The sequence below is a fragment of the Microcystis sp. 0824 genome (genome assembly GCF_003112475.1).
GTDB lineage: Bacteria > Cyanobacteriota > Cyanobacteriia > Cyanobacteriales > Microcystaceae > Microcystis > Microcystis aeruginosa_C.
On the sequence record NZ_BDSM01000050.1, the window covers coordinates 171,646 to 229,316 of the forward strand.

General features: G+C 43.8%; 53 protein-coding genes and 2 pseudogenes (2 of these 55 only partly in view). 29 read left to right on the top strand and 26 right to left on the bottom strand.

Features of this window, described 5'->3' with window-relative positions; translation table 11 throughout:
• Positions 1–110: the final stretch of a DUF3172 domain-containing protein gene (locus N0824_RS17035; RefSeq protein ID WP_045357147.1), read on the top strand. It extends 469 nt beyond the left edge of the window; only the last 110 of its 579 coding nucleotides appear in the window; its start codon lies off the left edge, out of view; its stop codon occupies positions 108–110.
• A 153-nt stretch (positions 111–263) separates the two neighbouring features.
• On the opposite strand, the gene N0824_RS17040 is transcribed toward N0824_RS17035, so the two are convergent.
• Both N0824_RS17040 and N0824_RS17045 read right to left on the bottom strand, forming a co-directional pair.
• Entirely contained in the window at positions 264–581 is a 318-nt protein-coding gene (locus N0824_RS17040) for a P-II family nitrogen regulator (protein WP_108937612.1), read from the bottom strand.
• 72 nt (positions 582–653) lie between these two features.
• Complete coding sequence (locus N0824_RS17045; protein WP_108937613.1) at positions 654–1,634, bottom strand: sodium-dependent bicarbonate transport family permease; 981 nt, start codon at positions 1,632–1,634, stop codon at positions 654–656.
• Between the two features lie 890 nt (positions 1,635–2,524).
• Between N0824_RS17045 and rimI the strand changes: the two genes are divergently transcribed.
• The 4 genes from rimI to N0824_RS17065 all read left to right on the top strand — a co-directional run bounded on the left by rimI (position 2,525) and on the right by N0824_RS17065 (position 5,643).
• Positions 2,525–3,103, top strand: a complete 579-nt coding sequence (gene rimI / locus N0824_RS17050; protein ID WP_108937614.1) for a ribosomal protein S18-alanine N-acetyltransferase — start codon at positions 2,525–2,527, stop codon at positions 3,101–3,103.
• Positions 3,104–3,141: 38 nt separating this feature from the next.
• Positions 3,142–4,332: a glycosyltransferase family 4 protein gene (locus tag N0824_RS17055; RefSeq protein ID WP_108937615.1), complete on the top strand. Its 1,191-nt coding sequence runs from the start codon at positions 3,142–3,144 to the stop codon at positions 4,330–4,332.
• A gap of 90 nt (positions 4,333–4,422) precedes the next feature.
• The gene (locus tag N0824_RS17060; RefSeq protein WP_036388153.1) at positions 4,423–5,040 is read left to right on the top strand and encodes a CP12 domain-containing protein; all 618 of its coding nucleotides are present in this window, start codon (positions 4,423–4,425) and stop codon (positions 5,038–5,040) included.
• 96 nt (positions 5,041–5,136) lie between these two features.
• Complete coding sequence (locus N0824_RS17065; protein WP_002782090.1) at positions 5,137–5,643, top strand: DUF1269 domain-containing protein; 507 nt, start codon at positions 5,137–5,139, stop codon at positions 5,641–5,643.
• A gap of 225 nt (positions 5,644–5,868) precedes the next feature.
• Here N0824_RS17065 and N0824_RS17070 read toward each other — a convergent pair whose 3' ends face one another.
• Both N0824_RS17070 and acs read right to left on the bottom strand, forming a co-directional pair.
• A complete protein-coding gene (locus N0824_RS17070) occupies positions 5,869–6,276 on the bottom strand; it encodes a hypothetical protein (RefSeq protein ID WP_108937616.1) in 408 nt (135 codons plus the stop codon).
• A 499-nt stretch (positions 6,277–6,775) separates the two neighbouring features.
• Entirely contained in the window at positions 6,776–8,746 is a 1,971-nt protein-coding gene (gene acs, locus N0824_RS17080) for an acetate--CoA ligase (RefSeq protein WP_108937617.1), read from the bottom strand.
• Positions 8,747–8,997: 251 nt separating this feature from the next.
• Here acs and psaC point away from each other — a divergent pair, with 251 nt between their 5' ends.
• Positions 8,998–9,243, top strand: coding sequence for a photosystem I iron-sulfur center protein PsaC (psaC, locus tag N0824_RS17085; RefSeq protein ID WP_002764973.1), 246 nt, complete (start codon positions 8,998–9,000; stop codon positions 9,241–9,243).
• Between the two features lie 236 nt (positions 9,244–9,479).
• On the opposite strand, the gene N0824_RS17090 is transcribed toward psaC, so the two are convergent.
• Positions 9,480–10,190, bottom strand: a complete 711-nt coding sequence (locus N0824_RS17090; RefSeq protein ID WP_108937618.1) for a Uma2 family endonuclease — start codon at positions 10,188–10,190, stop codon at positions 9,480–9,482.
• Between the two features lie 75 nt (positions 10,191–10,265).
• On the opposite strand from N0824_RS17090, the gene N0824_RS17095 reads away from it, so the two are divergent.
• Entirely contained in the window at positions 10,266–10,994 is a 729-nt protein-coding gene (locus N0824_RS17095) for an ATP-binding cassette domain-containing protein (RefSeq protein ID WP_108937619.1), read from the top strand.
• 2 nt (positions 10,995–10,996) lie between these two features.
• Here the strand turns inward: N0824_RS17095 and N0824_RS17100 are convergent, their stop codons facing one another.
• Both N0824_RS17100 and N0824_RS17110 read right to left on the bottom strand, forming a co-directional pair.
• Positions 10,997–11,767: a class II glutamine amidotransferase gene (locus N0824_RS17100; RefSeq protein ID WP_108937620.1), complete on the bottom strand. Its 771-nt coding sequence runs from the start codon at positions 11,765–11,767 to the stop codon at positions 10,997–10,999.
• Positions 11,768–12,320: 553 nt separating this feature from the next.
• A complete protein-coding gene (locus N0824_RS17110) occupies positions 12,321–13,529 on the bottom strand; it encodes an RNA-guided endonuclease TnpB family protein (RefSeq protein WP_108937622.1) in 1,209 nt (402 codons plus the stop codon).
• Positions 13,530–13,810: 281 nt separating this feature from the next.
• Between N0824_RS17110 and thrC the strand changes: the two genes are divergently transcribed.
• A complete protein-coding gene (thrC, locus tag N0824_RS17115) occupies positions 13,811–14,920 on the top strand; it encodes a threonine synthase (protein WP_108937623.1) in 1,110 nt (369 codons plus the stop codon).
• Between the two features lie 30 nt (positions 14,921–14,950).
• Here the strand turns inward: thrC and hisB are convergent, their stop codons facing one another.
• From hisB to N0824_RS17130, 3 genes are all read right to left on the bottom strand, one after another.
• The gene (gene hisB / locus N0824_RS17120; protein WP_108937624.1) at positions 14,951–15,580 is read right to left on the bottom strand and encodes an imidazoleglycerol-phosphate dehydratase HisB; all 630 of its coding nucleotides are present in this window, start codon (positions 15,578–15,580) and stop codon (positions 14,951–14,953) included.
• A gap of 173 nt (positions 15,581–15,753) precedes the next feature.
• Positions 15,754–17,268, bottom strand: coding sequence for an energy transducer TonB (locus tag N0824_RS17125; protein ID WP_108937625.1), 1,515 nt, complete (start codon positions 17,266–17,268; stop codon positions 15,754–15,756).
• A gap of 161 nt (positions 17,269–17,429) precedes the next feature.
• The gene (locus N0824_RS17130) at positions 17,430–18,089 is read right to left on the bottom strand and encodes a hypothetical protein (protein ID WP_108937626.1); all 660 of its coding nucleotides are present in this window, start codon (positions 18,087–18,089) and stop codon (positions 17,430–17,432) included.
• Positions 18,090–18,566: 477 nt separating this feature from the next.
• Between N0824_RS17130 and N0824_RS17135 the strand changes: the two genes are divergently transcribed.
• Positions 18,567–18,779: a chlorophyll a/b-binding protein gene (locus N0824_RS17135; protein ID WP_002801686.1), complete on the top strand. Its 213-nt coding sequence runs from the start codon at positions 18,567–18,569 to the stop codon at positions 18,777–18,779.
• A 58-nt stretch (positions 18,780–18,837) separates the two neighbouring features.
• On the opposite strand, the gene dapF is transcribed toward N0824_RS17135, so the two are convergent.
• Positions 18,838–19,683 (bottom strand): diaminopimelate epimerase, encoded by an 846-nt coding sequence (gene dapF / locus N0824_RS17140; protein WP_108937627.1) that lies wholly within the window; start codon positions 19,681–19,683, stop codon positions 18,838–18,840.
• Between the two features lie 61 nt (positions 19,684–19,744).
• Between dapF and N0824_RS17145 the strand changes: the two genes are divergently transcribed.
• On the top strand, positions 19,745–19,957 hold the full coding sequence (locus N0824_RS17145; protein ID WP_002733331.1) for a hypothetical protein: 213 nt from the start codon (positions 19,745–19,747) through the stop codon (positions 19,955–19,957).
• 211 nt (positions 19,958–20,168) lie between these two features.
• Here the strand turns inward: N0824_RS17145 and N0824_RS17150 are convergent, their stop codons facing one another.
• Together N0824_RS17150 and N0824_RS17155 are read right to left on the bottom strand one after the other, a co-directional pair.
• Complete coding sequence (locus tag N0824_RS17150; protein WP_108937628.1) at positions 20,169–20,435, bottom strand: hypothetical protein; 267 nt, start codon at positions 20,433–20,435, stop codon at positions 20,169–20,171.
• Between the two features lie 77 nt (positions 20,436–20,512).
• On the bottom strand, positions 20,513–22,978 hold the full coding sequence (locus N0824_RS17155) for an ATP-dependent Clp protease ATP-binding subunit (protein ID WP_004160623.1): 2,466 nt from the start codon (positions 22,976–22,978) through the stop codon (positions 20,513–20,515).
• Positions 22,979–23,473: 495 nt separating this feature from the next.
• On the opposite strand from N0824_RS17155, the gene N0824_RS17160 reads away from it, so the two are divergent.
• From N0824_RS17160 to N0824_RS17175, 4 genes and pseudogenes are all read left to right on the top strand, one after another.
• Positions 23,474–25,138: an AIPR family protein gene (locus N0824_RS17160; RefSeq protein WP_108937629.1), complete on the top strand. Its 1,665-nt coding sequence runs from the start codon at positions 23,474–23,476 to the stop codon at positions 25,136–25,138.
• A 355-nt stretch (positions 25,139–25,493) separates the two neighbouring features.
• Positions 25,494–25,760 (top strand): hypothetical protein, encoded by a 267-nt coding sequence (locus N0824_RS17165; protein WP_108937630.1) that lies wholly within the window; start codon positions 25,494–25,496, stop codon positions 25,758–25,760.
• A 4-nt stretch (positions 25,761–25,764) separates the two neighbouring features.
• Positions 25,765–25,908 (top strand): annotated as a pseudogene (locus N0824_RS21790) (clan AA aspartic protease); the annotation flags it as partial.
• Between the two features lie 86 nt (positions 25,909–25,994).
• Entirely contained in the window at positions 25,995–26,423 is a 429-nt protein-coding gene (locus N0824_RS17175; protein ID WP_108937631.1) for a DUF29 domain-containing protein, read from the top strand.
• Between the two features lie 162 nt (positions 26,424–26,585).
• Here N0824_RS17175 and N0824_RS17180 read toward each other — a convergent pair whose 3' ends face one another.
• The 4 genes from N0824_RS17180 to N0824_RS21070 form a co-directional block, all read right to left on the bottom strand.
• Complete coding sequence (locus tag N0824_RS17180) at positions 26,586–27,533, bottom strand: PRC-barrel domain-containing protein (protein WP_108937632.1); 948 nt, start codon at positions 27,531–27,533, stop codon at positions 26,586–26,588.
• A 264-nt stretch (positions 27,534–27,797) separates the two neighbouring features.
• The gene (locus N0824_RS17185) at positions 27,798–29,057 is read right to left on the bottom strand and encodes a dihydrolipoamide acetyltransferase family protein (RefSeq protein WP_108937633.1); all 1,260 of its coding nucleotides are present in this window, start codon (positions 29,055–29,057) and stop codon (positions 27,798–27,800) included.
• A gap of 289 nt (positions 29,058–29,346) precedes the next feature.
• Positions 29,347–30,090 carry a DUF561 domain-containing protein gene (locus N0824_RS17195; protein WP_108937635.1) on the bottom strand — a complete coding sequence of 248 codons (744 nt, stop codon included), beginning with the start codon at positions 30,088–30,090 and terminating at the stop codon, positions 29,347–29,349.
• A gap of 92 nt (positions 30,091–30,182) precedes the next feature.
• Positions 30,183–30,350, bottom strand: coding sequence for a hypothetical protein (locus N0824_RS21070; protein ID WP_002756735.1), 168 nt, complete (start codon positions 30,348–30,350; stop codon positions 30,183–30,185).
• Positions 30,351–30,541: 191 nt separating this feature from the next.
• Here N0824_RS21070 and glmU point away from each other — a divergent pair, with 191 nt between their 5' ends.
• The gene (gene glmU / locus N0824_RS17205; RefSeq protein ID WP_108937658.1) at positions 30,542–31,885 is read left to right on the top strand and encodes a bifunctional UDP-N-acetylglucosamine diphosphorylase/glucosamine-1-phosphate N-acetyltransferase GlmU; all 1,344 of its coding nucleotides are present in this window, start codon (positions 30,542–30,544) and stop codon (positions 31,883–31,885) included.
• A 148-nt stretch (positions 31,886–32,033) separates the two neighbouring features.
• Positions 32,034–32,615 (top strand): thioredoxin family protein, encoded by a 582-nt coding sequence (locus N0824_RS17210; RefSeq protein ID WP_108937637.1) that lies wholly within the window; start codon positions 32,034–32,036, stop codon positions 32,613–32,615.
• A 139-nt stretch (positions 32,616–32,754) separates the two neighbouring features.
• On the opposite strand, the gene N0824_RS17215 is transcribed toward N0824_RS17210, so the two are convergent.
• Positions 32,755–34,005, bottom strand: coding sequence for an FGGY-family carbohydrate kinase (locus N0824_RS17215; RefSeq protein WP_108937638.1), 1,251 nt, complete (start codon positions 34,003–34,005; stop codon positions 32,755–32,757).
• A gap of 2 nt (positions 34,006–34,007) precedes the next feature.
• On the opposite strand from N0824_RS17215, the gene N0824_RS17220 reads away from it, so the two are divergent.
• Both N0824_RS17220 and N0824_RS17225 read left to right on the top strand, forming a co-directional pair.
• Complete coding sequence (locus tag N0824_RS17220; protein WP_108937639.1) at positions 34,008–35,066, top strand: tocopherol cyclase family protein; 1,059 nt, start codon at positions 34,008–34,010, stop codon at positions 35,064–35,066.
• A 93-nt stretch (positions 35,067–35,159) separates the two neighbouring features.
• Entirely contained in the window at positions 35,160–35,486 is a 327-nt protein-coding gene (locus N0824_RS17225; RefSeq protein ID WP_108937640.1) for a hypothetical protein, read from the top strand.
• Positions 35,487–35,684: 198 nt separating this feature from the next.
• Here N0824_RS17225 and N0824_RS17230 read toward each other — a convergent pair whose 3' ends face one another.
• Positions 35,685–37,364 (bottom strand): AarF/ABC1/UbiB kinase family protein, encoded by a 1,680-nt coding sequence (locus tag N0824_RS17230; RefSeq protein WP_108937641.1) that lies wholly within the window; start codon positions 37,362–37,364, stop codon positions 35,685–35,687.
• 193 nt (positions 37,365–37,557) lie between these two features.
• Entirely contained in the window at positions 37,558–39,069 is a 1,512-nt protein-coding gene (crtH, locus tag N0824_RS17235) for a carotenoid isomerase (protein ID WP_108937642.1), read from the bottom strand.
• Between the two features lie 381 nt (positions 39,070–39,450).
• Between crtH and N0824_RS17245 the strand changes: the two genes are divergently transcribed.
• Positions 39,451–41,355, top strand: a complete 1,905-nt coding sequence (locus N0824_RS17245; RefSeq protein WP_108937643.1) for a nucleoside-diphosphate sugar epimerase/dehydratase — start codon at positions 39,451–39,453, stop codon at positions 41,353–41,355.
• 333 nt (positions 41,356–41,688) lie between these two features.
• Here N0824_RS17245 and N0824_RS17250 read toward each other — a convergent pair whose 3' ends face one another.
• A complete protein-coding gene (locus tag N0824_RS17250; RefSeq protein ID WP_002784873.1) occupies positions 41,689–41,877 on the bottom strand; it encodes a hypothetical protein in 189 nt (62 codons plus the stop codon).
• A 203-nt stretch (positions 41,878–42,080) separates the two neighbouring features.
• Here N0824_RS17250 and cobW point away from each other — a divergent pair, with 203 nt between their 5' ends.
• From cobW to N0824_RS17280, 6 genes and pseudogenes are all read left to right on the top strand, one after another.
• A complete protein-coding gene (gene cobW / locus N0824_RS17255; protein ID WP_108937644.1) occupies positions 42,081–43,115 on the top strand; it encodes a cobalamin biosynthesis protein CobW in 1,035 nt (344 codons plus the stop codon).
• Between the two features lie 173 nt (positions 43,116–43,288).
• Complete coding sequence (locus N0824_RS17260; protein ID WP_108937645.1) at positions 43,289–45,340, top strand: M3 family metallopeptidase; 2,052 nt, start codon at positions 43,289–43,291, stop codon at positions 45,338–45,340.
• Positions 45,341–45,515: 175 nt separating this feature from the next.
• Positions 45,516–45,740, top strand: coding sequence for a hypothetical protein (locus N0824_RS17265; protein WP_002744271.1), 225 nt, complete (start codon positions 45,516–45,518; stop codon positions 45,738–45,740).
• Positions 45,727–45,972 (top strand): type II toxin-antitoxin system mRNA interferase toxin, RelE/StbE family, encoded by a 246-nt coding sequence (locus N0824_RS17270; protein WP_108937646.1) that lies wholly within the window; start codon positions 45,727–45,729, stop codon positions 45,970–45,972. The genes N0824_RS17265 and N0824_RS17270 overlap by 14 nt, the downstream gene beginning before the upstream one ends.
• Before the next feature lie 167 nt (positions 45,973–46,139).
• A pseudogene (locus N0824_RS21795) lies at positions 46,140–46,322 on the top strand (ATP-binding protein); the annotation flags it as partial.
• A 442-nt stretch (positions 46,323–46,764) separates the two neighbouring features.
• Positions 46,765–47,574 (top strand): SDR family oxidoreductase, encoded by an 810-nt coding sequence (locus N0824_RS17280; RefSeq protein ID WP_004163364.1) that lies wholly within the window; start codon positions 46,765–46,767, stop codon positions 47,572–47,574.
• A gap of 61 nt (positions 47,575–47,635) precedes the next feature.
• Here N0824_RS17280 and N0824_RS17285 read toward each other — a convergent pair whose 3' ends face one another.
• Both N0824_RS17285 and N0824_RS20790 read right to left on the bottom strand, forming a co-directional pair.
• On the bottom strand, positions 47,636–48,502 hold the full coding sequence (locus N0824_RS17285; RefSeq protein WP_108937659.1) for a 6-carboxytetrahydropterin synthase: 867 nt from the start codon (positions 48,500–48,502) through the stop codon (positions 47,636–47,638).
• Positions 48,503–48,759: 257 nt separating this feature from the next.
• A complete protein-coding gene (locus N0824_RS20790) occupies positions 48,760–48,933 on the bottom strand; it encodes a helix-turn-helix domain-containing protein (RefSeq protein ID WP_158269565.1) in 174 nt (57 codons plus the stop codon).
• Between the two features lie 474 nt (positions 48,934–49,407).
• Between N0824_RS20790 and N0824_RS17290 the strand changes: the two genes are divergently transcribed.
• On the top strand, positions 49,408–50,346 hold the full coding sequence (locus tag N0824_RS17290) for a glycosyltransferase family 2 protein (protein ID WP_108937660.1): 939 nt from the start codon (positions 49,408–49,410) through the stop codon (positions 50,344–50,346).
• Here the strand turns inward: N0824_RS17290 and N0824_RS20605 are convergent.
• Positions 50,307–50,498: a hypothetical protein gene (locus N0824_RS20605; RefSeq protein WP_146184296.1), complete on the bottom strand. Its 192-nt coding sequence runs from the start codon at positions 50,496–50,498 to the stop codon at positions 50,307–50,309. The genes N0824_RS17290 and N0824_RS20605 overlap by 40 nt on opposite strands.
• Positions 50,499–50,558: 60 nt before the next feature.
• Between N0824_RS20605 and N0824_RS17295 the strand changes: the two genes are divergently transcribed.
• Positions 50,559–51,401, top strand: a complete 843-nt coding sequence (locus tag N0824_RS17295) for a hypothetical protein (protein ID WP_002777478.1) — start codon at positions 50,559–50,561, stop codon at positions 51,399–51,401.
• Between the two features lie 226 nt (positions 51,402–51,627).
• Here N0824_RS17295 and N0824_RS17300 read toward each other — a convergent pair whose 3' ends face one another.
• Both N0824_RS17300 and N0824_RS17305 read right to left on the bottom strand, forming a co-directional pair.
• Complete coding sequence (locus N0824_RS17300) at positions 51,628–53,052, bottom strand: ammonium transporter (RefSeq protein ID WP_108937647.1); 1,425 nt, start codon at positions 53,050–53,052, stop codon at positions 51,628–51,630.
• A gap of 175 nt (positions 53,053–53,227) precedes the next feature.
• Complete coding sequence (locus tag N0824_RS17305) at positions 53,228–54,664, bottom strand: ammonium transporter (protein WP_108937648.1); 1,437 nt, start codon at positions 54,662–54,664, stop codon at positions 53,228–53,230.
• Positions 54,665–55,172: 508 nt separating this feature from the next.
• Between N0824_RS17305 and ribD the strand changes: the two genes are divergently transcribed.
• Together ribD and htpG are read left to right on the top strand one after the other, a co-directional pair.
• Complete coding sequence (gene ribD / locus N0824_RS17310; RefSeq protein ID WP_108937649.1) at positions 55,173–56,270, top strand: bifunctional diaminohydroxyphosphoribosylaminopyrimidine deaminase/5-amino-6-(5-phosphoribosylamino)uracil reductase RibD; 1,098 nt, start codon at positions 55,173–55,175, stop codon at positions 56,268–56,270.
• A 259-nt stretch (positions 56,271–56,529) separates the two neighbouring features.
• Positions 56,530–57,671 carry the 5' portion of a molecular chaperone HtpG gene (gene htpG, locus N0824_RS17315; RefSeq protein ID WP_108937661.1) on the top strand. 832 nt of this gene lie beyond the right edge of the window, so only the first 1,142 of its 1,974 coding nucleotides appear in the window; the start codon lies at positions 56,530–56,532; its stop codon lies beyond the right edge, outside the window.

A 57,671-nucleotide genomic window follows, 5' to 3' on the forward strand; every position in this document is an offset into this window, starting at 1 on the left:
TGGAAGGCAAACCGAAAATCGATTGTATCTTCCAAAATGAAGCCGGGGGCAATCTTTTTGTTAATCCCGCCGGCGCTGTTGGTCCCAGACCAGATACAGATAAATTCTAAACCAGAAAATATCTTTCTCCTGACTGCTGACTTGAAAGAGGGTGTGGGGTGTGGGGTGTAGGGAAGGAAACCTCTTTTATCTGTGGGGGTGAAATTTTTTCATCGGGGCTGACTCCTAATTAACTACGACAATTTTTGATTTTTACAAGAGGTCTAATGACTTAGCCATTGGGCCGTAGTCACCACAAAAATTCCGCCAGCTTTTTTTAAAAAAGGCTGAATTTTATCGATCAGACGATTAAGTTGTTCGTCACTATTACAAACCGTCATAATGTAGCTACCACTGTAATCACAATCCAAGTCATCACAGGATAAACCTCGATCGCCTTTTCCCGAAGTATTGCCAAAGACAGTATAACCGGAAACTCCGACAACATCAAGAACGCTTAAGGTTTCTTCCAGAAAAGCATGACTAACAATTATGTCCACTTTTTTGACAGTTTCTAGGGAAGGATGCGGCGATTCAAGCATGGTAGTTAAGTATAAAAGGTACAAGTGAAAGAGAAAAATTTGACAGGAATTATTTAAAACTGACCTGGCTTTTTAGACTCCGAAGCCAATGATTTTGATCATCTCTAGGTACAGAGGAATGCCGATGATGATATTGAAAGGAAAAGTTAAAGCCAAGGCCATAGAAACGTATAAACTAGGATTCGCTTCAGGAACAGTCATTCTCATGGCCGCAGGAACAGCAATATAAGAGGCACTGGCACACAAAACAGCGAATAATAAAGCATTACCCTCTTCAAATCCGAGAACCTTAGCAATGAGAATGCCAACTATAGCATTGATGACGGGAATGAACACCGAGAAACCGATGAGAAAAGAACCAGTTTTGCCTAATTCTCGGATTCTTTTCGCCGCCACTAATCCCATGTCAAGCAGAAAGAAAGTTAACGCACCATAAAAAATACCTTGAGTGAAAGGTTGTAATTTTTCCCAGCCTTTTTCCCCTGTGAGGATACCAATAATAACACTACCGACTAAGAGAAATACCGAGCCATTTAAAAAGGCTTCATGTAAAACTTTTGACCAAGAAAACGCTTCTTCTTGGCCATTTTTCTCTTTAAAGACTCGCACCAGGATTAAACCCACTACAATCGCCGGCGATTCCATTAAAGCTAAAGCCGCTACCATGTGACCACCATAGGAAATATGAAGTTTTTCTAAAAAAGAACTGGCGGTGATGAAAGTAACGGCACTAATGGAACCATAGGCTGCGGCAATCGCTGCAGCATTGGCACTATCGAGTTTAATTTTCAGGATAAAGAAAGTGTAAATGGGAACGATGCAAGCCATAACCACAGAGGCAATCAAAGTTAAAGCGATTTGGTTATTGATGCCACTTTCCGCTAGTTCATAGCCTCCCTTGAAACCAATCGCCATCAAAAGATAGAGAGAAAAGAGTTTAGGCAGTGGTTGGGGAATTTCTAGGTCGGATTTAAAAAACACTGCCAGCATTCCCAAGAAAAAGAACAAAACCGGCGGATTGAGAATGTTGAACAGGATTAAGCTGCCATCCATAGGTTTGCCTACATTGAGTTATTTCAATCTATACTATTTGATTTTGGCAATATTGAGAAAATGTTAAGAACCCGATTAAAGTGCTTAACGATGGCCGCCCAAAAAAATTAAGATGGGTGATGTTTCAGTGATCAGCTTCTCAAGGCAAGAGGCAACAGTCAAGAGGCAAAAGACAGAATCTGACAATTCTCCTACCTAAAAAGAAGGTTAGAAACTAAGTACATCAAAGCTTTTAACTTAACCAATTAGGTTTTAGATTCGTCCCTTGTTATCTTGAAGTCGTCAGCTTTTCTCCCCTCTCCCCCTCTACAATAATTACTCGCAGCCAGAAATCACTTGGGTTCATATCATACTTTGTGCTTTTTGTCAAAAAAACTTTTTTTTTGCAATAAAACTACACAAAAAAAAGATCATCGTTGTGGGTGAAATTGACTGATTTACCCGTCTTAATTAGGATCACCTTCTAGGTGTAGCAAGGGTTTCAACCATTGCTGCCCAAAAAAGCACAGAATATCCGATTATGAAATTCAGTAAAATCGCTGTAACCATGATAACATCGTTGTTAAATAAAAATCTTTCTCAATTAATTTTTAAGAATTTATAAATATTGCGGAATGTTAATTTAAATATTCTCAAGTTTTGCGGTAAATAAATAATTTTTACTTATCTTTGTCGGAAAATAGAACTCCTGCAAAAATCCCACATCTACCATTGGATTCAGGAGACAGGATTCAGGAGACAGGAGACAGGTTTTAGGTGTTGGGGGTTGGGGTTTTGGGGTTTTAGTTGAATTTCCCCACTTCCCCACTTCCCCACTTCCCCAATTCATAATTCATAATTCATAATTCCCACTCCCCCCACACCCCACACCCTGCTCCCTTCCCCGATCAATGCCAAAAATCCAGCTTAAAACCCCAAAATCCCCACATCTTGCCGCCATGGTAGCACTTGATCGCAGCAGTCTCGGCGGTATTTGGACCCTATCCGGTTATGAACGGGAATTAAACAGCCCCAACAGTGAATTATTAATTCTTACCCTCGACCAGAAGGACGAAACCCTAATCGGATTGGCTTGTTTTTGGGCAATTCTCGAAGAAGCGCATATTACTCTCCTGGCAATTTATCCCGACTATCAAAGACAAGGATTAGGAAAACTGCTTCTCTACAAACTTCTTGAAAAGGCTGTACAAAGACAACTGGAAAGGGCTACGCTAGAGGTAAGGGTATCGAACCATTCAGCGATCGCACTCTACGAGCATTTTGGCTTCCGCGTCGCTGGAGAGCGGAAAAATTATTATTCGCAAACTGGCGAATCGGCCCTAATTTTCTGGCGCAACGATCTACAAACGGCCGCTTTTCGGGAACAATTAAACAAGTGGCGCCAAGAAATCCTTTCCAGACTGGCGCAGGGAGAGTGGCAATTAGAGGAAGAAACCAGAGCCAAAATAGATACCATGGGGATGTCATGATTACCTACAAGCTTAAATCAGGTCGAGGTTAGGGAAAAATGAGGATTTTAGTCTTGGCGTGGGAATTTCCACCGCGATTAGTGGGCGGTATCGCCCGTCATGTCGCCGAACTCTATCCCGAAATCGTCAAACTCGGTCATGAAGTCCATTTAATCACGATCGAATTCGGTCAGGCCCCCAGTTATGAACTGGTGGAAGGTATTCACATCCACCGCGTCCCCGTACCCCCCGGCAATGACTTTTTCCATTGGGTGGTCAACATGAATAACAGCATGGGACAACAAGGCGGCAAAATAATCGCCGAATACGGAAAATTTGACCTTGTTCATGCCCACGATTGGTTAGTAGGGGATGCAGCCATCGCCCTGAAACATCTCTTTAAAATACCCCTGATTGCCACGATTCACGCCACGGAATACGGACGTTATAACGGACTGCACACCGACACCCAACGCTATATCGCCGGCAAAGAGGGAACCCTCGTCTATAATGCTTGGCGCGTTATCGTCTGTACCGGCTATATGCGTCATGAAGTCCATCGGGCCTTGGGCGCACCCTGGGATAAAATCGATGTGGTTTATAACGGTATTCGGGCCGAGAAAAAGCAAAGAGACCCTAACTTTGATTACCGAGCTTTTCGTCGTCAATATGCCGAAGATCACGAAAAAATCGTCTATTACGTCGGGCGCATGACCTTTGAAAAGGGGGTTTCGGTGTTACTCAACGCTGCCCCAAAAGTCCTCGCTCACACCGAGGCTAAAACTAAATTTGTGATTATCGGTGGCGGCAATACCGACAAACTCAAACAACAGGCCTGGCATCTCGGTATCTGGCATCATTGTTATTTTACGGGCTTTATGTCCGATGAAAACCTCGATCGCTTCCAAACCGTGGCCGATTGTGCCGTTTTTCCCAGTCTTTACGAACCTTTTGGCATTGTCGCCCTGGAAAGTTTCGCCGCTAGGGTTCCCGTGGTAGTTTCCGATACCTGCGGTTTTCCCGAAGTTGTCCGTCATGGTCAAACGGGAATTGTCACCCGGGTCAATAATCCCGATTCCCTCGCTTGGGGCATTTTGGAGGTTTTAAATCATCCCGAATACGCCCAAGAATTAGTTAATAACGCCTACGAAGACCTAGAAAAACGCTTTCATTGGGCGAATTTAGCCCGTCAAACCGAGACAGTATATGGTTTGGTTGTCCAAGAACGACAACTGGTGGAATGGCGTTAATCAGGGAGCGGTTTTTTAGCTGTCAGCCGTCAGTATTAGGGGTCAGTTTATACCCTAAAATAACAAAGGCACAACTTAACTTCTCCAACTATGACTATGAAAGCAGCTGAAATTATGACCACGGAGGTGGCCAAGATTAAAGGTTCTGAAACCGTTGCCAAAGCAGTACAATTGATGAGAGAAAAGAACATTAGAACTCTCATTGTTGACCGCCGTCACGATGAAGATGCCTACGGAATTATCACTGAAACTGATATTGTCTATAAAGTCGTCGCTTTCGGTCAAGATCCGCAAAAAGTGCGCGTCTATGAAGTGATGAGCAAACCCTGCATCGTGATTAATCCCGACCTCGGGGTTGAATATGTGGCCCGCTTATTTGCTAATACTGGTATTCGTTTCGCACCAGTAATTAAAGGCGGTTTGCTCGGTGTTATCTCTGTTAGTGACATTCTCCATAAAGGTAACGCCGTCGAAAAGCCCCGCAGTCTTGATTTAGAAGCGGAGATTATCAAAGCTAGAGATATTGCCCGGGCAGTTTGTGCTGAAAAAGGAGGAAATTCTCCTGATTGTGCCGCAGCTTGGGATGTTGTTGAGGAATTACAGGCAGAATTGGCACACCAACGCGCTAAAAAACCAGAAAAAACCTATTTTGAGGAATACTGTCAAGAAAATCCCGATGCTTTTGAAGCGCGTATCTATGACACCTAATCTCCATCGGTTTTCGGTATTCTCCCATACTCAAACTTTTTAATCCGGCAAAAGTAGTGTATAAAGGTTTTATTTGCTAATAATCGAGGAAAAACCATGGCTGATCTATTTGTCATCGCCTATGAGGACGAATTTAAAGCAGAAGAAGTTCGTTTAACTTTGGCTAAACTGCAACGGGAACATCTGATCGAGTTAGAAGATGCTGCCGTAGTGGTTAAAAACAAAGAAGGCGAGATTAAACTCAAGCAAGCGGTCAATTTAACGGCAGCCGGAGCCGCTAGTGGCAGTTTCTGGGGATTATTAATCGGTACACTCTTTTTATCCCCTCTCTTGGGGGTTGTTCTCGGTGCTGCTGGTGGCGCTTTGGGAGGTGCTTTAAGTGATATCGGTGTGGATGACAATTTTATGCGGGAATTGGGAGAAACCCTGCAGCCCAGCACCTCTGCTCTCTTTGTTCTCGTCCAAAAAGTTACCCCCGATAAGGTCCTTGATGAAGTGGCCCCCTACGGAGGTAAAGTGTTACGCACTTCTTTGACCAAAACCGACGAAGCTGAATTACAGAAAATTCTCGACCAAAGGGGTGTTAAACCCGAAATCGTTTAGGATATGGGTCCATAAAAGCCAGAAAAAGGGAATATATTTCCCTTTTTGCTTTTTTAGAGAATTTCCTAATCTCATGAGGTACGATAATTATTAATATTAGTTATCAGTCATTTGAAGTAGCCAGACAAAATTCAAGTTAATGCTAAGAGAAGGGAACAGGGAACAGCGACGATTAACTAACAGCCTTTCTCATAAAACTGTTATATAGCAATTCTCTTGCTGAGATTAGGGATTATTGTTGATAAAAAAACTTCTAAATCCCACGGCTAGTAAAGAACCACTTAGGACAGTTATGAATGTCCAAATTTGATTTTTTTGGGTTCCTTCGACTTTCTCTAAGCGTTTATTCATGTCATCAAACTTACTATCAAGAGTTTTAATATCACCTTTAACTTCCGTGAGTTCAATCTTTAAATCGGTAGTATCTTTTTGAACAGTGGTGACATCAGCTTTCATTTCCGCTTGTCCATTCTCGATCAAATTCAATCGATTGTCCACCTCAATCAGTCGATTGTCCATGGTAGTGAGTCGATTGTCGATATCGTTGAATCGATGTTCGATCATCTTCTGTCCATTGAGGATTAAATCTTCTAGTCTTTTTAAATCATTATCGGTAGTAGTGGTGGTGGTCATTGATTAAAGTCCTATAATTTCAATTCGCTCTTATCTTTATCATTCTACCAAATCGGTTTTTAATCGTGTGATTAACTCCCAAATTATGGATTGTTTCTCCCCACTTCCCACTCCCCCTATACCTTTTAAACAGGATTTATTATTAGCTATAAGTAGTCGGACATAAATTCTGTTGTCTATCTTAAGAAATGTAAATTGCCGCAATTCTTACTGATACTAAATTCGGTTATTAAAAACTGATTATTTATTCCCCCTTTTGCTTCTTGCCTTCTGCCTCTTGCCTCTCCTCATAAGTAGCCTATGCTCAACGGATTTAGTATGACTCCTGAATCCTGACTCCTGAATCCCGACTCCTTACCCCACAGTTAACTTTACTTTTGTCCAACTACTTAGCTTTGCTGCTTGAGCAAATATGTTCACCGAGAACCACTCCCGTTAGAGTGAGATAAGATTAACTCTTATTTCTCACCCTAACTGCTAGGAAAAACCAGTAATTAAATTAGGCACCTTGCCGTAATTTATCCAAAACCGATCGATCTTCTAGAGTAGAAGTATCACCAGAAATCTCTTGACCTGATGCTAAAGTTCGCAAGAGACGACGCATAATTTTACCCGATCGCGTTTTTGGCAGCACATCGGTAAAACGGATTTCTCCCGGTCGGGCAATAATGCCAATTTCCTTGACAACGTGGTCTTTTAATGCTTTCGCTAACTCCGGACTCGCTTCATAATGCCCCTCGAGAGTCACAAAAGCATAGATTTCTTCCCCTTTAATTTCATCCGGTCGTCCCACTACAGCCGCCTCCGCTACCGCAGGATGAGATACTAAAGCTGATTCGATCTCCATAGTCCCTAAACGGTGGCCAGAAACGCTAATCACGTCATCGACGCGCCCCATTACCCAGAAATAACCGTCTTCGTCCTGACGACTACCATCTCCAGCAAAATAGAGATATTGGCCATCTTTGGGGGCGATATGTTCCCAGTAGGTATTGCGGAAGCGATCGGGATTTTTATAAACTGTTCGCATCATACCAGGCCAGGGATGTTTGACCACCAGATAACCCCCCTCATTTGCGTGGGTGGGATTGCCCTCTAAGTCCACCACTTCGGCCATAATACCGGGGAAAGGGAGGGTTGCTGACCCCGGTTTAGTGGCAATTGCCCCGGGTAAGGGAGTAATCATAATTCCCCCGGTTTCCGTTTGCCACCAAGTATCGACAATCGGACATTTTTCCTTACCGATAACCCGGTGATACCACATCCACGCTTCCGGGTTAATCGGTTCTCCCACAGTTCCCAGTAAGCGCAAAGAGGATAAATCCCGGCTATTGGGGATATCTTCACCCATTTTGATAAAAGCGCGGATAGCAGTGGGGGCAGTATAAAAGATATTAACGCGATATTTCTCAATTACATCCCAAAAACAGCCTAAATTAGAGGGACGGGGAACCCCTTCATACATTACCGTGGTGGCACCATTGGAAAGCGGTCCGTAAACGATATAACTATGGCCGGTAATCCAACCCACATCGGCAGTACACCAGTAAACATCGGTGTCTTTCAGGTCAAAAATCCATTTGCTGGTGATATGGGTGTAGAGATTATAACCGCCGGTGGTGTGGACGACTCCTTTCGGTTTGCCGGTGGAACCACTGGTATAGAGGATAAATAACATATCTTCGCTATCCATCGGTTCGGCCGGACAATTAGCAGATACCTGTTTTTGTAGATCATGCCACCAGTAATCGCGATCGGCAACCATATTGATGGGTTCCTTGCTGCGCTGGACAACGAGAACTTTTTCCACACTGGGGGCGCTATTATCGGCTAGAGCCAGATCCACCTGTTCCTTGAGAGCAACAACTTTATCCTTGCGGAAACCACCATCGGCAGTGATTACCACCTTAGCGGCCGCATCATTAAGACGATCTCGCAAAGCATCGGCACTAAATCCCCCAAAAACTACACTGTGGGGCGCACCAATTCTGGCACAGGCTAACATGGCGATGGCCGCCTCGGGAATCATCGGCATATAAATTCCGACCACATCGCCTTTTTTTACGCCTAATTCTTTTAAAGCGTTGGCAAATTGACAGACTTCTCGGTGTAGCTGTTCGTAGGTAATGGTGCGGCTGTCTCCCGGTTCTCCTTCCCAGATGATGGCGGCTTTATTACGTCTCCAGGTGGTGAGATGTCTGTCAATACAGTTGTAACAAATATTAATCTTGCCGTTGACGAACCATTTAGCAAAGGGGGGCTGCCAGTCAAGAGTCTCTGACCATTTTTCAAACCAATATAGTTCTTTTTCGGCTAATTGGGACCAAAAAGCCTGGGGATCAGCTTTGGCTTTGGCGTAGAGTTGCTGGTATTCTTCAAAGCTTTTAATGGTGGCATTCTGGGCAAATTCGGCACTGGGGGGAAACAGCCGATTTTCCTGTAGGATCGATTCGATCGCTATTTCTGTCATACTGGCAAACGAAATAAATTATCTTGCGATCCAGATTACCTTTTTCGGTTCCCCCCGTAACCCCGGCAAGCAATTCTTTAAGGCTATTTTAGGATTAGCCGAGATGCGACTAGCGATCGCAATTTGGCCCCAAGTGTTACAGAGTTTAAAGTTATGTCACCGATCGAGCGATGAACAGATCGCTGTAAGGTAAACTAACCGATAAACCCGAAATTTAACATGGAGAACACTCGGTAAGGAGTCATAATTCAATGTCTCATAGCGTTAAAATTTACGATACCTGTATCGGTTGCACCCAATGCGTTCGGGCTTGTCCCCTCGACGTGCTGGAAATGGTCCCCTGGGATGGCTGTAAAGCTGCCCAGATTGCCTCCTCTCCCCGCACGGAAGACTGTGTTGGTTGTAAACGTTGCGAAACCGCTTGTCCGACGGATTTCTTAAGCATTCGGGTTTATCTCGGAGCAGAAACCACCCGCAGCATGGGTCTAGCCTACTAGGCCTGGCAATCATTCTGTGTTTAACATTTAGCGAAAACTAATCTTGTTAAGAGGACTAACCAGTCCTCTTTTTTTTGTTATAAGTAGTTGGACAAAAGTAAAATTAACTGTGGGGTAAGGAGTCAGGAGTCAGGAGTCAGGAGTCAGGAGTCAGTGAGAATTGGGGCAATTTACATTTCTTAAGATAGACAAAAGAATTTATGTCCGACTACTTACTCCTGTCGCTAGTTAAAATTTTAGTTAGGTAATTCCCCAAAAAGTTGACGATATTTTTGCAGTTTTGCCTCCATTTCTACTAACTGCTGATTAGCCTGTTCAGCCCGTTGGCGTTCATTTTCAGCCCGTTGGCGTTCATTTTCAGCCCGTTGCTTTTCCTGCTCCAGTAGTTGATTAATTGTGCTGTAGGACGAGAATTGAGTACCATCAGGACGATAAATTTTTAACTCGTCAGTTAAGTCAAAACGAATGCCTAAACGGGGACTCACCCAATTATTAACCTCACTAACACTGTCTAAACTGTCACCAATTCGCTGCCAAGCTTCTAGACTATTATCATCGGGATCATAGACATAGTATTCTTGGACTCCATAGCGATCATAAAATAGCAATTTTTTGGCCATTTCGATGGAGGTGTTACTGGGAGAAAGAATCTCAAAGACGACTTGAGGAGCAAGATTATCTTCTTGCCATTGTTTGTAGGAACCTCGATCGCCTTTCGGTCTGCCAAATACTACCATCGTATCAGGAGCGGCAGCAATTTTCGGCTGGCCTTGCACGGGATACCATAACAGATCCCCCGCTACAAATACCTGGGGATCATCGATATATAACCAGTCGAGATTCTGCTTAATCGTTACTATCCAGTGAAATTGTTTAGTATTATCTGCCATCGGTTTACCGTCGCTCTCAGGATAGATAATCTCGGTTTTGTTAACTTGACTAACCATGGGGAATACCTGCCGAACTCATTGGGCTATTTTTATTATATAATAAACTTGAACTAAGTAAGGAAAAGACCGCTCTTGATTTTAGAACTACAGCAAGTAAATTTAGCTATCCGACGCGGCAGTGCTTATCTGTTAGAAGATATTACTTTTGGCATCAAGCAAGGAGAAAAGTTAGCTATTGTCGGAGCATCTGGGGCAGGAAAAACGACTCTTTTACGATTGTTAAATCGTTTGCAGGAACCCAGCACGGGAAATATTTATTTTCGAGGTAAATCGATTCAGGAAATACCGGTTATTTCCCTGCGACAACAGATAGTTTTATTGCTACAAGAGTCGAAATTATTAGGGATGACTGTTCGAGATGCTCTCGCTTATCCTCTGCAATTAAAAAAACTTACTCCTGCGGAAATTAATCAGAGAATTGACCGTTGGACATCCCTATTAAAAATTCCTGAACAGTGGTTTGAGCGCGGGGAGTTAGAATTATCTTTAGGACAAAGACAATTAGTGGCAATTACCAGAGCTTTGCTGTTAGAACCGAGCATACTGTTATTAGATGAACCTACGTCTGCTCTAGATACAGGCACGGCCAGCAGGTTATTAGAAGTATTAAATAATCAAAGTTCAATGACGATAATTATGGTCAATCATCAACTGGATTTTTTAGAGGAATTTGCCGAGCGAGTCATTTATCTAGAAGCGGGGAAAATTGGTTCAGATTGCCTCGCCCATCAATTAGATTGGTTAGGGCTAAAAACTCAGTTAATTGATTTAGAAAAATCTCGACAAAGTGACAATTGGTAAGATTAACTTAGAATTGCTGCGCCCTCCTGAAAAACTAATAATTCTCCTGCATTAATCGTTGTCCAAACTTCATTATCAGTTAAGGGTGTAGTGGCAATAATTGCCACTTGATCGCCCGGACGAGCTAAAGCTTGAAAATCAACGCTCACATCTTCATCAATTAAATGAGCATGGGCAAAAGGATACTGACGGATTATATAGCTTAATTTTGTCGAACAATGGGCAAAAAAATGTTCACCATCAGATAAAAGATAATTTAAAATGCCTTGACAAGCGATAGAGTTTGTGATATTTTTTAGGACTTGATATAGTTGTTCTAGGGAAGGTTTGCCCTGGGGAAAAGTCTCTCGCAGGGTATTAAGAATTAAACAGAAAGCTCTTTCGGAATCCGTCTCCCCAACCGGTTGATAAAAATCTCCCGCAGCAGGTGAGAAATTTTCTAAATTACCATTATGGGCAAAAACCCAATATTTTCCCCACAATTCCCGCCGAAAAGGATGACAGTTTTCTAGTTTAATTTCTCCCTGGGTAGCTTTGCGAATATGGGCGATAACATTGGTAGAATGGATGGGATAGTTTTTAATTAATTCCGCAATCGGAGAAGCGATCGAGGGTTTAACATCAATAAAAGTTCGACAACCTAAACCCTCAAAAAAAGCGATTCCCCAACCGTCTCGATGTTCGTCGGTTTTCCCTCCCCGCGCACAAAATCCCTCGAAGGAAAAACAGATATCCGTGGGGACATTACAATTCATGCCTAAAAGTTGACACATAGTTGCTTGAGTTTGAATATCAGATGCCAGCAAAATTACTTACTGCCAGCAGCCGTGACAGGAGGCAGGAGAATTTTTTTCAGCTGCCTCTTGCCTATCCTAGCTAAGAAATTAATCTGGCACTACTACTAATTAGCGTTTGCTGAAAAAGTTTCTTGGTGGGTGTGGGGTTTTACCGATTTTCAGAAGGTTTTTAGATTTATAGCGTTTTTCAGTCTGCTGAGGTACAAAAGTTATTGGTTTTAGGCAAAAGGCAAAAGGCAAGAGGCAAAAGGGAAGAAAAATAGGTGTACCTCACTAGCTTAGGAAACGCTATATTCGGCAAATCCTCATTAAATCAACCTCTGAAAGACAAAAAGAGCAAAAAATCAGATTGATAGCGATAAAAAGACAATTTTTTCGCCTAAAAATGTCATTTATTTGCTGTTATTGCATTTTATCTCCCTGCATCCCTGTTTTAAACTCCATGAATCCCAACCGGGCGATCGAGATTAATTTTTTGGCCTGCTTATTGGTTGACACTCCCATCGCGCTTAAGCGAGGGATTCTTGGTTCACTGAGTTTCCTTAATCTGGCAGGACGTATCCAACCAAACCAGAGGGAATCTCTCCCCAAGCGTATTAGTTTCCGTGTGTCCCACGGTACTTAGTCCCTTTTTGAGAATGTTGATAGCGGCGTTAATATCTCTATCTTCTACATAGCCACAATGGGGACAAATATGGGTTCTCGTAGATAGAGATTTAGGGACTTTTTGACCACAATTAGAACAATTTTGACTCGTGTTATGGGGGGCTACTGCTACCGTAGCCTTACCATATTTAAACCCAAAATATTCTAACCATTGCCGAAAAGTTGACCAAGCAACATCATTAATAGATTTAGCTAGTTTAGAGTTTTTTACCATGCTTTGAATATTTAAGTTTTCGTAAGCGATGAAATCGTTAGATTTAATGACGCGCAATGCCTCTTTTTCGACAAAGCCTCTACGTTGCCTACTTATTCTTAAATGTTTTCTTGCATATCTCTTTCTAGCTTTTTGGTAGTTGTTTGATTGGGGTTGACCTTTTCTAAACTTTTTATATTTCTTCCGATTTAGACGATTTAATCTTTTTTCTGCCTTACGATAGTATTGCGGTATCTCTACCGTTTCTCCATCACTGTTAGCATAAAAAACTTTTAAACCTACATCCAATCCCACACATCTTTTAGTTGGTTCTAGGGGTTTAGCATATTCCCGAATATCAACACTTAGACAGAATTGGACATAATAACCATCTGCTCGTTTAACAATCCTAACTCGTTTAATTTGGTCTAGAGGGTAAAAGTTTAAGTCTCTGGTTCCTTTTAGTTTAACCGTCCCAATGTTTTTCTTATCTGTGAAAGTTATTTTCTTTCTATCATCAGATAGTTTCCACCCAGAGTTTTTGTATTCCACAGAACGATTATTTTTCTGAAACTTAGGATAACCTTTTTTACCTTTAACCTTTTTCTTACAATTGTCATAGAAACGGGCAATAGCTGACCAAGCTCGTTCGGCCGATGCTTGTCTGGCCGTAGAATTTAGAGTATCGACAAACTTGAACTGTTTGGCAAGAACCGCACAATATTTATTGAGAGAATATTTATCGATTTTGTCTTCTCTCTTGGCATCCATCCAAAGCCTTAAAGCCTTATTACGGATGAATTGTACTGTACGAATAGCTTCATCAATGGCAGAACACTGACTTGGTTTGACGACTGCTTTCATTTCTAAAACAATCATTGTTTATCGACCTCAAACAACTTATTTTATTCTAACCTGTATAGCACAAATTGTCAAGATTTTAGTTGACATTGAGCTTTTACATTGAGCCTGTCGAAATGTGTCGAAATGTGGACACTGAGCTTTTACATTGAGCCTGTCGAAATGTGTCGAAATGTCGTGCTTCGCTGTTTTATACTGGTCGGGGTTTCATCCCGTCGCTAAAAGCGAGGGTCTTCACCCCGACATCTGTGATAAAATAGGAAGCTGGGCCATCTAATCAAATCTGTATCCTTAAGGCTATGACAACTATTTCTCGATCGATCCCCCAATCACCCACTAAATCCTCGTCTATCGGCGGCTGGCGCGGTTTGATCGAAGAATATCGCCAATTTCTGCCCGTAAGCAGTAAAACCCCTGTAATTACCCTCCTAGAAGGCAATACACCCCTGATCGCCGCCCCCTATCTCTCAGCACAAATCGGGCGCGATGTCAAGGTTTTTGTCAAATATGATGGTTTAAATCCCACCGGCAGCTTTAAAGACCGAGGCATGACCATGGCCATCTCGAAAGCTAAAGAAGAAGGGGCAAAAGCGGTGATTTGTGCCAGTACCGGCAACACCTCGGCGGCGGCGGCAGCCTATGCAAGAAGGGCCGGGATGCGGGCCTTTGTGATTATCCCCGACGGTTATGTGGCCTTAGGAAAATTAGCCCAGGCTTTATTGTACGGGGCCGAAGTCATCGCTATTAATGGCAACTTCGATGATGCCCTCAAGATTGTCCGCCAACTATCAGAAAATTATCCCGTAACTTTAGTCAATTCCGTCAATCCCTACCGTTTAGAGGGTCAAAAAACCGCCGCTTTCGAGATTGTCGATGTCTTGGGTAATGCCCCCGACTGGTTATGTATTCCCGTGGGTAACGCGGGCAATATTAGCGCCTATTGGATGGGATTCTGTCAGTATCACCAGATAGGTAAATGTGACCGACTGCCGAAGATGATGGGTTTTCAGGCCGCCGGGGCCGCCCCTTTTATCTCTAAACAACCGGTTGACCATCCCGAAACCCTAGCCACGGCTATCCGTATCGGCAACCCCGCTAACTGGGAAAAAGCTTGGGCCGCTAGTCACGCTAGTCAAGGGCAATTTCACGCGGTCAGCGATGAGGAAATATTGGCAGCCTATCGGATTTTAGGGGGCCAAGAGGGGGTTTTCTGTGAACCAGCCAGCGCCGCTTCCGTGGCAGGATTGTTAAAAGTGCATCAACAGGTTCCCGATGGGTCCACCGTAGTGTGTGTTTTAACGGGAAATGGACTAAAAGACCCAGATTCGGCGGTAAAATACAGCAATAACCAACTAAAATCTGGGATTGCTCCCGAATTAACCCAAGTGGCTCAAATTATGGGCTTCTAAGCTAACGTTAATTCGGGTTAAGTAGTGCTTCTATAAAACTCCCTTAGAACTGGGAATTATACCGGCGCGACGGGGATCGATCGCTATGGCCATACTCATCGCCCGGGCAAAAGCCTTAAAAGTAGCCTCAATAATATGATGGGAATTAATCCCGTCTAATTGGCGAATATGTAGGGTCATTTGACTGTGATTGACCAAAGCAACAAAAAATTCCCGCACTAGCTGAGTATCGTAGGTTCCCACTCTTTGGGTGGGAATTTCTAGACCATAACTGAGGTGGGGGCGACCGGAAAAATCGAGGGCAACTTGCACCAAAGCTTCATCGAGAGGGGCGACAAAATGTCCGAAACGGACGATGCCTTTTTTGTCTCCCAAAGCTTGCAGTAAAGCTTGTCCGAGGGTGATTCCCACGTCTTCATTGGTGTGATGGTCATCAATTTCTAGATCTCCGGTGGCGCGCACATCGAGATCGATCGCAGCGTGGGAGGCGATTTGCTGCAACATATGATCGAGAAAGGGAATTCCTGTCTGGGCGCGACAATTGCCGCTACCATCAAGATCGATCGTCACCTGGACATCGGTTTCTTTGGTAGTACGACTAACCGAGATGCGACGGCAAGGTGAGACAAAAGAATCGGGTATCTGGGAAGTGGAAATCATTTAAGTAGGGTTTGCGGCAAAAAGTTTGTTGGTGGGGTTAGGAGTCAGGAGTCAGGAGTCAGGAGTCAGTAGCCTGGAGTTTTTTTCAGTAATCAGTGAACTTAAAACTCACATCTGATAACTGATAACTGATAACTGATAACTGATAACTGATAACTGATAACTGAAAAGGCCTAACTTTCTGGTTCAGTTTTAGCTTCCGCCGGCGGACCGGGGGGCAAAGCTTCCTCGCTCAGGGGTTGAGGATTTTGGCTAGTGGGGGGACTAGGGGGGGAAACCTCCGGCTGATTGAGAGCGGGGGTTTGGGGAGGAGCTTCTGGGGCTTTTTCCTCGATTATCGCATCTTTGGGCGGTTCTGGCTGGGTTGGGGCTGGATTTGGCCCTGTGGTTGCAGGCGGCTTGACGTTATCCGGTTGGGGACTAACGGCGGGTTGCGGGGTTTGATTGGGACGAAGCGGGGTTTCAATTGCCGGCGTTGCGGGGGCGGAGTTACGGGTGTTGAGGTTACTACCCTCCGGTTTTGGGGGATTAGCGATCGCACCTCGGCACACTTCTGGGTTAGGGGCAAAACTGACTCGCACCTGATAGATTCTCGACTCACCACTGGGATTATTAAAACGAGTTGAGCGCACTTCCCCAGCCCCCTGTTGATTGAAAATCGGGAAGCCGGCACTTTTAATTAACTGGGGTTCACTGCTGAGGCGGCCTTGACCATCCACCGTCACCCCATAAACCGCCGTCCCCGCTAATTGACGGGAACAAGCCGTGGCGGGATAGTTACCAGTCAAATTGACGGTAGTTATGCCTCCGCTACCCTGATTGGGCTGATTTAGTTCATTTAAGGCGTTAGGATTGGTTTTTTGGACTCTGGCCAGCCAATCCACCTGATTTCTCATGGCCTCCTCGTTACTGGTATTGCTTTTATCCGCCTCCAGGGAGCGCAAACGTTCCCGCATTTCCCACATTAATTGTTGACGACGCTGTTCATCAATGGGCGATTGACCATTCGGCTCCGGCCTGCGGGCCAAGGAATTGTTTAATTGTTCCTGCGCCTGTTGCGATGCACTACGAGGGGAATTTCGCAATCTATCTAAAGTTAGATTATCTTGGTAGGGATCGAAGTAAGGCGGTACCAGCTGGTTATTAGTCTCCCTAGTCAGATTATTATTGTCCGGCAGGGTGGGAACAGCAGGAGGACTGGGTAAACTGGGGGTAGAAGTGGGAAAATTGCGAGGAATCGGTAATCTACCCAGGGAGGGGATAGATGCCACGGGAGGAGAATAGACATTGACGGAGGGTAAAGAGGAGAGGGGAGGTAAAGCAGGTAAGGAAGGTAAGGGGGGAAGGGAAGAAACCGAGGGTAAAGGAGGTAAGGTGCTGTTATGGATACCATCCATGGGGGGGAGAGGAGGCAAAGAGGAAGAGGACGAATTGGGGTTAGGCAGTTCCGGTAAGCTGGACAGGGAGGGGTCGAGATTGGGAAGACGTGACTGCTCTAGAGAGTTCAATTCAATCAGATTGACGTTGCGTAATTCCTTTTTTGGCTCCTGCGCTGGATTATTGAGGAAATTAGGTAAGATAATCGCTAAAATTAGGCCATGAATACCAAGAGAAGCGGCGAACGAGAGATTATTAGAGTTAATTAGTTTATTTTCTTCGGTTTCTAGACCAAAATAGGAGGATGTCATAATCTAGTTAATTGAGCAGAGCCTGGAGGGGGAAAGTTAACTCTATTCTAATCGTCAGGGCGATTTTTTTTTCTTGAGGGCGGGGAATTCATCGGCACTCTTGCACTCTTGCACTCTTGCAAAAGTATGGTGAATTTGTCTCCTGTCGACCGTCTCCTTCCCTACTTAGACTGTGAGCGAGCCACAGCTTTTAATTTGGGATACAATTCCGAAGGGTCTAACAAAGGGGTAAACTCATCGATTACCGGTTTAAAATTAGCCTGGAAATTCTCCCTAGTGCCATGACCGTTAGGCGATTTAGGCAATGATTCTAATTCAGGGAATTTGGGCGTTTCCGGGGTTAACTGCGAGAATAATTCCTCCACATCACTCATACCTTTGCGAGGATCATCAAAAAGAGAAGTTTCTAAGTTTAGTAAAGAATCTTCACTTGTGGCTTCCCCTCGTGGCTCTGGATAAGGCCGCTCAAGGGTGGTAGAAAGTATATTTATCTTTTCCTGTTTAGGGATAAATACCGTTTTTTTGCCATTTAACTGGGAATCTGGCAGATTTTTACAAACCAAGCGCTCGAATTCCCCCGTAAAATGGAAGGTAGGATGGCCGCGACGGTGCCAAATTTTGAGGATTTCCTCCACCGAAATGACTTTGTAACGTCCCTGATAGAGTGCCTCTAAAATCGCCATGCGAATCCAATTTAGTGAATAGATGGGCAACCAGCGCTCGATTAATTCTTGCGCTTTATATCCTCTCATTTCAAATCGATATTGGTTGAGTATAGTCGCTATCTGCATGAGGTTGATCTCTGGGTTAATCTCTGCCATAGAATTTACAAAGACAGTGAGCGCAATCGTGATGGCTACTAGGCACTCTATATATTAAGATTCTATTCAGATTTTTCCTAGTGGTTTTTCCCTATTCTCCCCACACTTACCCTTTCGGGTATCTTCGCTCAAGACAAGTTGACTCCCTAAAATCGGGTTCCCTTTTGGTGGCAATTTATCCCCCGCTAACTCCTGTACGGTTTAACGGGACTCCTCTGGCCACCTTAAGATAGTTTTTGTCTTTTCCTTGATTCGGTTGACCCAGTTTACACCTCTTTCTTACCACAACCTGAGTAATTTGTCAATCAAAAAGCAGAATTTCCTCAATCAACCCAGAGGAGATAGAACTATAGCACTACCCTGACAGCCTACCCGATCGAGGTTTTCTGAGTCTCCAGAAATTTTTTGTTAAAACTTGCAACATAACTTAACAATATGTTACACTTCTTAACATAAGCATACAAAAGGAGCCTCCCCATGACTGCCCGCGGCTACACCACCGAAGAACAAGGAAGACTGAATAATTTTGCTGTTGAACCGAAAATGTACGTTGATAGTTCCAGCGGTCTCGGTTTTACCAAAAAAGCTGAAAAATTGAATGGCAGACTAGCCATGATTGGCTTTGTCTCTCTTTTAGCCATTGAAGTTTTAACTGGTAAAGGAATCATTGCTTGGATTACCAGTCTCTAAGAATTAACAATCCCGTCGCGCTGTTCGGGGAGTTCAGTCCCCGTCCTAGCGGGTTGGTTTAGACCGTGTAAATGCCCTCAAAAACAGCTTTAGCAGGACCTGTCATGTAAACCCGGTTATCGGTGTCCGACCAGTGAATCTGAAGACAACCACCGGGGAGTTCCACGGTACAACGGCGATCGCATTTGCCCGTCAACAAGGCCGCCACCACCACAGCACAAGCACCTGTCCCACAAGCGAGCGTAATTCCCGCTCCTCTTTCCCAGACACGCATCTTCATATAATCCGGTGCGATTACCTCCACGAACTCCACATTAGTCCGTTGGGGAAAAACTGGATGATGCTCGAATTTTGGCCCGATAGTTTCTAGGGGAATAGAGGCCAGATCATCCACAAAAGTGACACAGTGGGGATTACCCATACTAACGCAAGTAACTAACCAATCTTTACCCTCCACCTCTAGGGGAACCGCGAGGACTTTTTCTGACCCCTTGACTAAAGTGGTGGGGATTTCGCTGCCGAGGAGTTGCGGCGGTCCCATATCGACCGTTACCTGTTCATTGGCTTCTAAACGAGGAATAATCGTTCCTGCTAGAGTATGAATGCGATAGGTGCGGCCAATGGCGTTGTTAGCCTCTAAACGGGCGATAAATTGGGCTAGACAGCGAATACCGTTACCACACATCTCCGGTTCTGAACCATCAGAGTTAAAAATTCTCATGGTGTAGTCGGTTGCTGCCTGGCCGGGAAGTGCAAAAATCACGCCATCGGCGCCGATACCAAAATGTCGATCGCACATAGCCACGGCCATTTCCGCTGTGATCAGGGGTTCGGGACTGTGACGGTTATCTATCAAAATAAAATCATTGCCCAGGCCTTGATATTTGGTGAAGGGGATTTTCATGGTCAATAAAAGCTGCTCAACAGGAATAATAGAGGATGAACACCTCATCGATAAACTCATTATGTCTCAATTTGATCCTGGTCTGCCGAGTATTAAACAAGTACAGAGCTATATTCAAGAGAAACGGGAAGTAGAAATTAAGTTAAGCACCGATGATCTCCTCGTTGGTCGCATCCTTTGGCAAGATGCTAACTGTCTATACCTAGTTGATCACTACGATAAACCCACTTTAATTTGGCAACAGTCTCTAGTTTATTTAAGACCTAAAGCCTAGGAGGAAATCAGACCCATCAAAAATTCATTATCCACATCTAGACTTTTATCCCAATATTCCTGTCTTAATTTTTGCACTCTTTCTGTTGCTTTTGCGGATGGGTGCAGAGTTTTTTTGCAGTTTATTCTCATTAGCTATCGATAATATTCTACTTCATCTTTATTTTAAGCTTTTATACTAGAAAATAGCGATAAATAGACGATTATTATAGCTAGTCAAGCTTACTTTCTCCTTCTTTTAGCAGAGGTATCGAGTTTTCTGTCGTCAAAATGTCAGGAATATCACTTAAACTGGCAGTTTGATAAACCTGTTCATTTCTAGCAAATAAATTGCTCATATCTTGAGAATAATTAGAAGCGATCGATAATAAAGCTCCAGCAAAAATATAGAGAGGTAAAGGTAAAATAAAACCCTTGGCCCACTGATAAAATTCCACCAACAAAAATAACACAATACAACCCACAACCCAAACTTTCATCGCACTTTTTCCCCCTATTTTTACGAGAAAAGGTGAGCAAAAAGCCCACCTTTTATTTAACTAATTCCAGTGAGAAGTTATTCAATCACGGGAGCGATTAACTCACGTCTTTCACCGGAAATAACTTTCACCTTACCTTCCTCATCGATATCGACCATGGCCGTATCCCCATCAGAAACCCGTCCTGAGAGAATTTCCTCAGCCAGAACATCTTCCAACAGACGCATAATCGCACGACGCAAGGGACGAGCGCCGTAGGCCGGATTATAACCCTCCTCGATCAAGCGTTCTTTAAACTTATCGGTGACAGACAAAGTAATATTTTGTTCTGTCAGACGTTTAAACACATCCTTGAGCAGGATTTCGGCGATTTCCTTGACTTCTTCCTTATTGAGTTGACGGAAGACAATAATCTCATCGAGACGGTTGAGGAATTCTGGACGGAAATACTGTTTTAATTCCTCATTAACCAGCGATCGAATGCGATTATACTGGGCCTCGGCTTGATTATCGGCAAACTCGAAACCTAAACCACCGCCACCCTTCTCGATCACTTTAGAACCGATGTTCGAGGTCATGATCAACAGGGTATTTTTAAAGTCCACCGTGCGACCTTTGGCATCGGTCAAACGTCCATCTTCAAGGATTTGCAGAAGCATATTGAAGACATCGGGGTGAGCCTTTTCGATTTCGTCGAATAGCACCACCGTATAAGGACGACGACGCACCGCTTCCGTTAATTGTCCCCCTTCGTTGTAACCAACGTAACCCGGAGGCGAACCGATTAACTTAGAAACCGTGTGCCGTTCCATGTATTCCGACATATCGAGACGGATCATCGCATCTTCCGAACCGAAGAAATAAGCGGCCAGAGCCTTAGTTAACTCGGTTTTACCTACCCCCGTTGGACCAGAGAAGATAAAGGAAGCAATGGGACGGTTGGGATTTTTTAGACCGACGCGAGCGCGACGAATGGCGCGAGACACCGCTTTAACTGCGTCCTCTTGACCGATGAGACGCTGATGTAGGGTATCTTCCATGTGCAGCAGTTTCTCGGATTCGGTTTCGGTCAGTTTATTGACGGGAACCCCAGTCCAAGAAGCGACGATGTGAGCGATTTCCTCCGCATCCACAAAGGGTTCATCGTTGCCATCTTCGCCTTTTTTGGTGGAAGCGAGATTCCGGATCTGGGTTTTGATTTCCATTTCCCGATCACGCAATTCCCCAGCTTTCTCGAAGTCTTGACCGCGCACCGCGTCATCTTTTTGTTTGAGAATTTGCCGCAGTTCTTTGTCTAATTCCTTGGCTGCTGGGGGCAATTGGGAATTAATCAAGCGCACTCTCGAACCAGCTTCATCGATTAAATCGATCGCCTTGTCCGGTAAAAAGCGATCGCTAATGTAGCGATCGGACAATTTCGCCGCCGCTTCCAGGGCCTCATCTAAGATTTTTAATTTATGGTGCTGTTCGTAGCGTTCCCGGAGACCGTAGAGAATTTCGATCGTTTCTTCTACGGAGGGTTCACCGACCATAACCGGTTGAAAACGTCTTTCTAGAGCCGCATCCCGTTCGATATGTTTGCGATACTCATCCAAGGTCGTCGCGCCGATACATTGCAGTTCTCCCCGGGCCAAAGCCGGTTTGAGGATATTGGCCGCATCGATCGCCCCTTCGGCTGCCCCGGCACCGATGAGAGTGTGAACTTCATCGATTACAAGGATGACGTTACCCGCTTGGCGAATTTCGTCCATGATTTTTTTGAGGCGTTCCTCAAATTCGCCGCGATATTTGGTTCCCGCCACTAACAAGCCGATATCGAGGGTGACAACCCGTTTTTCTTCGAGAATGTCGGGAATATCTTTGTTGGCGATGCGTTGGGCCAATCCTTCTGCGATCGCTGTTTTACCGACCCCCGGTTCCCCGATCAGGACTGGGTTATTTTTGGTACGACGACCGAGAATTTGGATAACGCGCTCGATTTCCTTTTGTCGGCCGACCACGGGATCGAGTTTACCCTCGCTGGCCATTTGGGTGAGATTGGAACCGAATTCATCAAGAGTGGGGGTTTTAGTGCGACCTTGGGAAGATGAACCGGCGGCCACTTCGGCGGTTTCCCCTAACATTCTGATTACTTGGGTGCGAACTTTCGAGAGATCCACGCCGAGATTTTCCAGAACCCTAGCGGCCACACCTTCCCCTTCGCGAATTAGTCCTAAAAGGAGGTGTTCTGTGCCAATATAGTTATGGCCCAGTTGACGGGCTTCTTCGAGGGAGAGTTCTAAAACTCTTTTGGCTCTGGGGGTGAAGGGAATTTCCACGGCTACGAATCCGGAACCGCGACCGATGATTTTCTCCACCTCCACGCGCGCATCTTTGAGATTGACACCCATGGACTTGAGGACTTTGGCGGCAACTCCCGTTCCCTCTCCAATTAGTCCTAGTAAAATCTGCTCTGTTCCCACGAAGTTATGGCCAAGGCGGCGGGCTTCTTCTTGGGCGAGCATGATTACTTTAATGGCTTTTTCCGTAAATCTTTCAAACATAGCCTATCCATCACCTACACAAGCGACCCTAGATATGCTGATTTTAGCACGGCTTTTTAGTTTAGCCGTCTTTCAGTGATCAGTTATTGGGGAGCGGCTATTAGTTATAGTGGTTGTAGCTCTGAAGATTTTTTCTGGGGTCAATGGCTCTTAGCTGACTTGCGGAGATGCCCAGAATCTCCCGGATTATGGTTTTAGCCCCCCGGAAACCTGCCGATACATTGTTCACCGTTGCATAATCCCCTAGGGTCGTGGTCATCCCCATCCCTCGATCGCTTGACTATCGATCGCCCATTTTCAGGTCAAAACTCGAAGTATAAGCAGATTAAATATTACTACCTATTGACAAATTAGTATATGTGTTGTATATCGGGGTAATATGCAGAAAGTTGACCCATATCGTTGCTCTGGAAATTGTTATGCAGAAAGTTGACCTATAATATGTAGTTAGACAGAATAAAATAAGCTATTTAAATATGTTCGGTAAATAAGTACATGAATATCAGTGCGTCCATCATCGACCAACGCTTAGTATCAGTTAGCAACGACATTCGTCAAAAAGCTTCTGAAGAACTACGAATCACAGATGAAGGCCGGCTTAAGTCTTTGGCTTTTGTATATCTGTGCGTTAAAACCATTTTAGATTTAGATGGAGATGATGTTTTTGATTGCTTAACAGAAGGAGGTGGTGACTTTGGAGTAGATGCTATACATATCTCAGAAGAATATGACGGTGAATTTACAGTTAGTTTATTTCAGGCAAAATATAAGAACAACCTAGAAGGAAAATCTGAATTTCCTGAAGGAGGTATAGAAAGTTTAATAAACGCAATTAATTACTTATTTAATCCAGCAGCTAAACTAGAACATATTAATCAACGACTGCTTGTGAAAGTGGAAGAAGCTCGTAGCCTAATCCGAGATGGCTATATTCCCCAAGTTCGGACAATAGCTTGCAACAATGGGCGGAAATGGAATTTATCTGCTCAAGAGGCTATTGACCGTACTGAGTTTGGAGATCAGGTGACATGGGAATATGTTAATCACGAGCGTTTAGTCAAAATTCTTCAAGCTTCTAAACCCGTAAAAGATACTTTGCAGCTAAGTGGCAAAGCTATTGTGGAAGATATGGAGTTTAGCCGAGTACTGTTGGGTAGAATTTCGGTGACAGAAATTGCCACACTTATAGATCGACATGGAGAACGTTTATTAGAGCGCAATATTCGTCGCTACTTGGGTTTACAAGGAAATCGCGTCAATGAGGGTATCCGTCATACTTTAACTAGCGATGAAAAAAACAATTTTTACTTTTATAATAACGGAGTCACGTTGACTTGTGATAGTTTCTCATACAACGCATTGCAACATGGTGATTACAAAGTGCGTGTTGATAATTTACAAATCATTAACGGTGGTCAAACATGTATGACCATATTTAAAACCTTGCAACAACCCGATTTAATTCATCAAAATGCCCAAGCTTTTGTTCTTTTAAGACTCTATCAATTGCCTAGTGAAAATGAAAGTTTAGTTCAAAGAATTACCTACGCAACCAATAGCCAAAATCCAGTAGATCTCAAAGATTTACGTGCTAATGATGAGCGCCAGAAAAGATTGGAATTGGATATTCAGGAATTAGGATTTAACTACAGGTTTAAACGTTCCGATACTAGCATTCGATCTATTGATATTACTTCAGGAGTAGCCGCTGAGGCAGTATTATCCGTCTGGCGAAGAAAACCTCATCAAGCAAAGTTTTTCTCTCGTGAACATTTTGGGAAACTGTATGATACAATCTTTACTGACCAATTAAATGGAGCGCAAATCGTAATAGCTGTTCAGCTTTACAGAATTGCAGAAAACCGCCGCAAAAGACCTGAGTCTACTGACCCAGATTTTGTCCGCTATGCTTCCTGCTTTATTGCAATGCAGATGGGACAAAAACTTTTGGCTGATATGAAAGTTCAGATGAAAGATATTAGTCATCAAAATTTTCAATCAGCCCAAATGCTTATTGATCAAAATGGGGAGAGTTACTTTAATGCTTCATTACAGGATATTAAACAGGCACTTCAGGATCTTTATGGAGAACAAGAGATTTCCTTGCAGCAGCTATCTGCAACATTTCGACGTGGTGATTTAATAAGTAGACTTCAATGAATCAAATCGGTTCAATAATTCGACTTCTTTTCTTGCAAACTCGCTTAACCTAACTTCACCGTTAGCTGAAATATTGGTGAATTTTCAAAGTTGCCTGTTGCTGTGTAACTTCACAGATTAATATAGTGCGATGCCAAAGGCACTGCGTAGCAGAGCGCAATCTTGTAGGGTGCGTTCCCTAAAACAACTTCTACCGCTCCACCAATAGATTTTTGGGGAACGCACCATGCACATTGATTGAAACTGTGAGTCTAAGTGCGATGCCGCTCTTGTGGACCCAGTTGGGGAATGTTAGCGAAGATTCCCAATGTTTAGGTTAAAATAGAAGGGCAAAAGTTGCAACGGGGTCAGGACAATGACAGTTAATCAACTCCGCTACAGCAAAGAAGAATTCGCCCGACGTGGTAATGAGATTTATCAATCTCAGGTGCGCCCCCAAGTCGAGGAGGGCAATCATGGGAAGATTGTAGCCATAGATATCGAAACAGGTGCTTTTGAGCTTGCCAATGACACAATAACTGCTTCTAATCGATTGCTTGAACGAAACCCTGATGCTCAAATCTGGCGTGTCCGAATTGGAAATAAAGGCGTTCACCGCTTTGGCGTAGGTCGTCTGCTTTAACTTTATGATGAACGGAATTGTTGATCAAAACTGCGAGGCAACGCTTCGGTTAGTCGTAAGCAATGAGAGTAAACAGAGGCAGGTAATTGATGCTGTTATTGATACAGGGTTCACAGGCTTTTTGACCTTACCTCTGACAGTAATCAGTTATCATTAAGAAAACGCTGGATCGTTAACCTAACAGAATTAACCCCACAATCCCACCCGAAAAGCTTGAAAAACAGGGAACCGGTTATGCCAACCACCTACGATTGCGATTTAATTCTCTGGGCCCGGGATACGGCTCAACTTTTGCGGGAACAACGCTGGGATGCCATTGACTGGGAGCATTTAATCGAGGAAATCGAGGATTTGGGGAAAAGTGAACGCAGTGCGATTGGTTCTCAAATGGAGCGAATTTTGCTTCATCTGCTCAAGTGGCAATATCAACCCCAACGGCACTCCGATAGTTGGCTGGATTCCATCAATGATGGGCGATCGCAAATTCGTCGCAAATTAGAGGATAGTCCCAGTTTACGCGGTTATCCCGCGCAAATTTTGGATAAGGAATATACCAGAGCGCGTCGAGAAGCCGCCAGACAAACGGGTTTAATCCTTAGCATTTTTCCAGAGTTTTGTCCCTATACTATCGCGCAGGTGATCGAAGATTGGTTGCCCCAGTGATAGCCTTGATTAAAGGTTAAATAATATCAGCCAGACCGGGAAACTATCTGATCAAATTAGTCCCCCCAGAGAACCTCCTTGAGCCACATAGCACATTTTTCTTTTTTTGTCAAATTTTATGTTAAGAAAGATGTAACTAATGGATAGGGGGATGACCAAAGATTAACCGTCTTCGTATTCGGGGATTCTTTCCTTTTTCTTCTCGGTGATATTGATGCGGGGGGGATTGTAATCTGGTTCCACGTCATCATCCCACATATCATCCTCGGCCTTATCTTCGTAATCGTCGTACTGAGGACGAGAAAAGCTTTCTGCGCGTTCTGAGCGCGCTTCTCCCCAGTTATCTTCTTCTTCCTCGTATTCTTCCTCATAATAACGAGCTTCGGCCCGTTTTTGCGGTGGGGGAGTGGCACGCAGGGGTTCTTTTTCCCATTCGTCTTCACTCCAGCGTTCTTCAACGGGTTTAGCGGCCTCCACGGGGGTGCGGAGGGGAATGCCCGTACCTAACTGATTTTCTGGACGAGCAGCGGGGGTATAATAAGCTTCTTCTTCTTCTCTTTCCCAGGGGGGACGACCAATACCCAAACGTTCCAAAACCCCCACACTAACTTGGGTGAGACGTTCCTCGGCCCCTTCAAAGACGATTAAGCGATTCGGACCGCTGCTAACCACTTCTTCAATGGAAATTTCGTAGGTACTGATCAATTGTTCGGGGATCAGAGGCAATCCCAGGGAAGCGATGATAATGGAATGTAATTGACCACTAAGGGGATCAAATTGATAATCGCGGACTTTGCCTAAAGGTTCGCCGGTTTCCGTGATCACGTCACTACCGATTAAGGGAGTATAAGCATCGATATCGACGGATTCCAAGACGTTATCATCTTCAACGAGAACCACGTCTCCCGTCTGACTGATACTCGATAAATACATATATTGAGGCATTCCCGACAGGGAGAGGATATTATCGCGGAGTCCCAGGGCAACCACTTCTCGTTGATCGATATCTACTAGGATATCTTTAACAACGCCGAGTTTTTTGCCTGTATTGCGAGTGATAACCTGTGTATTTAAAAATTCTGAACGTAAGCGACTATTCTCTGTGATCATTTTTTCCTATGGGTAGGCGTTAGGTCGTGGGAATACGAATTATTGTAGGCTTAATATATAGGGCGAGATCGGGGGTTAATTTACCGATATTAGCTTAGATCTTAAAGTTCCCTGAGATTAACACTTTTTTTGGCCTTGTTTGGGCGATAGTTTGGGGTGATAGATAGGGTTAAACCCATTTTAGCTAATTCTTTACATTTTTTTAGTAACAACAAAGCAGGAGCTAGAGAGAAACTCCCTAGGCTCCTGCTGTCTAGATTCTGATTACATAGTTAAAGACTGCACCTCAGTTTCGATCAGTTTCGCTAAGTCTTGCAGGAAGGAGGCCGCATCGGCCCCGTAGATGACTCGGTGGTCACTGGTGAGATTAACCGTCATCTGTTTTTGCACTCCGAATAAACCATCTTTATTGACGACGATTTGGGGACGGGAAGCACCCACGGCTAGGATTGCGCCTTGGTTGGGGGGTAAGATAGCGGTAAAGCGATCGACTCCGAACATTCCCAGATTAGAAATGGTAAAAGTACCGCTATTATATTCTTCTGGTTGCAGTTGTTTACTGCGGGCGCGATCAACTAAATCTTTCCAACTGCGGGAGAGGGAATAGATATCCATCTGGTTAGCAGAGCGCAAAACCGGCGTAATTAAGCCACCATCGGGCATAGCCACGGCTACGGCCACGTTAATCGCCCCGTGGTATTGAATTCCTGCGTCGCTATAGCAGGCATTAACTATAGGATGTTTAGCGAGGGTGTTGGCCACCGCTTTTGCTAACAGGGCCGTCATGGTGACACCCTTGGATTTTAGCTGTTGATAGAGTTGATCCAGTGGGTCGGTGGTGATAGTGTAGCCCACTTGGAAGGTGGGAACCTGTAGGCTAACCGACATATTCTGGGCAACGGCTTTTTGCAGAGTGGTGAGGGGAACAGTCCGACCGACCGGGGCGCTGGTTGGAATCGGGGCTTTAGGAGCCGCTACAGGCACGCTGACGGGTTGCGGGGGAGTAATGACGGGAGCGGGGGCGGTGCTGACTTTTCCTGTCGCTTTTTCTACGTCTTCGGCGGTAATTCGTCCGTGGGGACCGCTACCCACTAGGGTTTTCATATCTACCTTTAATTCTTTAGCCAGTTTTTTGGCCCTGGGAGAGGCGACTAAACGACCATTATCTTTAACGGCGGCGACGGGGATCGAAACGGGAGGCGGAGCGATTTCTGGGGTTTCTACGGGCTTGCTAGGGGCGACTGCGGCGGTTTTTCCCTGAGCTTTGGCCAGTTCAATTTCCTCTTCAGTTTCGGCAATATAGGCGATCGCTTCCCCCACGGGCGCTTCTTGGCCAGCTTCGACTAAAATTACAGCGAGATAGCCATCATAAAACGATTCCACGTCCATGTCGGCTTTGTCGGATTCGACCACTAACACCGTTTCCCCTTTGCTGACTTTTTCCCCGGGGGACTTCACCCAAGAAACTATTTTTCCTTCGGTCATGGTGGAACTGAGCGCGGGCATGAAGATATCTCGAATCATGGTGGAGTGCTTCTATCTCTAATGTTTTGAGCCATAGGGCATTTTACCACAGTTGATGGGGTTGGGGGTGTGGGGAAGTGGGGTGTGGGAATTATAAATTATGAATTATGAATTATGAATTGGGGTGTGGGGTGTGGGGAGAATAAATAAAATAATCTCCTATCTCCTGACTTCTGACTCCTGACGACCGCCTCCTGACTCCTGACTCCCGAATACTGATAACTGGTGACAGAGAGAAAAAGAGAAGGGAAAACGGCCCCTTCTCTGCCGTATCTAGACAAAAATTGTTCTAGTTGCCAATATGGACGGGTTGTGCTTGCAGAGATTCGACTAAACCGCGCACGGCTGCCACCATAGCTACTTCATTATCCAATTGATTGATCGCCGAACCAACACCGATACCGGCCGCTCCAGCAGCGATCGCCATAGGAGCGGTGACAATCGATAAACCGGAAGCGCAGAGGACGGGAACCTTCACCGCGTGGGAAATAGCGTGGGCTGCCGCTAAAGTCGGGGCAGCTTTTTCAATCAGTCCCAAAATACCGGCGTGACGGGGTTGACTGCTAGTGCCGCCTTCGGTTTGAATAATATCGGCACCCTGACTAACTAAAGCTTCCGCTAGTCTCACCTGTTCATCGAGGGGTAGGAAATGGGGAACTGTCACAGACAGGGTAATTTCGGGCAGTAAGTCGCGAGTTTGACGGGTGAGGGCTAAAACTTCCGCCGCTTCAAAAATGCGTCCTTGGGCATAAAAACTATCGAAATTACCAATCTCAATTAAATCGGCTCCCGCGTCCACTGCCATCACCAACAATTCTGGCTCGACGGCCGATACACAGACGGGCAAATTTGTCAAGGCTTTTACCGCCCGAATTAGGTCAGCATTAGCGGCAATATCGACAAAAGTTGCTCCTCCGGCTGTAGCGGCTTTAACTACTGAGAGAACCTGCGAGCGATCGAAATTATTTAACCCACTGATCACTTTCAGGGCATGACGACGGGCGAAGGCTTGCTGTAAGGCAAAATTGATCATTAATCTACACCTATCTGGAATTCTCAAAAAACATTTTCCCACCTTCTCGCCGATAAGAGGGTGGGATTTGAGAATTCTTAGGGAAATTTTCTTTAATTTAGGTGTTGATTCTCTTGGTTTTTGCGCTTGAGGTTTTGCAGTTGTTGTAGCAGTACCTCGATTTCCGCTTCTAGATGCAGGTATTTCACCTGTTGGTCAGCTTGGTAGGTGGTGCGAATCTGTTTCATGGCGGAGGATTCCTTAGTTAGTACAGTTGTCATAGCGGTATCTATAGAGTGCTGATTATGTTTAATTGTTTCAATTTGTATATAGTACCTTAACAATGTCTTAAAGAAAACCTTTTTATGGTAGTTTCTCAACTGGCACAGGATGAAAGAGGGGAAAAATTCTTGCAACCAAAGGGATCGGAGTGCGATATACTCAGTCGCGAACGATATTGGCAAGCATGACCATGGTAGCGGTAGCAATTTTAGCGGCGGGTAAGGGAACCCGAATGAAGTCCAGCCTTCCAAAAGTTTTACATCCCCTCGGCAGTCGATCGCTAGTGGAACGGGTGCTTAATGTCAGCGAATCCTTACATCCCAGGCGAAAACTGGTGATTATCGGTTATCAGGGAGAACAGGTGCGAAATACTCTACAGCATCTTGAGGATATCGAATTTGTCGAACAAAAGGAACAGTTAGGCACTGGCCATGCTATTCAGCAGTTAATCCCCCATTTAGAGGACTTTCAGGGGGATTTGTTGGTCTTAAATGGTGATGTTCCCCTGTTGCGTCCCGAAACCTTGCAAAATCTTCTCCAGATTCATAAAAACCATGGTAACGCTGCCACCCTCTTAACTGCTAACCTCCCTAACCCGAAAGGTTACGGTCGAGTTTTTTGTGATGGCAATAATCTCGTTAAGCAGATTGTGGAAGAAAGAGACTGTACCGATGCCCAACGACAAAACCACCGGGTTAATGGGGGTATATACTGCTTTAATTGGTCAAAATTAGCGGTGATACTGCCTAATTTAACGCCCAATAACGATCAGGGTGAATATTACCTCACGGATGTGGTCAATTTTCTCGATCCTGTCATGGCTGTGGATGTGGAGGACTGTTTAGAAATTAGCGGCATTAACGATCGCAAACAATTGGCCGCCGCCTATGATATCCTGCAAACTAGAGTCAAAGATGATTGGATGGCCGCCGGAGTCACCATAATTGACCCCGATAGTGTCACCATTGAGGATACTGTCACCCTCAGTGCCGATGTGATTATTGAACCCCAAACCCATCTGCGCGGTGAGACGATAATCGCTTCTGGTTGTCGTATAGGTCCGGGGAGTTTAATCGAAAATAGTCGCATAGGCAGCGATGTAACCGTCTTATTTTCGGTTATTTCTGATAGTCAGGTGGATTCTGGTTGTCGCATCGGTCCCTATGCTCATTTGCGCGGAGAAGCGAAAATTGGGGCTAATTGTCGAGTCGGTAATTTTGTTGAAATTAAAAAAAGTGACATCGGCAATAAAACCAATATTGCTCATTTATCCTATCTGGGAGATGCCACTTTAGGGGAAAAAGTGAACGTGGGTGCGGGAACAATTACTGCTAATTACGATGGGGTGAAAAAACACCAAACTATGATCGGCAGTGGCACAAAAACCGGGGCAAATAGTGTTCTAGTAGCTCCTCTAGAATTAGGAAAAAATGTCACCGTGGCTGCGGGTTCTACAATTACTATCAATGTCCCCGATAATGCTTTAGTTATTGCTCGTGAACGTCAGTGTGTGATCGAAAATTGGTCAAATTAGTTTCAGTAGGTTATGGCAGTTATCAGTTATCAGTTATCAGTTCACTGTTTACTGTTCACTGATGCTGATTAAGGCGTTAAATTTGCGGGATGAAGCATGAAATGCTATAAAAATCTCAGTCCTCCCTATAGAAAAGAGTAGAAACTTTATGGCACGCACCGAGTCCACAATGTTAGATTTGGGGACAAAAGCTCCCAGTTTTGCCTTACCCGATGTGGTTTCGGGTGAAACTATCTCTCTGGACAGCTTTGCGGCTAAAACCGCTCTGTTAGTCATCTTCCTCTGTGAACATTGTCCCTTTGTTAAACACATTCAAGAAGAACTTACCCGTCTAGGTCGCGATTATGCTAACACCAATCTGGGCATCCTAGCCATTAGTTCTAATGACGTGGAAAAATATCCCGATGATTCGCCCGCAAATTTGAAAAAAATGGCGATAACTCTTGACTTTAAATTCAATTTATGCTATGACGAAAGCCAAGAAGTGGCGAAAGCTTACACGGCAGCCTGTACTCCCGATTTTTTCCTCTTTGATAGTCAGCGCATTCTAGTCTATCGCGGTCAATTAGATGATAGTCGTCCTAGTAATGGCGTACCGGTGACAGGCAAAGATCTGCGCGCTGCTATTGACAAGGTTTTAGCCGGTCAACCGGTGCCGACGGACCAAAAACCCAGTTTAGGCTGTAATATCAAATGGAAACCGGGTAATGAGCCACCCTATTACGGTTAATTAACCAAGGGTGTAGGGTGTAGGGTATAGGGTGTGGGGAGAATAAATAAAATAATCTCCTAACTCCTATCTCCTGAAGACCGACTCCTAACTCCTAACCCCACCAACAAGCTTTTTGCCGCAAATCCTACTTATGAGACTATTTCAATAGCGTAACCGATTGCTGTGCTAATAGGGCAGTACCATAGGCAGCTTGATCCCGTTGAGATAAAAGTACGGGAACCCCTAAATGACGCTGACGAATTATTCTCCAAGTCGGATTTTTTGCCCCACCACCCGCACTATAAACTCGCTGTAATTTATTGGCTCCCAATTCCTGTAAACGCTGATAACCTAAAGCTTCAATGCGGGCAATACTTTCTAGTAAACCATGCAAAAATTCTAGAGGATTATCGGGTCGGGGAGTCAGTTTTGCGGGTAAAAAAGGATCATTAATGGGAAAGCGCTCACCCGCTTTTAGTAGAGGATAATAATCTAAATTACTTTCTTTTTGTCCATCTATTGCTAAACTATAATTTCTCAATTCTTCATGAGAAAAAAACTTCTTTAACACTGCTCCCCCCGTATTAGATGCGCCACCAGTTAACCACAAATTTCCTAAGCGATGACTATAGATGCCATAGTTACTATCATCAACTTTCTGGCTACTTAATAATTTTAAAACTAAAGTTGAACCTAAAGATGTCACCCCATCCCCTAAAGAATTAGCACCACTGGCTAAAAATGCCGCTATACTGTCGGTGGTTCCCGTATAAATTAAACAATCTTTCGGGATAGCAAAACGAGTCACTAAATCCGGTTTAATAGTATCGATCGCTGTACCCGGGGTAAAAATTTGCGGTAGTAAATTAAACATCGGTAAATTCTCTAACCAATCGGGATAACAGAGATTTTCGAGATCATAACCTAACTTTAAGGCATTGTGATAATCACTAATTCCCAGTTTACCGTGCAGGAGAAATGCTAACCAATCCGCTTGCGAGAGAAAATAACGCGCTTGGGAAAAAATTTCTTGCTGACTCCACCAAAGTAATTTGGCTAAACTAGAGGTGGCACTAATCACGGGATGGTGAGGGGGTGCTATAGCTTTAATTGCGTCTAAAAATGCAATTCCTCGCCCGTCATTGTATAATATCGCCTCAGAAAGAGGATTACCCCAATTATCACATAATAACACCGTCGAGGAAGTACCATTAATAGCGATCGATTTAAGTTCTGAACGCACCGAATCCCCTAGATTATCCAATAAATAAAATAGGGCCTTTTGCCAATCCTGAAAATTGGCATTAGTGAAGGGATAATGAACCTCAGCGACGATATTTTTGCTAGAATCAATAGCAATCGCTCGCGCTCCCGATGTGCCAAAATCAATACCTAAAGATAAACCCATAGATGTCTTCACAACCCCCTCATTCCGGCTACCATTGGGATGGTATCACTCCCCGATTTTTTGAAGGTTGGTACTTCCGAGTCATGATTCCGCAATTAGCCGACGGATTTGCCTTTATGTATTCTATTCAAGATCCGAGGGGCGGTCAAGTCAATAGCGGCGGAGCAGTGCAAATTTTAGCCATAGAATCTGATTATCTTTGTCGCACTTTTCCCGATACGGATAAATTTTGGGCAAGTCGTCAGCAATTAGCCATTATCCATTGGGGAAAAACTAACTTAAAAATCCGTCCCTGTCTGCTTTCCCCGTCAGATTTTTTTGAGTCTATTCGAGAAGGTTATCAAGCAACGGCACACCAGCAGCAAGGACGAATTTATGATCCTGTCACCGGAGAAATCTGTCAATGGGATTATTGCGTTGAAACTAGGTACAGTTGGGGAGATAAAAAGCGTCCACCCCAAGCAACGGCAGGAATATTATCTTATTTACCGATTTTTGACCCAGGTTGGCAGATTTTAACTGCTCATGGTTTAGCAACGGGAATGATTACCTATGGGGGAAAAAATTACCGATTTGAGAATGTACCTTTTTATAGCGAGAAAAATTGGGGCTATTCTTTCCCGGAAAAGTGGTTTTGGATTAATTGTAATGCTTTCCCTGAAAATCCCGATTTAACCTTAACCGCAGTGGGTGCTACCCGGAAAGTTCTCCACTGGACAGAATCGGTGGGAATTATCGGTATTCACTGGCAAAATCGCTTTTATAAGTTTGATATCTGGAATTCTCAACTAACTTGGACAGTGCAACCCTGGGGATACTGGGAAATGAGGGCAACTAACGAGAATTATACCATTGTCTTAATCGGGATCAGTGATCATCCTCCCGATCACGTGCGTGTACCCACGGAAAAAGGTCTCTGTTTTGCTTGTCAAGATACTCTCAAAGGTAAATTATCGATAAAATTGGCTGATAGTCTTGGTAAAACCCTTATAAATGCCTCTAGTGGTCTAGCTGGTCTCGAAATTGGCGGTATTTGGCCCTCAGCTTGGATAAAACAGTGATTTAAATCACCATTGAGACGCGATAATATCACCCTATTTTTGGTCGATCGGTATTAAGATCGAGTCAGTTTTTGATCGCTAAAAACTTATTTCATGAACCAACCTTCTTTCAATTTGATCGAGCAATTAGTGATAGCAGAAGTGCAGGAACAATTAAGGAATTTACCTGCTTCTTTTCGCAAATATCCCTCGGAGATTAAAATCGATCGAGTTATTAATAATGCTATCCAACTTCTGCCGCGCAGTTTCAAAACTTTGGCAGAGAAATATCACGATCCCCACACCCGAAGATTAAGAATAAGAATTGCTGTAGAAAGAGCAATCACTGATATGCTCGATGACCTAAAATTCTATTATGTGGTGCAGACAGAAGTGGAGGATGAAGAAAACATTCCCACGGAACTCTATGCTAAAAAGTGAGATAGCAGTTATCTGGCTGCATCTCAGTTTTGTCTGAGATGCACTTTCTAGATTCTCCAGAAAGTGCTAGATTTACCAGCTAATTACTTTAACCGTTTCCTTAAATAAATTTACTTCTAGGGAATCGGGGGAACTTGTCACCACACCGGCAATTAGATATTTAATTATAACCACTTACTTAATCAAGATAATAATTATTTACTTTTCTAAGATTTTATCTAATCTTTCCTGAATCAATAAAGCTAGGGAAGAACGCAGAACAAATAAACCAAATAACCCCGCTAGACTGAAGGGAATAATAGCTAGTTTACTATAGTTAGTGTTTAATAAAAATATGGCTGAGATAATACTAAATCCCAATAGACAAACATTAATTAATATTTTAATTGCCAGATAAATTTTTTTCAGAATTCGTTCATTTTCGCGTGACTTAACTTGAAAAACTAAATTTCCTCGCTCGATCTTTTCCTCTAATTGACGGATCATTCTCTCGTTTTTATTACCTTTTTGCCATTGTTGTTTAAGAAAAGTACGCGCTTGATTAGCTAGGGTAAGCATAGTGTTGGTAGTTCCTCCAGATACTGCTAGACTTTTCACAAAAGGTTGACTAGCTGCTAATAAATTATACTGGGGATCTAAAGAGCGAGCAATCCCATCCAAAGTGGTGACAGATTTAATAATAAAAGTCATTTGGGGAGGTAAGCGAAAGGGTTGCTGTTTAAACATTAAATACACTTGATCGCTAATTTGTTCAAATGCCCTCACATCTACCGGTTTATCACGAAATTCATCCAAAAGAAACTGCAAGATATTTCGCACGGGTTGCAGATCTCTAACGGGTTCAATTAACCCCATATACACCAGAGTTTTTAAGACTGTTTCCGTATCCTTTCTCAAGACAGCGAAAAAGGTTTCGATCATTTGATCTTTAGCGACGGATTTTACCTCGAACATCGTGCCGAAATCGTAGAAAATTAACTCCCCTTCCTGACTAACTGCCATATTACCCGGATGGGGATCCGATTGGAAAAAACCATCCTGTAATAGTTGTTTGAGATAGGAACAGATCCCCAGTTGAATAATCCCATCTACGTTGATACCATTAGCTAGTAAAGTCTCTCGATCATCTACTTTAATCCCCGGCACATACTCCAAAGTTAATACCTTGCGGGTGGTATATTGCCAGTAAACTAAAGGGACTTTTACCTGGGGATAATTCTTAAAATTTTCCCGAAAGCGATCAGCATTTTTGCCCTCATGAATATAATCGATTTCTTGAAAGAGTAGTTCAAAGAATTCTTGATAGATAGCTTCTAAATTATATTTTTTCACCACGGAGAAAATATTTAACCAACGGGTGAGACGATGCAACACTTCAAAATCGAGATTAAATAGTCCTTCTAGATTCGGTCTTTGTACCTTAATAACGACTTCTTCCCCACTTAATAACCGCGCTCGATGCACTTGTCCTAAACTGGCACAAGCGAGGGGAGATACGGTAAAACTTGCAAATAAATTATCTAGGGTTTGTCCTAATTCTGTTTCAATAACTCGGATCGCTTCTTTACTATTAAATTCAGGAACTCGATCCTGTAATTTGCTTAATTGTTCGATATATTCGAGCGGAATTAAATCTGCTCGCGTCGATAAAGATTGTCCAATTTTAATAAAAGTTGGCCCCAAATTCATGAGGCGATCAACTAACCATTTCGCTCTCCTTTGCCGTTTTTTGCCCCTATTAGCCCCTGTTAAACGATCCCAGAGCAAAAAAGTCAAAAACTGCATTGTAAAGCTAAATATCTCCAATTGACGAACAATCGGTGATCGCAAGCTTTGCTGCCAATGTAGAGATTTCGGGGAATCAAAGGGAGTAAGCATCAGTTATCAGTTATCAGTTATCAGTTATCAGCAAAACCGATTTACAGCATTTCTCTTCAAGGTGAAGTATAAATTAAACCTTGCCGAAGTAAAAATTCCAGTCGCCAAAATGCAGCTCATCTATCTGAGAAACGCTGTCAATTATTCCCGAACCGTTTGCGAATTCGCTGGTAAAAAGCCTGATTTTCAGCTTTTAATCTCTGGGACGAGGTAAACCCAGATCTACCGCTAGACGATGACTGCAAGCAAAACCAGAAAAGGCCACCGCGTTTAATCCTTGACCGGGGAAGGTACTATCTCCCACACAATAAAGATTAGGAATAGCTGTGCGATTAAAGGGCATTCCTAATAAACCTAACAGTTTTCTTCGCGGTATCGGCCCGTAACTGCCATCGATTCTATTCAAAAAGCGGCGATGGGTGCGAGCCGTGCCAATTTCGATATAATCTAATCCTGTATCTAGTTTGGGAAAGAGTTTTTTCAGGCGCTCGATGAGACGATGAGCAGCGGCCTCTTTTTTCTGTTGATATTCTTGGGGGGGCAGTTTTTGCCATTGATCAATCCAGCTAGGGGTGAAAGTATGAATGATATGATGGTCCGGGGGTGCTAGGGAGGGATCGAGTAAGGTAGGAATAGAAACAAAGATAGTTCCCTGTTCTGCTTCCATATTTTCCCAATCTTCTAGTAAAATATGGTGACATTCGCTTCCTGATGGCAATACATCGGCCTTAACTCCCAGATGCAAACTCAGGAAACTGGGGGATTTTTGATAGCGTTTTTGCCATTTTTTTTCGCTACCCGGGAGAGATTCCGGGGGGAGTAGTTTCTCGAAGGTATCCCAACGGGTGGCATTAGAAACAATCTTTTTCGCGTAATATTCCTTACCATTGGTCAATTTTACCCCGATCGCCCGTCCTGCATCTAAAATAATCTTATTCACTCTCGCTTGATACTGGATTTCACCACCAGCTTTTTCCAATCCCGCGACTAACTTGAGAGCAATCTGTCCCACTCCTCCCCGGGGATAGTTAATTCCCCCGTAATGGCGATCGCTAAAGACCATTCCCGCATTAATCATCGGAGTGCGATCGGCGGGTACTACCGACCAACAATAACATTCCATATCGATAAATTTCAATAATTTCGGGTCTTTAATATATTTTCTGGCCACATCTCCCGCATTTTGGGGTAAATACTTGACCAATCCCAAACAGGATAAAGGATGCTGGAAAAAAACCCTAGTCAGATAGCGGGGTTCTTCCAATGATAGTAAATCCATACTATTGAGGCAATTAAACACCTGCCAGCATTCATCGTAAAAGCGCCGGATACCGGCTTTTTCTGCGGGAAAATGGCTAATTAATTCCTGTAAAAATTGTTCGTAGTCACGATGAACTTTTAGGTCTAATCCGTCCGGGAGATGATAGTGGATCTGGACGGGATCGGCAATGGTTTCGATACTCATATCCACCGCTGCTAAAGCCTTGGTTAGGAGGTTAGTCGTCCCCTTTTTGCCAAAACCAAAAATCATCGAAGCACCCACATCAAAACGATAACCCTCTCGTTCAAAATAACCCGCGCTGCCCCCCGGAATCAGATAACTCTCTAAAACTAAGACTTTTGCTCCTTTTGCCACTAATTGCGTCGCTGTCACTAATCCCCCGATTCCCGACCCAATCACGATCGCATCGTACTGATTACTCATAACTTTAGTTGATAAATTTTTGTGTCAATTCTTGATTGTAACCTTGACTAGCGGTGATTTATCGGCTAGTTTGCGGGAGCAGAAAATTTTTGGGGAGAGATGAAAAGTTGGTAAAAGGAAAAAATTCTGGACAAATCTGGCAACTTGACATAATTGGGTTTGGGTGATATCATCTTGCGGAAAGACAGGCAGCGCTACTGTTATAAAAAATATTGGCTCTTCTTGTTTCTGTGTGGAAGGGAGAAGAATAGGGGTAATTTTCCAGAAATATATTCTTCAAAGCCTTGCCTAGCAAGACTAATAAAAATAATAAGCACTGATTATCACACAAAGTCGAGAGGGGCCAAGTATTTACCTTAAGATTAATTAATCAATTGGATGATGTATAGAAAACTGGCGAACAATATCCTTAAATTAGCTAATTCCCTATCTAGGTCATCGAAGCGATCTCTTCTAATGATCACCGATTTCCTTGTTTTTTGTCTAACCATCTATCTAGCCTTCTCTCTCAGGTTGAATCTGAGCCTCGAATATCAGGAAATTAGAGCTTTTTTAGGGCAAATATTGGGATTAATTGCCATTAAAACTCTAGTTTTCTCTCTCAAAGGTATTTACAGTCCCGTAGTACGTTATACAGGCTTAGAGTTTCTTTCCTCCGTGCTGCAAGCAGTCCTCTATAGTTCAGGGGTTTTAATCAGTATTGCCTACTTTCAAGGGGATGCCTTTTTGCCGCGTTCAGTCCTGATTATCGACGCATTGTTAACCCTAGTATTGGTTATCGGGGTGAGATTGTTGATTCGTTCTGTCTTTCACCGTCTGAATATTTACGTCAGTAGTGTGGATAGGGAACCGACAATTGTTATCTATGGTGCGGGGATTGTGGGTTGTCAATTAGCACGTTCCCTACAAAATGACCCCCACTATCGTTTATTGGCCTTTGTTGATGATAATCCCAATTTGCAGCAGCGAGTTATCCAAGGCATTAGGGTTTACTCCCCCTCTCAATTAGCACTACTGCACCAAAAACAGGCTTTTGACTGGGTTGTTCTCGCTATTCCGAACCTAGACAAGGCCAGAAAGCGGCAAATCATCGAAAGTCTAGAAACTTTACCCATCGTCATTAAAACCGTCCCTCCCCTCTCAAAAATTTTATCGGGAGAAGCGACCATCAATCAGATTCGCAGTGTCGATGTCTCGGAATTATTAGGACGGGAAGAAATTCTACCCCATCCCGAACTTTTGGGAAAAAATGTCACTGGTAAAGCGGTGTTAGTCACCGGGGGTGGCGGTTCCATCGGTTCGGAATTATGCCGACAAATCGCCTTCCTCAAGCCAAAATGCTTGGTAATCTACGAATTAAACGAGTTTTCCCTCTACAAAATCGATCTCGATTTAAGTGAAAATTATAGGGATTTACGCAAGTATGCCTATCTAGGCAATGTTCTCGACCGCAATCATCTAGACCGGGTCATCCAACAACACCAGATCCAGACAATTTATCACACGGCCGCCTATAAGCACGTTCCCCTTGTGGAAGCCAATGCTAGTCAGGGGGTTTACACTAATGTTTGGGGGACCTTAAATGTCGCTCAGACCGCGATCGAGAATTCAGTTAGTAATTTAGTTCTTATTTCCACCGATAAGGCCGTCAGACCGACTAACATTATGGGGGCCAGTAAACGCTGTGCTGAGTTAGTTATACAAGCTTTGGCAGCTTTACCCGACACTTCCACCTGTTGCGCTATCGTCCGCTTTGGCAATGTTCTCGATAGTAGCGGTTCCGTGGTGCCGCGTTTCCGGGAACAAATCGCCCAACGTAAGAATATTACCCTCACCCATCGCGATATTATTCGCTATTTTATGTCTATTCCGGAGGCGGTGCGTTTGGTTATACAAGCAGGAGCCATGGCCCGAGGGGGTGAGGTATTCCTGTTAGATATGGGTGAACCGGTAAGAATTTACGATTTGGCCCTACAGATGATTCGTTTAAGTGGCTTGGAATTAGGGCAAGATATCGATATTGAAATCACGGGATTAAGACCGGGGGAAAAACTCTACGAAGAATTATTAATCGATACCGATAAAGCTCGTCCCACCGCTCACCCAAAGATTTTTTGCGCTAATGAACACTTTCTTGCTTGGGACAAATTGCCAATCAAATTAGAACAACTGCTTAATTATATTCAACTCAATGACCGTCAAGGCCTAGTTAAGTCCCTACAAGATTTAGTTCCTGAATACCGGCCTCCCCAGCAAATGGCAAGTAATTTGTCAAGTCAAAAGTGAAAGAAAGGAGTTTTAGCGAGTGCATCCCACATTTGCAGAAATACCGACAATTAGCAATTATCAGTGACTCTTAAATTAGTACAAAAATATGAACAATCGCGTGTAAGCATCCCACCGAAAAACTAATGCGCTCCGGGGTTTGGGCTCCAACGGGGGGTTTGGGTAGGGTTGATTCATGAATCAACCCTACTATCACTCAACCCTAGGGTTGAGTGATAAAACCGAAAGTAACGCCCAATTTTAGGAGAAAGTTTCCCCTTAAAAATCCCAAATTAGTAGATTTACAAAAATGAGATGCACCCGTTTTACCTCTCCTCTTTTTGACAAAATTTATTAATCTAACTGAACCGAATGCTCTTGTTTTAATTGCTTTTGGATAGTTTTTACCGTCTGCTCAATTTTATTGATCCCGCGAGAAGAAGGGCGATTTACTCTATCAGCTAGAGGAGAAGTTTGTTGAATAGCAATGCTTAAATAAAGGGGAAAAGCGAGGGTAAAGGCTAAAAAAAGACGTTGTAACATGATCCACTCCCACAAAAGTTTTTCAGCGATTATTCTAGCCGGCTGAAACTTTTACCAGAATAACGACTAACTAGGAAAATTTCAGCTAGTTTGTGACAGTCCGGCAATTGGTGGGGCAATCCTAAAGAATTAGCGATGAAACCCTCAACCCTAGACCGAGATTCTGATACATTGATCTAGAAACATGATCGATCGCCCTATCTATGCACAAAATTCCAGTTACTGTGATCACGGGTTTTCTGGGTGCGGGAAAAACTACCCTCATCCGTCATCTACTGCAAAATAATCAAGGCCGACGGGTGGCCGTTATGGTCAATGAATTCGGAGAAGTGGGAATTGATGGTGATTTGTTGAAAAGTTGTCAGACCTGCGATGACAACCCCAACGATAATATTGTGGAACTGACCAACGGTTGTCTGTGCTGTACAGTACAGGAAGAATTTCTCCCCACCATGCAGAAATTGCTGGAGCGACGGCAACAGTTGGATTGTATGCTGATCGAAACTTCCGGATTAGCTTTACCTAAACCTCTGGTTCAAGCTTTTCGCTGGCCAGAAATCCGCAACGGTGCCACGGTGGACGGAGTAATCACGGTGGTGGATGGTTTTGCTATCGCTAGGGGTCGTCTGGTGGCGGATTTAGACGCTTTAACGGCACAAAGGCAAGCAGACCCCAATTTAGAACACGAAACGCCCATTGAGGAGTTATTTGAGGATCAGTTAGCCTGCGCTGACCTGGTACTCTTAACTAAAACCGATCTCATCAGCGAAATTGAATTAGAAAAAATTATTAATTGGCTGAAAACGCAACTGCGATCAACGGTAAAAATAGTTACTTGTGCCGATGGACAAATTAGCCCCGATGTGCTATTGGGATTTAATGCCGCCGTCGAGGATGATTTAGCTAGTCGTCCTAGTCATCATGATCACGAGGAAGAACACGATCACGATGAGGATATCAATTCTGTGCAGTTTTGCCTCGATTCTCCCGTAGATGCCCGAATTTTGACCCAAAGGATTAAAGAATTGGTGGCCTTGGAAGAAATCTATCGGGTCAAGGGATTTGTTAACGTGGCCCATAAACCGATGCGTATGGTGTTACAGGGAGTCGGCGATCGCTTTGATTCTTTCTTCGACCGACCCTGGCAATCCACGGAAATGCGGCAAACTCGCTTGGTCTTTATCGGCCGCTCCCTCGATAGTCAGAGAATCGAGCAGGCCTTAACTAGGGTTTGCTGAAGAAGTTTTTCCTAGGGACAGGGTGTGGGGTACACCCCACACCCTACATCCCATACCCCACACCCCACACCCCACAGAAAAAGCTCCGGCAATCGATCGCCCGGATAGATGGTCGGGGATTTGGGTTAGGGTAGTAAAAGATACAGATTACCCACCCTTCCAGACCAAAAATTATGACGAACACCAGTAACCCGCTGCTTGCCGGTCAAGGATTACCGGCTTTTGACCAAATCCAACCCGGCCTGATTGTCCCTGGCATAACGCAACTTTTGCAGGAACTGGCCGGAGAATTAACCGATTTAGAAGCGCAGATTATCCCCACCTGGGAAAAATTGGTCGAACCCCTCACCCGGATCGAAGAACGTTTAAGCTGGAGTTGGGGGATTATCGGTCATCTGATGGGGGTAAAAAATAGCCCGGAATTGCGTCAAGCTTACGAAACCGTACAACCACAGGTAGTCGAGTTTATTAGCCGTTTAAGCCAAAGTAAACCCATTTATGAGGCATTCTCGTCCCTGCGCCAAGGAGAAAGCTGGGGGCAATTAGACGAGGCACAACAGCGCATTGTCGAAGCTTCCCTGCGGGATGCTCAATTGGCTGGGGTGGGATTGGTAGGGGAGAAAAAAGACAGATTTAACGCGATTCAACTGGAATTAGCCGAAATCACCACGAAATTTTCTAATAACATCCTCGATGCCACCAAAGCTTTTCAACTGAAACTAACAACCCCAGAAGATATCGCCGGTTTACCCCCTAGTCTCCTTAGTTTAGCCGCCCAAACCGCCCGGGGCCAAGGGGAAACTAACGCCAGCAACGAAACTGGCCCCTGGGTGATTACCCTCGATTTTCCCAGTTATTTCCCCTTTATGAAGTACAGCGATAATCGGGAATTGCGCGAAAAACTATATAAGGCCTACGTTAGTCGGGCTGATCTGGGAGAATTGGATAATAATCCCTTAATTGATCGCATTTTGCAACTGCGTCAGGAACAGGCCCATCTTTTAGGTTATAGTACCTACGCCGAAGTCAGTCTTGCCCGGAAAATGGCCAATTCTGTGGATGAAATCGAGAAATTGCTTGACAATTTGCGCCAAGTAAGCTATGAAGCGGCAAAACAGGATTTAGAGGCCTTAAAAACTTTTGCGGGAACCGACGATCTCAAGCATTGGGATATAGCCTATTGGTCAGAAAAACAGCGTCAGGCCAAGTTTAACTTTAGTGCCGAGGAATTACGCCCCTATTTCCCCCTACCACGGGTTTTAGAAGGCATATTTAGCCTCGCTAAACGGATTTTTGGGGTGGAAATTATCGCTGCCGACGGTAAAGCACCTATCTGGCATCCCGATGTGCGTTATTTCCAGATTAATGACGAAAAGGGCGAAAAAATCGCCTATTTCTACCTCGATGCCTACAGTCGTCCCGCCGAAAAACGCGGCGGCGCTTGGATGGATGTCTGTATCGGTCGCGCCAAAACCGGTGCCGAGGTGCGTTTACCTGTGGCTTATTTAATCTGTAATCAAACGCCTCCAGTGGACGGAAACCCCAGTTTAATGACCTTTGATGAGGTAACTACCCTATTTCACGAATTTGGCCACGGTTTACAGCATATGTTAACCACTGTGGATTATTCTGGCGCAGCGGGTATTAATAACGTTGAGTGGGACGCGGTGGAATTGCCCAGTCAATTTATGGAAAATTGGTGTTATGATCGCCCTACTTTAATGAGTATGGCCAAACACTACGAAACCGGTGAAACTCTCCCCGAACATTACTACCAAAAACTGCTTCTAGCTAAGAATTATATGAGCGGTTCGGCCATGCTGCGTCAGCTACATTTGTCTTTAGTAGATTTGGAATTACACCATCGTTATCAACCCAATGGCAGCGAAACTCCTAAACAAGTCAGACAGCGTTTAGCGGCAACGACGACGATCATTCCTCCCCTACCGGAAGATGCTTTCTTGTGTTCTTTTGGGCATATTTTCGCCGGCGGTTATGCGGCGGGTTACTATAGTTATAAATGGGCAGAAGTCCTCAGTGCCGATGCTTTTGCCGCCTTCGAGGAAGTGGGATTAGATAACGAAGAAGCAGTGAAAGCGATCGGTCGCCGTTTTCGCGATACTGTCTTAGCTATGGGGGGAAGTTCTCATCCTATGAATGTTTTTAAAGCTTTCCGCGGTCGCGAACCTAGTACCAAGCCTCTCCTCCGTCATAGCGGCTTATAAAAGTAGGGTGTGTTAGCGTAGCGTAACGCACCAAAAACTTTTCTTTGTGGTGCGTTACGGCAATATTTAGCTCTTGATTTTTTCCCTAAAAACAAGGGATTGTCTAACGCACCCTGCTTGACTATATTGTGATAACATATCGGGAAAAAAAGTTAACTAACAGGAGTAGACTTTAATGAGTATCGCATTTTTTCAAGATCTGATCGAATCGGTAGAGAGTCTATCCATTGAAGACCAAGATTATTTGTTTGAGCTAATTCGTAAAAGACGCATTGAGAAACGCCGGGAGGAGATGGCTAAAAATGGCGAAGAAACCTTAAAGTCTTTAGCAATGGGAACAGCAAAAAAAGGCAGTGCTGAAGAGATAATGGCTTATTTGTTAGAGGATGAAGAAGAATGAAAGCAAAAATCCTCAACTACAAAGCAAGGTATCAGAGGTTCTACATTTGTTAGAAGATAATCCCTTCACCCCTTCTTTAAAATCTCATAAGCTGACAGGTAGATTAGAAGGTTATTGGTTATGTTCTGTTAGTTACGATTGTCGTATTATTTTTACTTTTCGTCAAGATACTGATTCAGGAAAAACTTTAATTGTTATAGTTGATATTGGCAAACACGATCAAGTTTACTAATTTATCTCTTGAATTTGTTCTTTCTTATCAATTGTATAATTAGAGTGCGATATCGCCTACTTTTCTAGCGTGCGTTCCTGGAAATTTTTGGGTCTGAAACCCCTTAACTACTGTATATTTTTATTAAGAATTATCTGTCCCTTGTAACATTAACTCTTAATTCTTGAGGACTTTGGGATATTAATTTAATTAAACATATCTTGATAAATTTACTAAGAAATGGTCTCAAATATTGACCCCAAGGCAACCTCATAGAATTTAAGATTATTGTCGAATCCGAGCAGGTAGTCTTTAGAATTATCGATCGAGGGATTGGTATTCCCAGCCAAGATCAAGAACATTTATTTAAACTTTCGATTATTACCGACATTGAACAGCTAAATTGAGATCAACAATAGGGTGGCTCCACAATTTTTTTCCTGCTGCCCCCCTCTCCCCTCTCCCCTAGGGTTGATTCATAGTAGGGTTGATTCATAGTAGGGTTGATTCATGAATCAACCCTACCTCTCCCCTCTCCCTGCTCCCCTTCCATAGGATTGAGGATCACCCTGAGCGTTCATCCGATCGAGTGATTTTGCGGAAAAGTGTAAAAAAAGATTGCTGTTTGTAAAGACAACTGTTACCGTGGGTTCAAGAGTGCGCTTTGAAGGAGGAAAAATCCCATGCACCCTAACCTATCCATCTATCCCTCGATTGCTTCGCTACTTATGTAGGGCATGGATGCACAAATCAAAGATTTTAGAAGCAAAACCAATAAATTTCTGTACTGTTGCTTAAAACAGGAGTTTGATCATGAAATTACAGGGAAAAACAGCCCTAGTCACGGGGGCATCCCGGGGCATTGGACGAGCGATCGCCTTAGAATTAGCCCGACAAGGTTTAAGCAGAATTGTGATTGTTGCCAGAGATCAAGAGCGATTAGAAAAACTAGCGAAAGAAATTGAGTCCCTAGGGGTCATTGCCACACCTTTAGCCCTAGATTTAACCGAAAATGACCTTGTTAGTCCTTCAATTATCCGCGTTTGGCAAGAATGCCGTGGCATCGATATCCTCGTTAACTGTGCCGGTATTGCCCATCAAACCCCCTTTCTACGCTCGCAATTCTCGCAAGTGCAAGCAGAAATATCTTTAAATCTGATGGCCATGTACACAGTTACTCGCTTAATTGCCCGCCGGATGGCAATTCGGGGACAGGGAACGATTGTCAATGTTTCCAGCATGATGGGTAAAATTGCCGCTCCTAGCTTCGCTACCTACTCGGCCACCAAATTTGCCATTTTGGGTTTTAGTCAAGCTCTCAGGTCGGAATTACGGGAACATAACATCAAAGTTGTCACCCTCTTACCCTCTTTAACCGATACGGATATGGTGCGAGAATTGCAGTTATTTCGATGGTTAAAACCGATGAGCGCCGAAGAAGTCGCCCAAACTCTAATTACTGGGTTAAATAGGGAAAAAACGGAAATTGTCGTCGGTTGGCAAAGTCATCTAGCTCTTTGGTGTCAAAAATTGGCCCCGAAACTGCTTGAGAAAATTGTCGATTTAGCCTCTCCCTTACGTCAAAGCAAAGGAAAGCGAGGATGGCGAGAAGTGTTTAACTAGGGTTTAATTAAATCCATCAGGGTGAGCATGGCTCACCCTAATCACCTTCACCAACAGGCAATTAAACGGCTGTCAGGGTTTTTTCTAGAAGTTGTCGGGGAGCTTGAACCGAACCACGACAGTGGATTTCCGCAGAATTATTGGGACTTTCAATCAGTTTAACTTTATCTAATTCGGCTCCTAATTGGCGGATCCGTTCCTCCAATAGTTGAGCGATATATAAGGCAATATTTTCCGCGGTGGGAACCACTTCGGCAAAGTAGGGAATATCCTTATTTAAAAAAGCATGATCGAAGGGTTCCACTACCAATTCATCGACCGCTTTTTGTAAATCCCCTAGATCCACAATCATACCGGTGCGGGGATCAATTTCTCCCGCCACGGATACTTCTAGGTGATAATTATGGCCATGACCGTTTACCCTGGCGCATTTGCCGTAGATTTCCGAGTTTTGTTCGAGGGTTAATTGCGGTAAAGCCAAACGATGAGCGGCACTAAAATGGGTTTTGATAGTTAAAGTTGCTTCCATATCTTTTCCTTGATATTCTGCCCACAATTCGGGGTGTTCAAATAGTTGAATTTTGACCAATGGTAAATAGGGTGCTAATCTTTGCCAGATAACTCTAGCGATATTTTCTGTGGTGGGTAGGGTTTGCTGAAATTCCGGCCAGACTTGATTGAGATAGGAGTAGTCTAATTGACTGGTTATCTCTCGTTTAATTACCTGTTTCACGGTGGAGAGATTCTCCACCATGCCATAAAGATTGAGTTCTTTGTATAGGGAGACGTATAATTCGTAATTGTGACCATGACCGGGAAAACGGCTACCAAGACCAAAAAGTCTTTGATTTTCGGCTTCGTCCCATTCTGGTAGATAATAGCGATGGCTGGCTGAAAACCGCGCTCGACGATTGATGATGCAATCCATAAATGTGGGCGATCGATGACTTTGTAAAGTTACGTTAAGAGTAACCCTTTCTAGCATAAACCGGTTTTGTCCCCTCCGGCTTGCAGATCGGGGAAAGCTATCCCTCAATTCTGGCATCTGGCGATCGCTGTGAGCCTCTAGTGAGATTTTGCTATTTTTAAATATTCCGCTAGTTTCTGTTGAAATTATTTTCTTTTTTCTGGGTCTTGTCGCTCTTCTAAGCTGGATTTTGCCCCGATATAAACCTATTTCTTTTTTTAAATGTTCGTGACTTGATAACTACTTAACTCGATTCGTTTCTGTTCTTTCAGATAGGTGGCTAATCTTGTTCCTGTCCAACGAAAAAAACAGATTTTATGAGGATATTTATCAATTGTCTCTAACAATATTTTGATATACTCGTCCGTCATTTTTCGATAATTACCCGCCATTTTATTGTGTTTTAAACTATCTAAATGCCCGTATTTTCATGAAGAGACTAATAAGATACTGTTCGCATTAAACGCCCAATTAGTTGGGAGATTTAGCCGTGAGTTTTCCATCATTTAACAACAAAAATATCAAAACTTTTTCTTTAGTATAGCTATTGTATTATTTTTGTAGCACTTTTTGTAATTTTTCTTTAGAATTTAAGTGATTAGGATCTGGCGTGGCTATTGATATTTGACTAAGTTACCATTTCCAGGGTAAGCTATTTAGATGCTGAACAGCTTATTGATAGCAGAATTATCCGATGTAGGAGCCGGAAGAAAGGAGGTAAATCGTTGGCTAATCGGGGTTTCACTTTGACAAAATTATACTCCTGTCAGAATATTGAACCTAAGATAATTATTAAACACAGGAGGAAAAAACTGGGATTAAATCGATTTTTTTCAATCAATTACTGGTCAAATATTATTATGCAAATGCTAAAATACTCCCTGATTGTCCCCATCTATAACGAGGAAGAAACTATTGCAGAACTGTATCGCCGGGTGAGTGCCATCATGAATAATTTAGATGGTGCGGTAGAATTAATCCTAGTAAATGATGGTAGTAAAGATAGTTCCTTAAAACTGCTGCGAGAACTGCACAAAGCTGATTCACGAGTATGTTATATCAGTTTTGCCCGCAATTTTGGTCATCAAGCGGCGGTAACTGCTGGACTTAATTTTTGCCGAGGACAAGTAATTATTGTTTTGGATGCTGACCTTCAAGATCCGCCCGAATTAATTCCCCAAATGATTGAAAAATGGCAAGAGGGTTATCAAGTAGTTTATGCCCAAAGAACCAAAAGAAAACAAGAAAGTTGGTTTAAAAAACTGACGGCATATCTCTTTTATCGTTTGCTTAAAAGACTAGCTGATGTGGATATTCCCGCCGATACAGGAGACTTTTGTTTAATGGATCGTCAGGTGGTAGATCTATTAAATTCTCTCCCAGAAAGAAATCGTTATATTCGTGGTTTACGCGCTTGGATTGGCTTTCCACAAACTGCGGTTAAATTTGATCGGGATGCGCGCTTTGCTGGGGAAGTAAAATATACCTTTAGCAAATCATTATCTTTAGCTATTAATAGCCTAGTATCTTTTTCTCGTATACCCTTACGTTTTGCCACCTATCTAGGATTATTTTCTGCCCTGATATCTTTGATTATGGCTCTGTTAGTATTATATTGGCGTTTACAGCAACCCGACTCACCGATCACGGGTTTTGCCACGATTATGATCGCTATATTTTTTCTGGGTTCTGTGCAGCTAATTAGCATCGGAATACTAGGAGAATATATCGGCAGAATTTACGAGGAAGTTAAAGGCAGACCCACCTACACAATTGCTGAGTTAGCGGGATTACAAATTTCTTGATTATTGTCGGTAAGAATCGCTAAAATTGCCAGTTGATGGAGAGAATAAAAAGCTTTCTTGAGCGCCGCTCTCTGTTTTTTCAAGACTAGGATACCAAAAGTCTTGACAAATGGACAGCAAAGCTGTCCAGTGATCTGCAGCAATTTTATCATTAGCCCCTCTGTGGGGATAACAGCTAAAACTAAAAAACTATTCAGGACAAAAAATCATTTATGAAAGCGATCGTTTTGACCTGCGATAAGTACATTAAATTTGCTGATCACATGATTTATACTTATCAAAAATTGTGGCCAAGTAATCCTTTTACTTTTCGTGTTCCCTACGACAATTATCCTGAGAACTTAGCAAAATATGGCGATAAAGTGGAGTTAATTCCGATGGACTGTTCCAAGATCAGGGATACGGTTTTAAATCTCTTAAAAGACTTGCCTGATGAAGAATGGATTTATTGGTGCATGGATGATCGTTACCTGATCCGAATTCAAGAAGAGGCAGCTAATGATATCTACAATTTTGTTATCAATAACACCGAGTCCGATCTCCTAACAGTTCTCTGCCTGCGCCACCTTAAAGGTGGTTACTTTAAAAGCGACAAATTTATTCAAGAAGGAGTCAAGATTCTCACCCCTAAAAAGCAAGTCGTTTTACGAGAAACGGTATTTTCTCAAGCAGATACTCTCCCGGATCTCTGGTCTCATCAATTCATAAAAGTAAAAGCTTTGAGAAGAGTTTTTGAAAGTTTTCCTCATCGACCATTTGTTGCTAAGGAAATGGATAGTTTCAGAATTACAAAGTTAGTGGGAGAAAGACAATTAATTGTGGACAAGAATATAGCCGTGTATGGGGAAAGCACCAGTCGCGGTGAAATCACAGAAAATTGCGCCGCTAGTTTTAAACGCTGGGGAATGGAGTTACCGACGAATATGAACATCTCTAAGAAATATCATGTAGTAGGAGAACTTCCCTATCAATGGCTAGGATTAAAAATAACCCCTCCTCCCAGAGTCAAACAGTTTTTAACCGATGTTACTCGCTGGTATTGGCGCAATGTGTGAGGGGTTGAAACCTCATCTCATACTAAATCCGTTGAGTATAGGCTACATATCAGGAAAGGCAAGAGGCAAGAGGCAAGAGGCAAAAGGGGGAATAAATAATCAGTTTTTAATAACCAGATTTAGTATCATCTAGAAGCAGACCCGTTCTTTTTTTTTGATTGTTCAGCCAAGTTCCACAGAGACGAAATTTCGCCTCTGTTAGCCGGACTGATAGCCGATTGAATCGCTAATAATTTTCTCGAGGATTTGTGCTAGGAGGATTTTCTTGGTAGGAAAAGCTGCTACCAAACTCGAATTCCTGTCCGTAGGCTTCCTCTCCGTGTTGAGGCACATCCAAACCTTCTGCTTCCGTATTCGGTTTAACCCGCAAATCCATGAATAAACTGAGAACTTTCAGGATGACAAAAGTACCCACGGCAGCAAAGATATAAGTAGCGGCAACGCCAACAAATTGCGTCCAAACTAAGCCGGGGTTGCCAAATAGTAAACCGTCATTACCGAAGGAATTAACCGATTTAGTCGCAAAAACCCCCGTAAGGATTGCCCCTATTGTCCCACCCACACCATGGACGGGATAGGTATCCAAAGAGTCATCAAAGCGCAATTTTGCTCGGAGACTAACCGCAAAAAAACAACTAAGGGCAGTGATCGAACCAATCAGAATCGCCCCAATCGGCAGCACATAGCCGGCAGCGGGAGTAATACCCACTAATCCCCCCAAAAATCCACTAGCAATACCGATCGCCGTCGGTTTACCGCGTAAAATCCATTCTATCAGCATCCATGTCAAACCCCCAGCCGAAGCGGCGATACTGGTATTAACAAAAGCTGTGGTGGCTAGGGAACTAGAGGAAAGCGCACTACCCCCATTAAAACCAAACCAACCAAACCAGAGTAAACCGATACCGAGGAGAACAAACGGCACATTATGGGGTGCATAGGTTTGAGTTCCAAAACTACGCCGCGGACCGATTACCCAAGCGGCCACCAGTGCGGAAATCCCGGAACTAACGTGAACAACGGTTCCACCGGCGAAATCCAGCGCCCCAGTGGCTGCTAACCAACCCTTACCCCAAACCCAGTGAGCTAGGGGAGAATAGATAAAGGTGGACCAAAGCAGTAAAAACCAAAAATAGGCTTTAAAGTTAACCCGTTCCACGATCGCCCCCGAAATTAAAGCCGGGGTGATGATGGCGAACATCATCTGATAGACCATAAACACTTGATGGGGAACGGTGGGTGCATAACCGATATTGTCAGGTGTGGCCGCGGTGACACCGTTAAGAAAAATCCAATCCAGTCCCCCGATCAAAGCTTCAATTCCCTCGCCAAAACCACTTTTACCCGGGGTGACATCGAAAGCGAGACTATAACCCCAAAGCACCCAAGTTACACCGATGACGCCCATGGCCACCAAACTCATCATCATGGTGTTGAGGACGTTACGCGAACGTACTAAACCCCCATAAAAAAAAGCCAGTCCGGGGGTCATTAATAAAACTAAGGCCGACGAGATCAGCATCCAAGCGGTATCTCCAGCACTAATCGGATTGGAGGGAGCGGCGGCGACGGTTTCCGCAAAAACCGGGGCAACTCCGCAATTGAATCCCAGTCCCAGCAAAAGTATGGTTATTCCTACGATCTTTTTCATTGACGGTTGGTGCCTAGTAGCAAGATTAATTTTTTCTGTCCGGAAAGAGACAAAAAACCGAAAGAGAAAAGGTTTAGAAGGTAATTGTAGCCACCGATCGCATCGGGGCGAGGTCTTCTTCCTTTTCTCTTTAACTTTGTCGGGGGTAAATTAATCTATCTTTACAAGGTTTACCCTAACGACTGCTAGGCGTTTCCATGTCAACACTGGAAGCATAATGGCCACCGGTAACGATATCGGACTCCTTGACGAAACCGCTATAGGCTTCCATCCCGTGTTCGCCTATATCCAAACCTTCCATTTCTTCTTCGGGAGTAACACGAATACCGAGGGTCGCTTTTAGTGCTGTCCAAACGATACCACTAACAATCAGGGTAAATGCCCCTACTGCCACAATTCCGATAATTTGGTTAATAAACAGTTGGAATTGACCGGTGATTAAACCGGCATCTTTGTTGAAGATACCGACGGCTAAAGTTCCAAACACACCACAGACGAGGTGAACGGAAGTCGCACCCACGGGGTCATCAATTTTCAGGTTATCGAAGAAAGCCACCGAGTAAACCACGACTACACCGGCAATTAAACCGATGATTGCCGCCGACCAATAGGATACACCATCACAACCGGCAGTAACGGCTACTAAACCGGCCAGAATACCGTTAATAATCATCGAAAGGTCAGGTTTACCATCTTTCGCCCAAGCGGTAAAGGTAGCGGCAATGCCACCGGCGGCCCCGGCGAGGTTAGTGGTGACAGCGATATAGGGTACAGTTTCATTAACCGCTAAAGTAGAACCGGGGTTAAAACCAAACCAGCCAATCCAGAGAATTAAACAACCCAAGGTCGCGATACTCATGTTATGGCCGGGTAAGGCACTGGTGCGACCGTTAATGTATTTACCCATTCTCGGGCCGAGAATTGCCGCCCCGGTTAAGGCAGACCAGCCACCGACCGAGTGAACTACCGTCGAACCGGCGAAGTCTTTAAAACCAAGGTCGGCTAACCAACCGCCACCCCAAACCCAGTGACCGGTGATCGGGTACATGATACCGACGATAATTAAGCTAAAAACGAGGAAATCGACGAATTTAATCCGTTCTGCCACGGCCCCGGATACAATGGTTGCCGCCGTTCCCGCGAAAGCGACTTGGAACAGGAAGAATACTGAGGTGGGCAAGGAGGCAGGCATAACGTAGGTGGCGGGATCGCTACTGCTAAGGAACCAGCCTCCTGTACCGAAAAATTCGTTACTGACAGACCCAAACATCAGGGAGAAACCGATCGCCCAAAATGATATGGTGGAGAGGGCGAAAACGATCAGGTTTTTAGCCAGAACGTTAACGGCGTTTTTCTGGCGACAGAATCCCGTTTCCAGCATCGCAAAACCCGCGTTCATAAAGATCACGAGGATGGCGGCAATTAAAACCCAGATTGTATTGAGGGCGTTTTGGACATCTTCGGGGGTTAGGGGTTTCGCATCCTGGGCCTGTACGGCTGTGTTCCAAACCACGAAAATAATCGCGGACAAAGGAACACAGGCTAACCAGACAGGGTTAATTTTCGGTAACAAACCGACAAGTTCCCCAGATTTTCGAGCAATTCGTTTCATCGTTAATTCGTTTACTTTGTTGAGTTAGTAGGTCGATTCATTACTTTTGAAAATAATTACCGAGCAATTATGTCCGTTCAACCGCTAAATCCTAGGAACAGAGGTCAATCATTTCAGAAGACCAAACACCTAGGGATTTATCTTGATGTGTGAGTAGTCAATGTTTTTTGATCTTTGTTTTTTTGATTTGAGATTTCTGTATCCTCTGATACGTTTCACTTTAAAATAATAATAGTATAGAAGTTATCAATTATCAGTTATCAGTTAGAAAGGGGATATAGGGGTTTAGGGATTTAGGGGTTTAGGGGTTTAGGGAAATTTCAGCCAAATGCCCCACTACCCCCCGCAACGCACACGAAGTGGTCTCCCCATCTCCCCACACCCCATCACCCCATCACCCCCATCTCCCAATTCATAATTCATAATTTATAATTTATAATTCCCACTGATCACCGATTACTGTTTACTGATCACTGATCAAGTCTCCCCTCCTTTGGAGAAATCAACCATGGCCCGGGCAACGGAATTCGATCGCAAAATGATGCAAAGATGTCTAACCCTTGCTAGGCAAGCCTTGGGGCGGACTTCTCCTAATCCTTTGGTGGGTTCTGTGATCGTTCAAGAGGGTATAATTATCGGCGAAGGTTTTCACCCAGGGGCCGGACAACCCCATGCAGAAGTTTTCGCCCTGAGACAGGCAGCAGAAAAAGCCCGTGGTGCCACTTTATACGTCAATCTCGAACCCTGTAACCACTATGGACGTACTCCACCCTGTAGCGAGGCAATTGTGCAAGCAGGCATTAAAAAAGTGGTGGTAGGGATGATCGATCCTAATCCCCTAGTGGCCGGGAAAGGCATTCAAAGATTAGCATCGGCAGGCATCGAGACGCTGGTGGGAGTGGAGGAGTCCGAATGTCTTCAACTCAATCAGGGTTTTATCCATCGCATCACCGCTAAAAAACCCTTCGGTATCCTCAAATATGCCATGACTCTCGATGGCAAAATTGCCGCTACTAGCGGTCATAGCGCTTGGATTACTAGCCCCGCTTCTCGCCAAATAGTCCATCGACTGCGATCGGCTTGTGATGCGATTATCGTCGGCGGTAGCACTGTCCGTCAAGATAATCCCCACCTAACCACTCACGGCCTCTCCGATCATAATCCCCTGCGCGTGGTCATGACTCGATCGCTCGATTTACCCCCCTCCGCCCATCTTTGGGATACCAGTCAATTTCCCACCCTTGTCTATACACAAATTGATGCTAATGTCAAGCTTAAGCAACAATTATTAACAAAAGGCGTGGAAGTGATCGAACTCACCGAGGTGACACCCACTTTAGTGATGGAAAATCTTTATCAGAGGGGATTTTGTCAGGTTTTGTGGGAGTGCGGCGGCGGTTTAAGCGCAGCTGCAATCGCTGAGGGCATGGTACAAAAAATTATCGCTTTTATCGCGCCCAAAATCATCGGGGGAATCCAGGCACCCACTGCCGTGGGTGATTTAGGTTTCCAGTTAATGAGCCAAGCTTTACAGTTAGAAAATGTCACGGTTAATTATCTCAATCCCGATATTTTGATTGAGGGATATCTGCAAAGTGAAAAGTAGAGCTACTACAATTCTGGCTCAATCAGCAAATCTCAACCAACCGCTTGTAAAAGTAAAAAAGTCATCGATAACCCCGATAATCTGGCACTTACCCCTAATTTTTGCGATCAAGTTCTAGAAATCGCCCTGCTGCCGTTAAATGTCTTTATCGGTACGGTTATCCCCCTAGAGGAAGTTGGGCAATCGCTCTGTGATCAATAGTGCCATCATCGAGCAAAATAAAAAAGTTAGAATAGTCAAGCCCTTACTGATTGAACGTATGACGGTACTCGAAAAAGGTAATATCACGATTCATACCGAGAATATCTTCCCTATTATCAAAAAATCTCTCTACACTGACCATGAAATTTTTCTACGGGAATTGATATCCAATAGTGTTGATGCCATCTCGAAATTAAAAATGGCTTCCTTAGCAGGAGAAGCGAGAGGAGAAGTCCCCGAACCAGAAATTAATCTCGCCATCGATAAAGAAAATCGTACCCTATCAATTACCGATAATGGAATCGGGATGACGGGGGAAGAAATCAAGAAATATATTAACCAAGTTGCCTTTTCCAGTGCGGAAGAATTTATCAATAAATATCAAAAATCAGCCAACGATTTAATCGGTCATTTTGGACTAGGCTTTTATTCAGCGTTTATGGTGGCTAAAAAGGTAGAAATTGATACTCTTTCCTATCAAGAAGGTGCTACCCCAGTCCATTGGTGCTGTGATGGTTCTCCGGAGTTTGAACTAACCGATTCTTCCCGCAGCCAAATCGGCACGACTATCACCCTAACTTTAATGGATGAGGAAGGGGAATATTTAGAACCTGCTCGCATTCGCCAGTTAGTCAAAACCTACTCAGATTTTATGCCCGTTCCCATTAAAATTGATGGGGAAGTGATTAATCAACAACGGGCTTTATGGAAAGAATCTCCTCAAAATCTGACTAAAGAAGACTACCTAGAATTTTATCGTTATCTTTATCCTTTCCAAGAAGAACCTTTACTCTGGGTACATCTGAATACCGATTATCCTTTCTTGCTCAATGGCATTCTTTATTTTCCCAAACTCAGACCGGATGTGGATGTCTCAAAAGGACAATTAAAGTTATTCTGTAATCAGGTTTTTGTCAGCGATCATTGCGAGGAAATTATTCCCGATTTCCTGATACCCTTGCGAGGAGTTATCGATAGTCCAGATATTCCTTTAAATGTGTCTCGAAGTGCTTTAACCAAAGATCGCACCGTTCGCCGTATTGCCGATTTTATTGCCAAAAAAATTGCCGATCGCCTCAAATCTCTCTACAATGAAGACGCAAAAGAATATATTCGTTGTTGGGGAGATGTGGGAACTTTTATTAAATTTGGTTCCTTGAAAGAGGATAAATTTAAACAGCAGGTAGAAGATATTTTAAT

Coding starts and splice junctions, on each gene's coding strand:
- N0824_RS17040 (WP_108937612.1), bottom strand. CDS start 581: ATGCTTGAATCGCCGCATCCTTCCCTAGAAACTGTCAAAAAAGTGGAC.
- N0824_RS17045 (WP_108937613.1), bottom strand. CDS start 1,634: ATGGATGGCAGCTTAATCCTGTTCAACATTCTCAATCCGCCGGTTTTG.
- rimI (WP_108937614.1), top strand. CDS start 2,525: ATGCCAAAAATCCAGCTTAAAACCCCAAAATCCCCACATCTTGCCGCC.
- N0824_RS17055 (WP_108937615.1), top strand. CDS start 3,142: ATGAGGATTTTAGTCTTGGCGTGGGAATTTCCACCGCGATTAGTGGGC.
- N0824_RS17060 (WP_036388153.1), top strand. CDS start 4,423: ATGACTATGAAAGCAGCTGAAATTATGACCACGGAGGTGGCCAAGATT.
- N0824_RS17065 (WP_002782090.1), top strand. CDS start 5,137: ATGGCTGATCTATTTGTCATCGCCTATGAGGACGAATTTAAAGCAGAA.
- N0824_RS17070 (WP_108937616.1), bottom strand. CDS start 6,276: ATGACCACCACCACTACTACCGATAATGATTTAAAAAGACTAGAAGAT.
- acs (WP_108937617.1), bottom strand. CDS start 8,746: ATGACAGAAATAGCGATCGAATCGATCCTACAGGAAAATCGGCTGTTT.
- psaC (WP_002764973.1), top strand. CDS start 8,998: ATGTCTCATAGCGTTAAAATTTACGATACCTGTATCGGTTGCACCCAA.
- N0824_RS17090 (WP_108937618.1), bottom strand. CDS start 10,190: ATGGTTAGTCAAGTTAACAAAACCGAGATTATCTATCCTGAGAGCGAC.
- N0824_RS17100 (WP_108937620.1), bottom strand. CDS start 11,767: ATGTGTCAACTTTTAGGCATGAATTGTAATGTCCCCACGGATATCTGT.
- N0824_RS17110 (WP_108937622.1), bottom strand. CDS start 13,529: ATGATTGTTTTAGAAATGAAAGCAGTCGTCAAACCAAGTCAGTGTTCT.
- thrC (WP_108937623.1), top strand. CDS start 13,811: ATGACAACTATTTCTCGATCGATCCCCCAATCACCCACTAAATCCTCG.
- hisB (WP_108937624.1), bottom strand. CDS start 15,580: ATGATTTCCACTTCCCAGATACCCGATTCTTTTGTCTCACCTTGCCGT.
- N0824_RS17125 (WP_108937625.1), bottom strand. CDS start 17,268: ATGACATCCTCCTATTTTGGTCTAGAAACCGAAGAAAATAAACTAATT.
- N0824_RS17130 (WP_108937626.1), bottom strand. CDS start 18,089: ATGGCAGAGATTAACCCAGAGATCAACCTCATGCAGATAGCGACTATA.
- N0824_RS17135 (WP_002801686.1), top strand. CDS start 18,567: ATGACTGCCCGCGGCTACACCACCGAAGAACAAGGAAGACTGAATAAT.
- dapF (WP_108937627.1), bottom strand. CDS start 19,683: ATGAAAATCCCCTTCACCAAATATCAAGGCCTGGGCAATGATTTTATT.
- N0824_RS17145 (WP_002733331.1), top strand. CDS start 19,745: ATGTCTCAATTTGATCCTGGTCTGCCGAGTATTAAACAAGTACAGAGC.
- N0824_RS17150 (WP_108937628.1), bottom strand. CDS start 20,435: ATGAAAGTTTGGGTTGTGGGTTGTATTGTGTTATTTTTGTTGGTGGAA.
- N0824_RS17155 (WP_004160623.1), bottom strand. CDS start 22,978: ATGTTTGAAAGATTTACGGAAAAAGCCATTAAAGTAATCATGCTCGCC.
- N0824_RS17160 (WP_108937629.1), top strand. CDS start 23,474: ATGAATATCAGTGCGTCCATCATCGACCAACGCTTAGTATCAGTTAGC.
- N0824_RS17165 (WP_108937630.1), top strand. CDS start 25,494: ATGACAGTTAATCAACTCCGCTACAGCAAAGAAGAATTCGCCCGACGT.
- N0824_RS17175 (WP_108937631.1), top strand. CDS start 25,995: ATGCCAACCACCTACGATTGCGATTTAATTCTCTGGGCCCGGGATACG.
- N0824_RS17180 (WP_108937632.1), bottom strand. CDS start 27,533: ATGATCACAGAGAATAGTCGCTTACGTTCAGAATTTTTAAATACACAG.
- N0824_RS17185 (WP_108937633.1), bottom strand. CDS start 29,057: ATGATTCGAGATATCTTCATGCCCGCGCTCAGTTCCACCATGACCGAA.
- N0824_RS17195 (WP_108937635.1), bottom strand. CDS start 30,090: ATGATCAATTTTGCCTTACAGCAAGCCTTCGCCCGTCGTCATGCCCTG.
- N0824_RS21070 (WP_002756735.1), bottom strand. CDS start 30,350: ATGACAACTGTACTAACTAAGGAATCCTCCGCCATGAAACAGATTCGC.
- glmU (WP_108937658.1), top strand. CDS start 30,542: ATGGTAGCGGTAGCAATTTTAGCGGCGGGTAAGGGAACCCGAATGAAG.
- N0824_RS17210 (WP_108937637.1), top strand. CDS start 32,034: ATGGCACGCACCGAGTCCACAATGTTAGATTTGGGGACAAAAGCTCCC.
- N0824_RS17215 (WP_108937638.1), bottom strand. CDS start 34,005: ATGGGTTTATCTTTAGGTATTGATTTTGGCACATCGGGAGCGCGAGCG.
- N0824_RS17220 (WP_108937639.1), top strand. CDS start 34,008: ATGTCTTCACAACCCCCTCATTCCGGCTACCATTGGGATGGTATCACT.
- N0824_RS17225 (WP_108937640.1), top strand. CDS start 35,160: ATGAACCAACCTTCTTTCAATTTGATCGAGCAATTAGTGATAGCAGAA.
- N0824_RS17230 (WP_108937641.1), bottom strand. CDS start 37,364: ATGCTTACTCCCTTTGATTCCCCGAAATCTCTACATTGGCAGCAAAGC.
- crtH (WP_108937642.1), bottom strand. CDS start 39,069: ATGAGTAATCAGTACGATGCGATCGTGATTGGGTCGGGAATCGGGGGA.
- N0824_RS17245 (WP_108937643.1), top strand. CDS start 39,451: ATGTATAGAAAACTGGCGAACAATATCCTTAAATTAGCTAATTCCCTA.
- N0824_RS17250 (WP_002784873.1), bottom strand. CDS start 41,877: ATGTTACAACGTCTTTTTTTAGCCTTTACCCTCGCTTTTCCCCTTTAT.
- cobW (WP_108937644.1), top strand. CDS start 42,081: ATGCACAAAATTCCAGTTACTGTGATCACGGGTTTTCTGGGTGCGGGA.
- N0824_RS17260 (WP_108937645.1), top strand. CDS start 43,289: ATGACGAACACCAGTAACCCGCTGCTTGCCGGTCAAGGATTACCGGCT.
- N0824_RS17265 (WP_002744271.1), top strand. CDS start 45,516: ATGAGTATCGCATTTTTTCAAGATCTGATCGAATCGGTAGAGAGTCTA.
- N0824_RS17270 (WP_108937646.1), top strand. CDS start 45,727: ATGAAGAAGAATGAAAGCAAAAATCCTCAACTACAAAGCAAGGTATCA.
- N0824_RS17280 (WP_004163364.1), top strand. CDS start 46,765: ATGAAATTACAGGGAAAAACAGCCCTAGTCACGGGGGCATCCCGGGGC.
- N0824_RS17285 (WP_108937659.1), bottom strand. CDS start 48,502: ATGGATTGCATCATCAATCGTCGAGCGCGGTTTTCAGCCAGCCATCGC.
- N0824_RS20790 (WP_158269565.1), bottom strand. CDS start 48,933: ATGGCGGGTAATTATCGAAAAATGACGGACGAGTATATCAAAATATTG.
- N0824_RS17290 (WP_108937660.1), top strand. CDS start 49,408: ATGCTAAAATACTCCCTGATTGTCCCCATCTATAACGAGGAAGAAACT.
- N0824_RS20605 (WP_146184296.1), bottom strand. CDS start 50,498: ATGATAAAATTGCTGCAGATCACTGGACAGCTTTGCTGTCCATTTGTC.
- N0824_RS17295 (WP_002777478.1), top strand. CDS start 50,559: ATGAAAGCGATCGTTTTGACCTGCGATAAGTACATTAAATTTGCTGAT.
- N0824_RS17300 (WP_108937647.1), bottom strand. CDS start 53,052: ATGAAAAAGATCGTAGGAATAACCATACTTTTGCTGGGACTGGGATTC.
- N0824_RS17305 (WP_108937648.1), bottom strand. CDS start 54,664: ATGAAACGAATTGCTCGAAAATCTGGGGAACTTGTCGGTTTGTTACCG.
- ribD (WP_108937649.1), top strand. CDS start 55,173: ATGGCCCGGGCAACGGAATTCGATCGCAAAATGATGCAAAGATGTCTA.